We start from the raw sequence: 57671 nt of genomic DNA, 5'->3' as shown, positions 1-57671 counted from the left end.
CAATACGTAGCGAAAAAGGAAGAGAAGTAAGAAAAACTTTTGTGCCTAGAAATGATGATTATATCCTTGTTGCTGCCGATTACTCCCAGATAGAATTGCGACTTATGGCACACCTCTCACAAGATGAAGGGATGTTATCGGCTTTTCAAAATGGAGAAGATATTCATACTGCAACAGCCGCTAAAGTGTATCAAATCGATTTGGAGGAGGTCAGCCGAGAGCAGCGTTCGCACGCTAAAATGGTCAACTTTGGAATCATTTATGGAATATCAGCCTTTGGATTATCTCAACGCTTAGGCATCAAACGGGGCGAGGCAAAGGATATCATTGACAATTACTTTGCTCAATACCCCAAGGTAAAGGAATATATGGATATGAGTATTGAAAAAGCTAGAGAAAACGGCTATGTCGAAACTATTTTAGGACGTAAAAGAAAACTTAATGATATTAACTCTAGAAATGCTGTAGTAAGAGGCTATGCTGAACGAAATGCCATTAATGCACCTATACAGGGCTCTGCGGCGGATATCATTAAACTGGCTATGATAGGTGTTAGTAATATGCTGAAAGAAGGTAATTACAAATCCAAAATGCTATTACAAGTTCATGATGAACTGGTATTTGATATTCATAAGACAGAACTTGAGTCCTTAAATGTTCTTATTAAAGAGAAAATGGAGTACGCACTAGCAATTAGTGTTCCATTAGATGTAGAAATAGGAATGGGAGAAAATTGGCTAGAAGCTCATTAAGATTTCTTGTTTTTATATATCGAGTAGAGTACAAGTAAGGCAGCTACACCGATAAAACTGCTTTGACCCATAGAGCCAATAGCTTTTGCAATATTACCCACAACGTTCCACCCAAATAGTGGCTCGCCTACAATAAGTTGAACTGTAATCCCGAGGCATAGTATAACTACAGCAAAAGATGTAAGCTCAGACGCTAACGATTGTATTTTTTCTAGTAAATCTTTCATATTTACGAATTTTGATTGAAGATAATATTAAATTTAAAAAAAGCCCGCCATTAGACGAGCTTTTTTTAACTATCTAAGTTGAATTATTTCTTAATTAAAGAGAATAATATCAAAATTGCTAAAAATCCAGCAAATCCTGAACCAGCTAAAGAGCCAAGTACATTTGTTACATTCTCAATAACAGTAACACCAAACATTGCTCCTGAACCGAATAGAATTTCAACAGCAACGCCTAACCCTAAAAGGGTTAAAACTAAAGCTGTTAAACCTGTAAAAAAATCACCGAAGTATTTAAATACTTTATCCATTGTTAAATATTAAATTGGTTAATAATTGAAACAAACATATGGGGTTGGTCTTCAACTTTCAAATTTTTTCTGCAATTCAAAAGCAAAGGGTGTAATGGTGAAAAAAACACGCTTTTTTTAAGGTATTTTACTCACAAACAACTGATTTTCAAATATTTGAATGTTTGTTGTTATAATTTAATGAAAGGGTGTTGTTTTCGTTATCAACATAGACTTGTTTATTATAAATGCGTATTACAATCATCTGATTAACAAGTATTTACGCCCTGAAACAGGGGCATATCACGAAAAATAAGGATAAAATGAAAGTTTATAGGTCTCTTACCGAATACAGCACTTCCTTAAATTTTGTGCTATTGTTTAAAAAATCGACGTATTTCTGGGCAACTTCTAGAGGAGAACTTAGTTCACCATCGTTTTTATAGTCTATAAATCGATTAAGTTCAGGGAAATGCTTTTCGTCAGCGTCTCTAATCTCATCTTGCATAGGCGTATCGACAATTCCTGGAGCAATAGAATAGAATTTAACATTAGGCGATTCTAAATCTGCGGTCTGGGATAGCATATCTAAAGCAGACTTTGAAGAGCAATAGGTGCTCCATGAATGAATCGGGTGTTTGCCAGCTCCAGAACTGATATTTAAAACAATACATTTTGATTTTGAATCTGAAAATGACGTAATGAATTGTTTACATAAGATTGTTGGGGCAACGATATTTAGGAAGTAGTTATCTTTTATCTCATCTTCGCTATGCTCGTGCAAGGGTTTTATAGGCCCTATTGAGCCAGCATTATTAATTAAGATGATTTTTTCGGCATTAAAGGTTGGTTTCTTAAAAATTGTTTCGAACCAATTTGTCGATAAGTCTATAAAATGATGTTTATATCTATCGTGCTGAATCGTCCTTGAACGGGCAATGCCAATAACCATATTATTACTGTCTTCTAAAAGTAGTTCTGCTATAGCTTCTCCTATTCCGCTGCTTGCTCCTGTAATATAGTATACGTTCATTATAGTGTATTCAATGCGTTATCTAAATCTGTTATCAAGTCGTCAATATCTTCGACTCCTACACTTAATCGAATAAGTGAATCTACAACCCCTGTCTTTTCTCGTTCTTCTTTAGGGATTGCAGCATGAGTCATGCTTGCTGGGTGTCCACATAAGGACTCTACACCTCCAAGCGATTCTGCTAATGTAAAATAATGCGTAGAAGAAACTACTTTAAAAGCATCTTCTATTCTGTTAGCAACTAATGAGAAAGAAAGCATTCCTCCAAAATCTTTCATCTGACGTTTGGCAACATCATGATTGGGATGACTTTCAAAACCTGGCCAATACACATTGTCTACTTTGGGGTGTGATTGTAAAAACTCGGCAATGGCTTTACCATTTTCACAGTGGCGTTGAATTCTAAGATGAAGGGTTTTAATGCCTCTAAGAACTAGGAATGAGTCCATAGGGCCAGGTACAGCACCACAACTGTTTTGTAAAAAATATAACTTCTCAGCAAGCGCATCATCATTCAGCATTAAAGCTCCCATGACTACATCAGAGTGTCCACCTAAATATTTGGTAACGGAATGCATAACAATATCTGCCCCTAAGTCGATAGGATTTTGCAAATAAGGTGAAGCAAAAGTATTATCAACACCCAAAATTAGATTGTGTTTTTTAGCCACTTTAGCTACCGCCTCAATATCAATGATATTTAACATAGGATTGGTAGGTGTTTCTACCCAAATGAGTTTGGTATTCTCATTTATATGATCGGCAATTCTATCAGCATTTTTCATGCCAATAAAATGAAATTTAATTCCGTAATTTTCAAATACTTTTGTGAAAATACGATAAGTTCCTCCATATAAATCGTTGGTAGAAACAACTTCATCGCCAGGGCTCAACAGCTTAATAACGGCATCAATAGCTGCCAAACCACTACTAAAACACAAGCCATATTTGGCATTTTCTAGGGCGGCTAAATTAGATTCCAAAGCAGCACGAGTAGGGTTCGCTGTTCTTGAATATTCAAACCCTTTATGATCTCCAGGACTTAGCTGAACGTAAGTTGAGGTTTGATATATTGGAGTCATTATGGCTCCTGTACTTTGGTCAGGCTCTAAGCCAGCATGTATAACTTTGGTGTTAAATTTCATTCTAAGGTGGGATTAAACGTAAGAAACAAAATTAATCTTTTGAATTGAAATTATACAAAAAAGCAAGGGGCAAAATTATATCTACACCCTTGCTTCAAAGTCACAATACCTAAAATTACTTTAAACTTACATTCTTTTTTATTGAGTAAGTCCCATTACTTGACCGTGATTTTCTAATATATACACTGCCCTTGGGTAGCTTTGATAATTCATTGATATTTATTTTTTTACCTTCAAGATTGTAATAGATAATCTCGTGTTTCGACTCTAGAGGAAAATCTAAAGTATTTATTCCTGTTTCTTGTTTGTTATTTACATTAAAGTAAAGAAATGGTGTTTCTCCATTAGGGAAAAAGGCAAACTCCTCTAAACTAATAATTATGTTATTGTTTAAGTCCTTTAAAACAGGGGCGTAATCCTGTTGATTTGAGAACTGTATTTCATAACAAATCCCATTGTCCAACTCCAACTCATATGTTCCATAATTTTCTTGATAAGAAAACAAACCCTCTCCAGTGTATGTACATATTGAAAATGAGGGTGCTCCAATAGCATCTGAGGGAGTAACCATACTTAGTAGAAGTTCAGAAGTTGTTGCCGTTGGAGTCTGTTCTAAATCATATGGAACAATAAAGGTTTGTGTATTATTTCCTGAGTAAGAGTCGCCAGGGTATTGCAGCACAAATCGTAAACTGTCGCCTGCTTCTACTAGTATCTCATCTAGATAAGCAAAATCTACTATTGTTATATCATTATCACTATATGGATTAATGTTCTGAGTTTCCACAAACTGCCCGTTTTTATAAATATCAATGTCATAATTTTGAGTAATCATTGTATCTGTAGTATTAAAAGCTGTTGAGAGAGTTGAATAAAGTACAGGTTTTAACTTAACACTATCTCCTATCACACAAAATTGAGGTTGATATTTAAAGCCTCCCAATGAAACGTCGCTACTCATATCTGCTCCTGAACATTCAGAAATATGAGCTATAACTGAAGCGTAAGTTGCAAATTCGCCAAATCCAGCAAAATAATGATATGTTTTGTCTGGGCAAATCATGAAGTAAGCAGGTCCTAAATCAAATTCATAACCCGGAATATCTCCATCATAGTTTACTACTGGGAAATTTATTCCTTCTTGTTGAGTATATATCTCAACTATTGAATCCGTAACAAGAGGTCCGGGTTGAATTGGAAAATTTTCTAATATTTGTAATTCTTGTGGAGTATCTGCTATAGGTTTATTGTCAACAAAAAACATTCTAACTTTATTGTCACCATCAGGGCCATGAAGATTCCATACCGGATTCATAGCTCCAACAACTGATTCTGTTTGCCAACAAGCCGCTTCCTCTCCAATCATTAAAATAACGATGAAGCCTTGCTCACAAAGTGAATGGACGCTAGAAGTATTTCCATCTAAATCTGTTAATATAGCATCAGGGGCGTCAGCTTGACTCTGAAATTGAGCATAAGCACCTTTAAAGAACATTATTGTAAATAGGAGTACCAAAGATACCTTTAAATTTGGATTAATTTTTCTCATGATTATGTGATTTAGTTAATTATTTTAGAAATTTTCTCGGAAATAAATGTCCCATCAGTATAATAAATGACCCTCAAGTAAACACCTTGAGCTAGTAAGTCGTAGCTTTTAACATCTTGTAATCGACCCATTAAATCAAAATATTGGATATGTGATATTTCTGTATTAGTATTAAAATACTCATCAACAGCAGTTGCTGTGGAGTCTACATTGAAATAATAGAGCTTGGATTCAAAGTAAGCCCCACCTATCGGGCGATGAAATATAGTATCGTTATTATCGAATTGAATCAGAGAAGCATTACCTGCTTGAACACCGACTACAGACATGGCATAGCACTGACCATTATTGATAGTGATTAAAGTGTCATAGCCATTTTGGATGTTAATCTCTTGACTAGGACCATCCTCTCCTCCTACCTCTCCTTCAGCGTAAAGGTAAACAAACATGTAAGGGTTCTCAAGAACTAATCTAAATTGATTGCTTGATGCTGTTTTTGTCTCTTCTTGCTCTACCTTAAAAGAATAAGTGTTGTTCAGCATATAAGAATCTTCAGGATACAACAATTCGAACTTAACACTGTCATTAGCTTGCGCCTCTAAACTGGGTAAGAAAAAACTCCAATCAACACCTTGTCCTATGTTATCATCACCGTCCGCAGTATCAGAAAAGTCTACAAAATCACCCCAATCGTTAGGGTCTAAAGTATCCGTTCTCAAATAGGTATTATTGATATACGTTTTAACCAAAAAAGTATCATTTATGGAAAACTCTGATTGTGGCGGCGGGTTCGGTGACGGTGCAGTAGTATACTCAATCCCCCCATTATGATATACTCTTAGCCTTGGAATAAAACTAATTGGTCCGCTACTTTGACTACAATAAGAAAAAGGTTGTGCTAAACCAACCATCGCTACATCTTTATAATGTACATCTTGACCATTACAACTGTTATCAAGAATATGCTCAGCAATATATAATGATTGTGGATACGCAAAACCAATATCCACTCGGTAGGTAGTATCTTGACATACATATATATGCACGGGATATCCACCATCTAAAATTCCAGCATCAAAAAAGGCTTGATACTGACTTTCAACTGTATCTGTAAAATCAAGATTAGTAATAGAATATTCAACACCTAAACCCGTATAATAGCTTTCTACCTCATCATCAGTATAAAGTCCCCCTGTTTCAAAATAAAATATCCGTAGGGTATTGTCTCCGTCTGGACCATGTTCATCCCAAAGTTCAGGGCCAATATGTTGCGACCAATCAGAACAAGGACCACAGCCAATGAATCCAAAATCTAAAATTACACGATAGCCTTGGCCAAGCAAATTATAAAGGTTATGGGTTTGACCATCTACATCTGTAAAAGTAACATCAGTAATGGTATTGTAATTGTTTGGGGGTTGTGCCGATACACTAAAAGTAATTAGCACAGCTGTAAGCAAAATAATTTTTTTCATGACTTATAATTTTAAAAGGTTTCAACAAAGTTTTACTTTTTTTTGTTTTTCTCAAAACTGTCATACAAAATATCTTATACGTTCAAGAAAGTCTTTTAGTTTTGTATTTTTGACACATGAAAAAAGCATACCACCTCGCTAAATGCGGTACGTGTCAACGAATATTAGAAGATGTCCATTGGCAAGGAGAAAGCCAAAACATTAGAGAAGAAAAAATCACTGAACATCAAATTGATGAAATGGCAAATCTATCTGGCTCTTATGAATCTCTGTTCAGCAGACGGGCTATGAAGTACAAAAGCATGGGACTGAAAGAAAAATCCCTATCTGAAAACGATTACAAACGTCTAATTTTAGAAGAAGACACCTTTTTAAAACGTCCTGTTTTTATTATCAATAATTCTATTTTTATAGGCAACAGTAAGAAGACTATTGAAGCATTAAAAAAATGCCTTAATGAATAAAAATTTATTCGCTCACTTAGCCTTATTTGGCGCCAATCTTATTTACGGCATCAATTATACTGTTGCTAAAGATGTGATGCCAACTTATATAGAACCTCTCGGCTTCATTTTTATAAGGGTAAGTGGTGCTGTTGTGCTATTTTGGTTGTGTTACAAATTCTTTTTTTATGAAAAAGTCGCCAAGAAAGATATTCCACTTTTAGCCCTTTGTGCTCTCTTTGGTGTTGCAATCAATCAAATGTTATTTTTTGAAGGACTTAATTTGACTACCCCTATCAATGCCGCAGTAATAATGGTTGTCAACCCCATATTGGTGTTGGTTTTCGCAGGTTTTATGTCCACAGAAAGCCTTAGTAAACGCAAATGGCTAGGTATAGGAGTAGGAGCTATTGGAGCATTAACGCTTATTACCAACGGTGGTAATATTACCCTAAGTCAAGAGCATTTTTATGGTAATGCCCTAGTATTTATAAATGCTACCTCATATGCTATTTATCTTGTTTTGGTAAAGTCCTTGATGAAAAAATACAAGCCTATTACGGTTATTAGTTGGGTGTTTTTGTTTGGACTATTGTTTGTAAGCCCCTTTGGATGGTCAGAATTTCAGTCAATAGATTGGCAGAATATGCCAACAGTAATAATGTGGGAAGTGGGTTTTGTAGTGATTTGCACCACCTTTTTGGCTTACCTGTTCAATATTTATGGATTAAAGACTCTCAACCCCTCTACCGTAAGCACCTATATTTATTTTCAGCCTGTTTTAGCAAGTATTGTAGCCGTTATTGCTAGTAGCGATGAGCTCGATTTTGTTAAAATAGTATCGGCATTATTAATTTGTTTTGGAGTGTATTTAGTAAGTCATAAGCCAAAAGCTCTTCAAGAATAGCAATTTATTACCTTTGTCATCAAATAAGCAGAATATGATCCTATCTATGACAGGCTTTGGAAAAGCCGAAATCAATACGCTGAACAAAAAACTGACTATTGAAATTAAATCGCTCAATAGCAAACAAATCGATATGAGTGTGCGTATGCCTTCTTCTTACAGAGAAAAGGAATTGAGTATTCGTAAATCCGTAGGACAAGCACTAAATAGAGGTAAAATCGATGTTGCTCTTTTTGTTGAACAAACGCACTCTGAACTATCTGCCACTATCAATACTGAAGTCGTCAAAGCCTATTATTCTGACTTAAAAAGCATCGCCAATGAGCTTGACAACACCGACGACATTATGAGTAGTATAATGCGTTTACCAGATGTTCTAAAAAGTAAAAAAGAAGAAATAGACGACTTAGAATGGAAACAAATAGAGTCATTACTTGCACAAGCCATTGACGCTATCACAAACTACAGAGCCGACGAAGGACGCATTTTAGGTGAAGACTTTGAATTGCGTATTGAAAATATCCGATCATCTCTCAATCAAATAGAAGCCTACGAAAAAAGTAGAATAGAAAAAATAAAAGGGAATATTCGTGAAAAGATAGACGAGCTAAAAATATCTGTTGATGAAAATAGATTTGAGCAAGAGCTCATCTATTATATCGAAAAACTAGATATAACTGAAGAAATTACGCGTTTAAATCTTCACCTCAATTACTTCATAGAGGTAATGCAAAGTACGAGTTCACAAGGTAAAAAACTTGGATTTATTTGTCAGGAAATTGGCAGAGAAATTAATACCATTGGTTCAAAGTCAAACGACGCAACTATGCAACAAGAAGTTGTTAAAATGAAAGACGAATTAGAAAAGATTAAAGAACAAATTCTCAATGTCTTATAAAAAAGCTGTCATCTTTTCAGCACCTTCTGGTGCAGGTAAAACCACTATTGTCAAGCATCTACTTGAACAAATGCCTGAGCTTTCTTTTTCCATTTCTGCTTGTAGTAGATCTCCAAGAGAAAATGAAAAGGATGGTAGAGACTACTACTTTTTATCTGTAGAAGAATTTAAAAACCGTATAAATCAGAATCTCTTTTTAGAGTGGGAGGAAGTCTATTCCAATATGTTTTATGGCACTCTAATAGAAGAAGTTGAACGGCTTTGGGCAGAAGGAAAAGTTATCATCTTTGATGTTGATGTAAAAGGAGCTATCGCTTTAAAAAATCATTTCAAAGAAAATGGATTAGCGATTTTTGTTGCCCCTCCATCTCTAGAAACCTTAGAGGAACGCTTAAGAAGTAGAGGGACTGAAAGTGATGAAAGCCTAAATAAAAGAGTGTCTAAAGCAGTCTCAGAAATGGAATATCAAAGCGAATTTGACATCACCGTTGTCAATGACTCATTAGAAGATTCCTGCCAAGAATCATTAAACCTTGTTAGAGAATTCATACAATGAAAGTAGGTTTATTTTTCGGCTCGTTTAACCCCATTCACATAGGGCATATGGCTATCGCACAATACATGCTAGAACATACTGCTCTTGAAAAAATATGGTTTGTAGTGTCGCCACAAAATCCATTTAAGACGAAAGAAAGCTTACTTGACCAACAACACCGACTGACTATTGTCCGTATTGCTGTTGAAGACGATCCCAAAATGCAGGCTTCCAACATTGAGTTTAACTTGCCTATTCCATCTTACACCGTTGACACCCTCACCTATTTAAGAGAAGCACATGCTGATATCGACTTTGCACTAATTATGGGACAGGATAATCTTGTTCATTTTGACAAATGGAAAAACCATGAGTCCATTTTAGAGCACCACAATATTTACGTCTACCCAAGACCTTATTGTAAAGCGTGTGATATGGAAAAGCATGAGAAAGTACAATTGACCAAGGCTCCTCTAATGGATATCTCTGCTGAATTTATTAGAAAGAGTATTCGTGAGAAAAAAGAAATCAGTTACTTCTTACCCCAAAAGATAAATAAGTATATCGACGAAATGAATTTTTATAAATAATTGACTAGGCAACAACAAGCGTATTCATGATACTTTCAAAGATATAGCCTCCATCAGTATTGCTTAACTCCTTATCAGCAGCACGTTCTGGATGTGGCATCATCCCAAAGACATTACCAGCTGCATTGCTCACTCCAGCAATATTTTCTACTGCACCATTAGGATTACTTTCAGGCGTAATATTGCCTTCTTCATCGCAATATCTAAATAAGACCTGACCATTATCATTTAGTTGTTTTAAAGTTCCCTCATCTGCAAAATAACGCCCTTCACCATGAGCAATAGGCACACAAAGTACTTTGTCCTCTACACTTGTAGTTAGACACGTATTCTTATTTTGTGTGGACAGATACACATTTTTGCAAATGAATTTATGGCTGTTGTTGTGCAGTAAAGCACCAGGCAATAGCCCCGATTCACATAAAATTTGAAAGCCATTACATACACCCATAACATAGCCACCATTATTGGCAAACTCTATTATTTTCTCCATAATAGGCGAGAAACGAGCAATAGCTCCCGAGCGTAAATAATCTCCATAAGAAAAACCGCCTGGTAAGACGATAAAATCACAATTTTGTAGGTCAGTGTCTTTGTGCCAAAGGCTTACCACTTTCTGTCCATAAAGGGTTTCTAGAACATAAATCATGTCTTTATCACAATTAGACCCTGGGAAAACAACTACACCAAATTTCATCTTACTAATAGTTTAAAATTAGACTTCAAATGTAAACATTTAAGTGCTAAAATAATGGCTCTAAATGTAAATATATAGTTGATAATATCAACACTATGAACGATCCTTCATACCACCACTTTTTATGCAAAAACATAAAATAATTGGCAATCAATACAGACATGGGCAAGCCAAATAATAAAAGATGATTCCAATCAAAAGCACTAAAAAATAAGCTTATAAATACACAAACACTATAAGCAAAGAATAAGTAAAAGGCTTTTCGAGAACGTAAATTTTTCATTGCCAACCAGTCCACCATTTCTTTAAAAGATAATAGAAATATTATGCCTAAAACACTGCTCCAAATGACCAAGCCAACACTCCACTCAAATAGAGGTAATGCAAATGAAAAAGCATTAAAAAAATACTGACTTAAAAGGCTAAGCTCATCAAAATAATAGCCATAGGTAAATGCAAATAAAAAAGGCGTTAGAAGTCCCAAAAGTGGAATTAGAAAATACCGCCAATTTATAGTCGAATAAATAAAAACCGCAACTAATATTAGTAAAAAGAACAATATTGAAAGGGGGTAAATGATAGTGGATAAGCCAATCAGAAAGCCACTGTCAAACAAGCTTGCATAAGGTTTGCTTTTCTGGTAAATAGACATGAGTTTATTTAAGACAAACAACATTATAAAATAACTCACCCATATTGCTGAAATATCAAACACTGAGCTCATTAACACAAGAATAAATGCCGGTAAAATGGTTATGTTTTTGAATACTCCTCTGTCGGTCAAAAGATTGTTCCAGCCCATAGCAATAAGCAATCCTATTACAAAAACAAGGGTGTAGCTAAGCCAAGTGTTTGTATTAAAAAATAATGCGACTGAAGAGAAGATAGGATGATTGGATTCCAATTGTAAAGAAGGGGAGGCTATAAAATCCAATATGAACAAACACAACGATAGTACGAAGAACGAAATAAATGCCGATGGTTTATTTGTTTTCAGTGTTTTTACTAGCATTTTTAAATGATTGTTCTAATTTTGCAGAAATTATATTTTATCAACTATGTGGTCAACTTTTTGGAACAGTATCGGCGATTTATTTTCAAGCATCTGGACAATCATGCCAACTCTTGGAAATGTACCTAATGTATTAGCAATTATTGTCATTTCTGTATTGTTTATTTACTGGACTGGCAAATTGGTAGCCTTCAAAAGAAACGGAGAAGCTTAAACCTTTTCCTCTTTTAGATCAAAGCCAATATCCCTTCGGAAATATTTGCCGTCAAAGTGTATCTTTTTGGCGTTATCAAATGATTTTTCTAAAGCCTCTTCCATCGTTCTTCCAAAGGATGTTAGTGCCATCACGCGACCGCCATTTGTCAATACTTTTTGATTATCCTCTTTAGTTCCAGCATGAAAAACTAGACTGTTTTCTACCTCATCCAATCCAACTATTTCTTTACCTTTTTCATAGCTTTCTGGATAACCGCCGGAAACTAACATTACCGTTGTTGCTACATCCTCATCCACATAAAAATCTTGCTCACCAAATGTACCATTGGCAATACCTCTAAACAGATTCAGTAAATCCGATTTTATTCTAGGGATAACGACTTCCGTTTCAGGATCTCCCATACGCACATTATACTCTATAACGAAAGGCTCTCCGCCTACATTCATTAGCCCAATAAACACAAAGCCTTTATAGTCAATGTTTTCTTCTTGCAATCCAAAAATGGTTGGCTTAATTATGGTATTTTCTACTTTTTCCATGAAAATACTATCGGCAAATGGTACAGGTGAAATGGCTCCCATTCCACCAGTGTTTAACCCTTTATCCCCTTCTCCAATACGCTTATAATCTTTGGCAGATGGCAAAACTTTATAATTTTTCCCGTCCGTAAGTACGAATACTGACAATTCAATACCGTCCAAAAATTCTTCAATAACTACTTTGGAACTGGCTTTGCCAAATTTTGCTTCGGTAAGCATGGCCTTAAGTTCAGTTTTGGCAATCTCTAAATCGTCAAGAATTAACACTCCTTTTCCTGCTGCCAAACCGTCTGCTTTTAGAACATAGGGCGGCTTGAGTGTTTCTAGAAAATCACATCCTTCCTTAAGCGTTTCAGACGTGTAGCTGCCATAAGCCGCAGTAGGAATATTATGACGCATCATAAACCGCTTGGAGTAATCTTTACTGCCTTCCAATTTTGCCCCTTCTTTGGATGGTCCAATAAGGCAAATATCGTTCAATGCACTATCGTTTTGGAAGAAGTCGTAAATGCCATTTACTAAAGGGTCTTCAGGACCAACTACGACCATATCAATATCGTTTTCTAAGACAAATGTTTTGATAGTAAGAAAATCATTGACACTTATGTTTACATTTTGTCCGACCGAATTGGTGCCTGCATTTCCTGGTGCTATGAAGAGCTTTTCACACAAACTACTCTGTGAAATTTTCCAACTTAGGGCATGTTCTCGACCGCCTGAACCTAATACTAATACATTCATTCTATAGGGGTATATTTCCGTGTTTCTTCTTAGGTAACACATCGACCTTGTTTTCTAACATTTTAAAGGCCTTTATTAATTTTTCTCTAGATGATGATGGTTCTATGACCTCATCAACATATCCTCTTGCCGCAGCATTGTAAGGGTGAGCAAACAAGTCTGCATATTCGGCTTCTTTTTCTTTCCATTTAGCGCCCGAATCCTTTGCTTCTTTAATTTCTTTTCGAAAGATAATTTCGGCAGCTCCCTTTGCTCCCATGACGGCTATTTCGGCTGTAGGCCATGCGTAATTGAGATCTGCTCCAATGTGTTTAGAATTCATTACATCATAAGCGCCGCCATATGCTTTGCGTGTAATAATGGTTACGCGTGGAACAGTAGCTTCACTAAAGGCATACAATAGCTTAGCTCCGTTGTTAATAATGCCATTCCATTCTTGGTCAGTGCCTGGCAAAAAGCCTGGCACATCTTCTAGCACCAAAAGGGGAATATTAAAGCTATCGCAAAAACGCACAAAGCGTGCGGCTTTGTTTGAAGCATGGTTATCCAAAACACCGGCTAAAAAAGCAGGTTGATTTGCTACTATACCTATAGAACGACCGGCCAAACGGGCAAAACCACAGACTATGTTTTCGGCATATTCTTTGTGAACTTCATGAAAAGAATCTCTATCAATAATACCGTTTATTACATCGTGAATATCGTAGGGCTGATTTGCATTATCTGGAATAATACTGTTCAATTCCATACGGCTTTCGTCTCCCATCTGATAGTCTAAAATAGGGGCTTCCTCTTCACAGTTTTGTGGCATATAGCTGACCAAACGTTTGAGGTTATTAATAAGCTCAATTTCATTGGGATAGGTAAAATGGGCCACTCCTGATTTAGAGGCATGTGTAGACGCTCCTCCTAACTCTTCGGCAGTTACCTCTTCGTGGGTAACGGTTTTTACTACGTTCGGACCTGTTACGAACATGTATGAAGTGTTTTCTACCATCATAATGAAATCCGTCAAGGCTGGCGAATATACCGCTCCTCCAGCACATGGACCCATAATGGCAGATAGCTGTGGCACTACACCACTTGCTCGAGTATTTCTGTAAAATATATCGGCATAACCTCCTAAAGAAACAACGCCTTCTTGAATACGCGCTCCACCACTGTCGTTTAGACCAATTATAGGAGCGCCATTTTTCATGGCCATATCCATTATTTTACAAATCTTCTCGGCATGGGCTTCTGCCAAAGAGCCACCCATTACGGTAAAATCTTGGGCATACACATATACCAATCGCCCATCAATGGTGCCATAACCAGTTACGACTCCATCGCCTAAAAACTTTTGCTTATCGAGTCCGAAATTGGTTGAACGGTGCGTTACTAACATCCCTAATTCTTCGAAAGAACCCTCATCTATCAAAAAGTGGATACGCTCTCTGGCTGTTAGCTTGCCTTTATCGTGTTGGGCATCTATGCGCTTTTGTCCGCCGCCAACAAGGGCCTCGGCCTTTTTATCTTTTAATATTTTGAGTTTGTCTTTCATTAGTCGTCAAGTTGAGCCATTAATTCTTCTCCCATCTCCATATTATGAAAGACATTTTGCACATCTTCATCTTCTTCGAGTTTGTCGATAAGTTTGAGTACTAATTTAGCATCTTCTAACTCTAAGGCTTTGGTGTTGTTTGGAAAGCGTTGTAATTCTGAGCTTTCAAGTTCTATGTTCAAGCTCTCTAATTGCTTTTGCATATTGCTAAAGTCGGTGAAGTCTGTGGTTACGGTAAGGGTTCCTTCGTCGTTTTCTAGTTCTTCGAGTCCAGCATCTATTAGCTCCATTTCTAGCTCTTCTAAATCCATTTCAACTTGTGATTGAGAAAAGGTGAATACGGCCTTGCGGTCAAAGATAAATTCCAAAGATCCATTAGTGCCTAAGTTGCCTTCACATTTGTTGAAATAGGAACGCACATTGGCAACCGTTCTGTTGTTGTTGTCGGTGGTGCATTCTACAAAAACAGCAATACCATGTGGCGCATAGCCTTCCAAACTCATCTCTACATAATTGGCAGAGTCTGAACCTGAGGCTTTTTTAATGGCTCGTTCAACATTTTCTTTGGGCATGTTCGCCGACTTGGCATTTTGGATAATTGCTCTTAGTCGTGAATTCGTCTCAGGGTTAGGGCCACCCTCTTTAACAGCCATGGAGATGTCTTTACCGATTCGTGTAAAGGTCTTTGCCATGGCAGACCAACGTTTCATTTTTCGGGCTTTTCTAAATTCGAATGCTCTTCCCATAATTCTTGGATAATTTTAAGCAATATATAAATTAGTCGTCTAATTTTAAAACGGCCATAAAAGCAGATTGCGGCACTTCGACGCTTCCAATCTGTCTCATTTTTTTCTTTCCTTTTTTCTGTTTTTCGAGTAGCTTTCTTTTTCTGGTAATATCCCCTCCATAGCAACGGGCAGTAACGTCTTTTCGTACAGCTTTTACTGTTTCTCTAGAAATAATTTTTGAACCAATGGCTGACTGTATAGCAATATCAAACTGCTGACGTGGTATCAACTCTCTAAGTTTAAGGCAAATCTTTTTACCTAATGTGTAAGCGTTATCACGATGAATAAGTGCAGAGAGAGCGTCCACTTGGTCGCCATTCAATAGTATGTCCAGCTTGGCTAAGTTGGAACGTCTGTACTCTAGCGGGAAATAATCAAATGAGGCATATCCTCTTGAAATACTTTTTAGTTTGTCGTAAAAATCAAAGACAATTTCACCCAATGGCATTTCGAAAGACAACTCTACTCTGTCGGTGGTCAAATACACTTGATTGGTGAGTATCCCTCGTTTTTCGATACACAAAGACATTACCGCCCCTACGTAGTCTGATTTGGTTATGATTTGTGCTTTGATAAACGGCTCTTCTACATAATCCATGGAAGAAGGATCTGGCAAATCTGAAGGGTTATGAATAGACATCTTTTCTCCGGCTGTAGTGTAAGCAAAATAGGATACGTTAGGCACGGTAGTAATTACCGTCATATCAAATTCCCTTTCCAAACGTTCTTGGATAATTTCCATGTGCAACATTCCAAGGAATCCGCAACGGAAACCAAAGCCCAATGCTGCCGAAGATTCAGGCTCAAAAGTCAGGGATGCATCGTTAAGCTGAAGCTTTTCCATAGAGCTACGTAGCTCTTCATAGTCCTCTGTGTCTACAGGGTAAATTCCAGCAAAGACCATGGGTTTTACATCTTCAAATCCTTGCACAGCATCTTGTGAAGGGTTTTTCTTAAGAGTAATAGTATCCCCGACCTTAACTTCTCGAGCATCTTTAATTCCAGAGATAAGATAACCCACCTCGCCTGCCGATAAGGCTTTCATGGGTTTTTGTTTGAGTCTCAACGCCCCTATTTCATCAGCAAAATAGCTTTTGCCTGTTGCCATAAACTGCACTTCATCGCCTTTGTTAATCGTTCCGTTTATAATTTTGAAATAGGCTTCAATTCCTCTAAATGAATTGTATACCGAATCAAATATCATGGCTTGAAGGGGTGCATTTACATCACCTTTAGGGGCTGGTACACGCTCAACAATAGCGTGTAAAATATCGTCAATACCTAAGCCTGTTTTGGCTGAGGCAGGAATAATCTCTTCATCTTTACATCCGATAAGGTCTATAATTTGGTCTTTTACCACTTCTGGATCTGCTGAAGGCAAATCTATTTTATTGAGGACAGGTATAATTTCTAAATCGTTTTCCAGTGCCAAATACAAATTAGAAATGGTTTGGGCTTGAATGCCTTGTGCCGCATCTACGATAAGTAAAGCGCCTTCACAAGCTGCTATGGATCGTGACACCTCATACGAAAAATCGACATGTCCAGGGGTGTCAATAAGATTTAAGATATAGTCTGTGCCATTTAAAGAGTATTCCATTTGTATAGCATGACTCTTGATGGTAATTCCTCGTTCACGCTCCAAATCCATATCGTCAAGCAATTGGTTCTGCGCTTCCCTCTCAGTTACTGCTCCAGTAAACTCCAATAGCCTATCCGCCAACGTACTTTTTCCGTGGTCGATATGAGCAATGATACAGAAATTTCGAATGTGTTTCATAGTAGGCGAAATTACGTATTTTAATGTTTTTTTGAGCTCCTTTTGTTGTAAAAAATAAGGGTCAGATTCTTCACTGCTTCGTGGGCTTGATCTCTCCGAACGGTCATACTGAGCATAGCCAAAGTAAGTGAGGAGACTTTATTGCATCATGGTATTAGACTCTTCACTAACTTCAGAGTGGACTAGTGGACTACAAGCTAAGGGCGGCTGGTCTCTCCGAACGGTCTTACTGAGCATAGCCAAAGTAAGTGAGGAGACTTTATTGCATCATGGTATTAGACTCTTCACTAACTTCAGAGTGGACTAGTGGACTACAAGACTGAGAATGGATCAAACTAAATTCAAAAAAAATGACACAATTAAAACGTAAAGTAAAGCAAAGCAAAAAACACTTATATTTGTAGTCCTTAAAATGTCTAAACATGAAAAGATTTACTCTATTACTGTTTTTCCTATTTTCTGTTAATTACTTGTATTCCCAGCGCTACATCGACATGATGTACGATACTACTGCTAATTTTTACGATATACAAAAAGCGTTTAATGATTATTGGGAAACGCGAAATCCGAATGTAAAAGGAAAAGGCTATAAGCAATTCAAACGGTGGGAAAGCTTTTGGCAAAGCCGCATACACCCCGATGGAGAAATACCTAGAGATGCCTTATATCAGGGCTATTTGGAAAGTTTGCTTTCAACTAGATCATCCAATGCTCCAATAGCGCCGCCAAGTGCCGCCGCTAGCAGTGCTGCCATGGCTAGTGGACCATGGCCGTAGGCCCTAATTTTGTGCCTATTACTCCTTGGGGAGGAATTAGAGGTTTAGGAAGAGTCAACTGCGTTACCTTTCACCCATCCAATGCTAACACTATGTTTTTGGGCACACCGGCAGGAGGGATTTGGAAAACTACCGATGGCGGTCAAAACTGGACAAGCAATACTGATTTTATGCCACGCTTGGGTGTTTCGGACATTGCCATTCACCCCACTAATCACAACACCATGTTTTGGGCAACGGGCGATGCCGATGGCTTTGACACCTTTGCCAACGGTATTTTCCGTTCGACTGATGGCGGTAGCACATGGACTCAAACTGCCTTTCCTACCAATGTACAAACTATTGCACGTTTACTTATTCAGCCCAATAATGCCAACAATATGATAGCCGCTACGAGCAGTGGTATTTACCGTTCTACTAATGGGGGCACGTCCTGGACACTAACGCAAACGGGGAATTTCAGCAGTATGGAGTTTAAACCCAATAGCTACAATACCATTTACGCTGTAACACGAAACAACGGACAGTTTTGGCGTTCTACCAATAATGGAGTAAGTTGGTCACAAATTACTTCTGGCATACCCTCTTCTGGTACTCGCCGAGGAAAAATCGCCGTTAGTCCTCATAATGCTAATTATGTCTATGTTATCTTCTGCGACCAAACAGGCTCGTTTTATGGGCTTTACCGTTCCACTAATTCTGGCGTTAGTTTTAGCCAACGCGAACGCTGTGTAACGCCCTCTACTGCCACCCCAAACTTATTGGGGTGGAATGCCAATGGTACTGACTATGGCGGACAGGGTTGGTACGATTTAAGTTTGGCCGTTAGCCGAACCAATGCCAATGATGTATGGGTAGGGGGTGTGAATATTTGGCAATCCACCGATGGTGGAGCCTCTTGGACCAATCGTTCTTTGTGGTCTGCTTCGGGTCAAACTAATTATGTACACGCCGACATTCATGAATTGGAATTTAGTCACCACAATAATACCTTATTTGTTTGTTCCGATGGTGGCTTTGGTAAACGAAGCGGCAGTACGTGGGAAGATTTGTCTGAAGATTTAGAAATCACTCAATTTTACAGCGTAGGTATTGCCGAAAGCATTCAAGATAATATTATTGGAGGGGCTCAAGACAATGGCACACTTCATCACAGAAATGATTACACTAGTGCCGATAATTGGACCGCAAAATTAGGTGGCGATGGTATGCAGTGTATCATTGACCCTACCAATTCCAACATTATGTATGGTGCATCTCAAAATGGAAGCATTTCACGTTCACAAAATGGAGGAACTAGTTGGACTGACATTTCACCTGATAATGGCGGCGCTTGGGAAACGCCTTATGAAATTTCACCTTCACTTTCCAATCCACAACGTATGGTAGCGGGTTATGACCAATTATATTTATCAACTAATGGGGGAACATCTTGGACAGCACTAGGCAGTACAAGTGGCTTACTTAATGGTAGTAATGCCCAAGAAATTGAATTGACCAACAATAACAATATTTTCTATTTTTCATTTAACGATAAACTGTTTCGAACAACTAATGGCGGTTCCGCTTGGACAGATATTTCAAGTGGCTTAGCTACCCAAGCTACCATAACGGACATTCACTCCTCACCGAATAATGCCAACCATATTTGGGTCACTTTTGGAGGCACATGGAACCCCAGTAACAAAGTGTATCATTCTACCGATGGAGGTAATAACTGGACAAATATTACATACAATCTGCCCAATGTCAGCGTTAATTGCGTGACGGTTGATGTGGACAATAACCGCACATTTGTGGGTACTGACTTAGGGGTTTACCGTAGAAATGGAATTGCTACGTCTTGGACCAACTATAATTTAAATTCCTTGCCCAATGTAATCGTTAAAGATTTAGAAATTAACGACACCAACCATTTCCTATATGCCGGCACCTTTGGCAGAGGGGTTTGGAAAATATCCATTGCAGAAAACATCGCCCCAACTGCTGAGTTTTCGGCTAACCCTACAGAAATTTGTGCCAATCAAAGCATACAGTTTACCGATGAATCGGTGGGTGGACCTACCTCTTGGAGTTGGAATTTTGGAGATGGTACTACTAATTCTACTTTACAAAATCCTACACACACATACACGAGCTCTGGCACCTATACTGTCATACTAATCGTTACAAATAGTTCTGATAGTCATGCCAGAATCAGAACAAATTATATTACTGTTCACCCTGCCTCAAGCACCCAAACCTTAAATGTAACTGCTTGTGAAGAATACGTATATACTGGTGGTGCTACTCCTGTGACATATACAGCCTCTGGCACTTATACCATTGTAAGTAATGGGGGTTGTTTAACCACTACTTTAAACTTGACCATTGAAGACCCTCCACAACCCACCTACACTTCAATAAGTGCCTGTGGCTCCTATACTTGGTCTGAAAATGGGCAAACCTACACTAGCTCGGGCTTTTACGAATACGTTGAACCGCCAACAACAACTGGAGGATGTAGTTCAGGACACACACTAAACTTGAATATTATTCCACATATCACCGAAAATGTTACTGCCTGTGATTCTTATACGGTAGGTGGAGTAAACCGCATTTCTAGTGGCACCTATTACGAAACATCAACAAACCCCACTTGTACGACTAAAACCGTAAACCTTACCATTAACCAAACTCCCGCCACCATAGTGCAAAATATCACACAATGCGATAGCTATACTTGGCCTGTTAACGGAGAGACTTATACTCAAAGTGGTACGTACCACTATACCGAAGTTGGGGGGGCAAGTAATGGTTGTGACCAAAAATACACTCTAAATTTAACCATCAATTCTGCATTTGATATTAATAATTTAGTTCCTATATCAGCTTGCGATTCCTATACTTGGCCCATTAATGGAGAAACTTACACCCAAAGTGGGGTTTATTCTACTGTACTTACTGATGCCAATGGTTGTGAATATACCGAAACACTAAACCTTTCAATCTATCACAACTCTTCTCAAGAACACTCCGTAGTTGAATGTTTTGAATACACTTGGCCCATTAATGGGCAGAGTTATACTAATTCTGGAACATATACCGCTACAGTTACCGCTTTAGGCGGTTGTGTTGTAACGCATACACTGCACCTAACTTTGAATAATGCAAATACTCAAACCTTTACTGAAACTGCTACAGGCTCATTCACTTGGTTAGGCGATACCTACTATTGTTCTGGAACTTATACTAACACTATTAATGGTCCGAATGGATGTACAATTACAGCTATTTTAAATCTTACTATTAATAACCCTCTTTATGATGTTGAAACTGTAACGGAATGCGATAGTTACTATTGGAATTTTAACCAAACTAATTACACTAGCTCTGGTTATTATTTACACCCATTCAATATCAGCGGATGTAACACCAATAAAGCACTTGACTTGACTATTAATAACAGTACGTCTTCTTTAACCAATGTTAATGCTGGTGATTCCTATACCTGGAATGGAGAAACCTACTACTGTTCAGGGACCTATTCCAAAACTTTCACTAATTCTACAGGTTGTGACAGTATCGCCACTCTCAATCTAAACTTAAATAATGGCTGGTAATATGAAAAAGACGCTAATACTACTTATGATTGGAATTTTTGGGCAAAGCTACGCCCAAGTAAACACCAGTCTGTTGCAACTCAAGAACACCAATGGCTCCCAAATGAATGGAGTGGCTAATCCGCTAGACGGCTCTGTGCTTTTTGGCACTGCAGACTCCTCTCTATTCCAAAGAGACAGTGATGAATGGATTCAGCTTAGACAAAAACTTAGGGTCTGTAATGATCAACTTAGTATTTTAAATGGTAACTCCGTCTCTTTGACAAATTTTCTGCCAATCAGAACTGGAGAAACAATGTCATGGGATGGTGATAAATGGAAAAGCGATTCTTTATTGTCAATACTTGATCGCTATGGCGAACACACAAATTATGTGCATAACGGAGGAGTATTAACCCATTCCTTCATAAATAATGCATTAGATATAATAATTGATGACGATATCGGATATATAACATCTTATAGTGGAGGACTAGAAATTTTTGATGCTAGTGACTTAAATAATTTAAGTCACATCTCTGGAATACAAGGAGTGTCTTCGCCGCAATCTGCTACTTTTTTTGGTGCAAACGAAATAGAAAAAGTTAATGACGATTATCTATTAGTTAACGTGCATAGTTACCTTCATGTTATAGATATCTCCGACATATCTAACCCAAGTATTGTACACACTGTAAATTTAGGAAATGCAGTAGGCTTTGGTAATATGTCATACCATAATGGTTTTGTATATTTACATTATGGAATCACTGGACTCAATGGTAGAATAAAAACTTACACCTTAGATTTAAGCGGTCCGTCACTAACATTAGTTAACGACATTCCAGCGCCTAATGTCTACTATACTTTTACATCATACCCTCCATCTACTGGAGAGATGCTAGTACATGGTGAGTATCTAGTTACATTTAGGGAGAACTCTGATGTTCAAGATGACCATCTGGCATTTTACGACATAAGCAATCCTAGTGCTCCTTCATTTATTGGGACTCATTCAATGTCAGGGATAAAATCTATTACTGCTCATAATAATCATCTATTTATTTCTTATCTAAAGAATAATGTTGAAGACTATTTAGGGGGCATAAAAACGATAAGACTATCAGACTTAAGTGTTGTTAGCGATATCTCTCCCAATAACACTTCTGCTTCTGTTTTTTACGATAATGCCTCTACAAGCCTTAGGGTTTTTGAGAATAGACTATTCGTCTATTCAGCTTTGGGGTCTGGCACATATTTTCCATTATTACGATGTTTCGACATCACTGACCCTGCAAACCCTACAATTATATTTGAACAAGTTTTTCAATCAACTGCAATGACTAGTGCTCGAAAATATATACTTACACCAACTCATTTAGTATTGCTTAGCTCATCAAATGTTAAAACCTATGAAAAGGTAAATCGAGAGCATGGAATTTGTATTAACACAAAAAATATTTTAAATAGTTTAGATGTCAACGGTAATACCAGTAAACAAGGCGGTGGCAATTGGTTGGGTTATTCGGATAAACGCCTTAAAAAGAACATTAAGCCCTATACCAAAGGCTTAGATGTTATTCGCAACATAAATCCCTATCAGTTCAATTACCGTTCCAACTCAAGCTACAGCGATACGACAAGCACCTTTACAGGAGTTCTGGCACAAGAAATGCAATACATACTGCCCGAAAGTGTGCAAACCGTAAAAAATGGCAAAGGAGAGCTCAAGAATACCTTGCAATTTGATTCTTCTTCTATCTTGTATAACCTCATTAATGCCCTTCAAGAAATAAAAAAGGAGCAAGACCTCATAGAACATAAAATTAACACCCAATAAAACCATGAAAAATAAGCTTAAAATATACTGCCTAACGGCTTTACTAAGTGTGACAAGCCTAATGGGATATGCCCAAGCCCCCAATTCCAGTAGTTTGGTACGCCTACATAATGTAACCACCAGTCAAATGAATGGTATAAGTAACCCTTTAACAGGCACTTTGGTCTATAACACTACCCAAAATTCGGTCTACCAACGTAGCTCAAACGCTTGGGTAAAGCTTCGCCAAACCCTTTCCATAAACGGCGACCAACTAAGCATTAGCGATGGGAATACCGTAAGTATTCCAACCCTAAATATTGCCGATGGTACTCAGGCCACCAATAGCCTATATTGCAATGGTTCGGCTTGGGTAGAAAACAATATTTTAAGCATTCACTTACCCGGTGTTTCCTCTTATTCGGGTAGTAGTGGTCGAGTGGGTATCAATACCCAAACCCCTGACCAAACCCTTACCGTAAATGGAAACGCCTCCAAAATAGGTGGTGGCTCCTGGCTCACCTTCTCCGACCGTAGAGTAAAAAAGAATATTGTTAGCTACCACAAAGGCATCGAAGAAGTCATGCAAATAAAACCGGTCCGTTTTCAGTACAACAGTCTATCTGGCTATGAAGATACCACCAGTCAATTTGTAGGAGTTATTGCCCAAGAAATAGAACGGTTGTTGCCCAATACTGTAAGTCAATTTGACGATAGCCAAGGAGCTAGTGGCTTGTCAGACAAACGCACTTTCGATTCCTCAGAAATTATCTGGCTACTAGTCAATGCCGTTAAAGATTTGGACAAGAAAAACAAAGAGTTACTGCGTAAATTAGAGGAGAAAAACTAAGCCAAAAAAATATGCTTTCATTACTAAAAAGGGGGCCGTATTTATAACAAAATACTTCCTTACCTTTGATGAATGAAACGGATTATAACTTCACTGTTACTATTGTTTAGCTTTAATCTGGCGTATGGCCAAAATGCTAAGCTAAATACCCAAATAGAAATCGGTGGATTAAGAGGTATACAACTTAGTAAGACCTTTCCCATTCTGAAGTCTGGTGCTTTGGCAGAAATTAGTGTCACAAAATCCTTTGGAGACTATGTGCAAATTGGTGTAGGGACAGCTTATCTGCAATTAGAAAGTGAAGAGTTCATCCCTCTTTTTGTGCAGTGTAGAGCCCACAAAAAAAGCCAAAGTAATAGCCCCTATTTTACGACATCTATTGGCTATACCAAAGCTAGAAATTCAGACTTTGAAAACTCTGTATACAACAATTACGTTGGAAAAATATATTTCTCGCCAGGCATAGGCTACTACTACCAAATTAATGATAAATGGGGGCTTACTGCCGGACTAAGCTACATTATGCAAAAAGTGGATTTAGAACACCTCAATACAGACGGGCAAATCTACCATACCGAATCCCTAACGCTCGACCTCATTTCATTCAAAGTGGGCATAAGCCTTCACTAATGTTTCGTTGCCTTGCCATATTACTTTTTGTTGGTTTAAGTAGTCCACTGAAAAGCCAAATTGTACTGAACGAAATCGTATCTAAAAATGAAAGCGGTTTGTTCAACGACTTTCAAAGATATTCGGATTGGATAGAGCTCTATAATACAACTGAGGACAGTGTATTATTGAATACTTATTATTTGACTGATGACCCTACTAATACTTACAAATGGCAACTTCCAAAGCGTTATCTAAACGGACAATCGCATATAGTCATTTATGCTAGCGAAGAAGACGGCGATTTGCACTGCAATTTCAAAATTAGTAGCCAAGGGGAAGCCCTTTATCTCAGCCATATTAAGAGTGGAGTGGTAGACTCTTTCCCTGCTGTTCCTCTTCTTGACGACCAAGCCTTTGGCAGATTTCCCGACGGTCAAGCACAAATGGGAATATTAAATATGCCAAGCCCCAATGCAGCAAACGATACAATAGCACGAGGTTTTAGCCTGTTGTACTTTTCACACCACAATGCCTTTCAAAAAAACCCCTTTGAATTAGAAATTCTGGCTTCCAACCCTCAAGCCACTATTCACTTTACAATCACTGGCGAAACTCCTACGGCAAATTCTCCTCAATACCTCAAGCCTTTGCCGCTAAGGCAATTAGACACTAAACCCAATAGTATTTCAGAAATTCCAACTGCCGAGAATTGGTATCCGCCAAAAGAGAATATCTACAAAGGACATACCATTAGAGTAGCTGCTTTTTTAGAGGGAATACAAATCAGTAAAGTTTATACCAAAACCTATTTTGTGGATGAAAATATATCCGATAGGTATAGCTTCCCAATAGTGTCATTAGTTAGTCCAAATGCTAATTTGTTTGAAAATGAGCACGGCATTTATGTGAAAGGACAAAACACCAACTACTCACAAAGAGGAAGGGAATGGGAACGCCCCGTTCATTTCGAATATTTTGACCGTAACGGTAATTTGCAAATTCAACAAGAGCTCGGTTTACGTACCTACGGAAATAAAGGGCGAACATTGGCACAAAAATCTCTATTGCTATACGCTCGCAATAGCTACGGAAAAAAACGACTGAAACATGCCTTCTTTGAGGATAAAAATAAGGACTCTTTCAAAAGAATTATACTGCGGTCAGCCAGTTCTAACGACTGGAAAAACACCTTATTCAAAAACGAATTGGCTCAAAAAATTGTTGCAGAATTAAATTTAGAACATCCTGCATCACAAGAAGTAATTGTCTTTGTAAACGGTTCTTATTGGGGCATTCATCACCTCAACGAGCGTATGGACGAATACTTTATTGAGGATTATATGGGTGTTGAACAAATAGATTTACTCTCTGCCGATGCCAATATCGAAGAAGGTAGTAATGCCGATTTTTTAAGCCTAAAAAATTATCTACAAACAAATGACTTAAGTCAAGAGGTGCATTACACACAGGTGAGTAATTGGATAGATATTGATAACCTCATTGACTACTATTGCACCCAATTGTTTTTGGCAAATACGGATTGGCCGCACAACAACATCAAGTTCTGGAAAGCCCAAAAAGACGGGAAATGGCGGTGGTTATTTTTTGACTGTGACGAATGTATGAGTTATGAGAATTATGAACTTTTAGGCGATTTTATGTCCGCTCAAGGCGTTCGTCAGGATTTTCCAGAATGGTCGACCGAATTAATGCATCACCTTTTCAAAAATGAGCACTTCAAGCAAGGCTTTCGCTCCCGTTTTAATGAGCTGCTAGAATCTACATTCAGTACTCAAAACCTAATGAATCACATCAATGAAACAAAGGCTGTGTATGCTCCAGAAGTGAATGAACATTGCATGAGGTGGTCAACACCTAATGATATAAACGATTGGCAAGAAGCCGTGAAGGGTTTGTATTCTTTTGCTGCCATTCGCCCTACAGTAATGAAGGAGCAACTCAATGACTATTTTGGGGTACCTTTTAGCCTTTACCCTAATCCTACCAATGGTTTACTGAAGATTGACTTGGCTGTACAAGACAATCATTTTGAAGGTCTTTCCATAAAAAACAGCTTGGGTAAAGAGGTCATGAGATTTAGCCAAAAATGGAGCAATCCAATTAATCTACATCACTTAAAACCAGGAGTTTACTTAGTTGGAATTCAACTAGAAGGACACCATTACACTCAGCGTTTACTTGTCTTTTAAGTACTTCCTGTCCACATAAAAAGTGCCGAAAGGAACAATAGACGCTAAAAAAACTATGGCCGTTTGTCCCCATTTCCATTGGTAACTATCTTTCAAATAAAAGGCTAATGCTAAATAAAGCATGAATAAAATACCGTGAGGCATACCTAATATTTTGACTAGAAAATCATCGCCGCCACCATATTTCAAAGGCACAGCAATAAAAAGCAATAGTATGTAGGATAGCCCTTCTAATAGGGTAATTAGACGAAAGAATTTTTTCATGAATTCATTTTTGTTATGTACTTCCCGATGATATCAAACTCTAAGTTGACCGTAGTGCCTACTTCAAAATCACTGAAATTAGTATGCTCAAAAGTATAGGGTATTATAGCTACAGAGAAGGTTGTTTTCTGTGAATTGACAACGGTCAGGCTTACGCCATTAACACATATTGACCCCTTTTCAACCGTAATGTTTGCAGAAGGCTCATACTCAAAAGTAAAGGTGTGCCATCCGTTTTCTATGCCTATATCAATACATTTTGCCGTTTGGTCAACATGCCCCTGAACGATATGGCCGTCCAGCCTATCGCCCAACTTCATACACCGTTCAATGTTTACTTTATGTCCTACCTCTAATAGCCCCAAATTGGTTTTATCAAGCGTTTCTTTAATGGCAGTTACCGTATACACATCCCCCTCAATATTTACAACCGTTAGACAAATGCCATTATGTGCAACGCTTTGGTCTATCTTTAGTTCAGAGGTAATGGGTGTTCGCATAGATATATGAAGGTTGTCTAGCTCTTTTTCCAGAGCAACCACTTCACCCAAATGTTCTATAATTCCTGTAAACATTATTAGTAATTAATAAGTTGTTCTTCAATTCCCTCAGGGATTTCCCTAAAGGTATAATCTTGTCGTCTTAGTTGTGGCTCAAAACCTGCCTGACGAATAGAGTCTTGTATGCTTTTGTAGGTAAAACGGTGTGGAGCTCCCGCTGCCGACACTACATTTTCTTCAATCATAATAGAGCCAAAATCGTTGGCGCCGCCTTCCAAACACAGTTGAGCGGTTTCTTTTCCGACCGTTAACCAAGAGGCTTGTATGTTTTTAATGTTCGGCAACATAATTCGACTAATTGCAATCATACGCAAATATTCGTCGCCAGATACATTATTTTGTATGCCTCGAATGCGCTTTAGCAAAGTGCCATCGTCCATAAAAGGCCATGGGATGAATGCCAAAAAGCCATTGGCATCTTTGGGTTTTTCAGCTTGCACCTCACGAAGCCATACCAAATGCTCGAAACGTTCTTCTAAGGTTTCTATATGACCAAACATCATGGTAGCCGAAGTAGTAATATCCAATTTATGGCAAGCACGCATAACGTCTAACCATTCTTGACCCGTACATTTACCTCGAGAGATTAAACGCCTTACCCTATCGTTTAGGATTTCTGCACCAGCACCTGGCAAACTATCCATGCCTGCCTCTTTGAGCGCCGCCAAAACTTCCAAATGGGACTTCCCTTCAAGTTTGCAAATATGTGCGACTTCTGGTGGCCCAAGAGCATGCAGCCTAATCTCAGGGTATAATTCTTTTAACTCCTTGAACAAATTAGTGTAAAAATCCAGTCCTAACTCAGGATGATGCCCGCCTTGAAGTAGTAATTGGTCGCCACCATAACGAATAGTTTCTTCAATCTTTGGTTTATACTGCTCAATCGTTGTTACGTACACTTCATCGTGCCCTGGAGGACGGAAAAAATTACAAAACTTACAATTGGCAATACAAGCGTTAGTGGTATTGACGTTTCTGTCAATCTGCCACGTGACTAAACCATCGGGTTTTTGAATTTTACGCAATTCATTAGCTACCCACATCAATTCTGCTGTTGGCACATTCTCAAATAGAAACTGCCCTTCCTCTGCTGTTAAAAATTCAAAGGCTAAAGCCCGTTTTAATAATTGGTCTGAATTCATCTAAATTGTCTAATTTTGAGGGTACAAAAATACGACAATAAATTATGGACTTACTCATCTCTTTAGCAAAACATATTCCAGAGAAGCAATCGCTAATACTTTTATGCCAATCCATGGACGATTTATCGTCTTTTTCACTCTCTGAAGAGGAAAGAAAATACATCCAAAATAGCTTTGACAAAGACATGAAAAGCGTATCGGTTAACCGCTACAATCGGTTTGTATTTGTTCAAAAAACAGATGAAAAATTAGAAGGCAATCGACTAGCAGCCAAAAGTCTACATTCTAGCATTTGCCAAGAAAAAATAGAGCATATTACCGTAGTGGACTTGAGCAATCAGCCAAAAGTCACTTGGGCGTTTGCCGAAGGTTTAGCCTTGAGTAATTATCAATTTCTAAAGTATTTCTCCGATAAAAAAGAAAACAGTTTAAAGGAAATTAGCCTACATTCAGCAAATGGCGAGGAAGAAATCAGTCAGCTTAAAGCTGTAATTAAAGGAACCTATGTCGCTAAGGACTTAGTTAATGAACCTTTCTCATACCTTACCGCTATGCAATATAGTCAAGACATTGAGAAATTGGGTGAAGAAGCTGGCTTTAAGGTTGAAGTCCTTCACAAGAAAAAAATTGAAGCGCTAAAAATGGGCGGTCTTTTAGCTGTAAACAAAGGAAGTATTGACCCCCCAACCTTTAGCATCATGGAGTGGAAACCCAAAACCTACTCTAACAGTAAGCCAATTGTATTAGTTGGAAAAGGTATTGTTTACGATACTGGTGGTTTGTCCTTAAAACCAACAGCCAACTCTATGGACATGATGAAGTGCGATATGGGTGGTTCTGCTGCAGTGGTAGGAACTATGTATGCCATTGCCCAAGCTAAATTGAACGTACATGTCATTGGTCTTGTTCCAGCAACCGATAACCGACCGTCTGGCAATGCTTATGCTCCAGGAGACGTCATCACTATGCATGACGGCACCACTGTAGAGGTGTTAAATACCGATGCAGAAGGGCGATTAATCCTTGCCGACGCATTGAGTTTTGCTAAAAACTATAAACCAGAATTGGTGATAGACCTTGCTACCCTCACGGGGGCAGCAGCAAGAGCAATTGGGAAAAGAGGAATAGTGGCTATGGGTAATGATGAAAGCACTATGCAAAAGCTTAAAGAAAGTGGCAAAAACGTTCACGAGAGAATTGCTGAAATGCCTTTTTGGGACGACTATAAAGAAGATTTAAAATCGCCCATTGCCGATCTAAAAAATTTGGGTGGTGCTGAAGCAGGTGCCATTACAGCCGGTAAGTTTTTGGAACATTTCACTGACTATCCGTATACCCACTTAGACATTGCCGGACCAGCATTTTTATTGGCCCCTTACACCTATCACGATAAAGGAGGAACAGGTGTTGGCGTACGCTTACTATTTGATTTTTTAAAAACAAAAGCTGAATGAGTAGCAAACTAAAATTAGGCATTTCCATTGGCGATATTAATGGCATTGGAACGGAAGTCATTCTCAAAACGTTTAGAGATAAACGTATGCTAGACTTTTGCACGCCAATTATTTTTGGCGACTTTAATTTGCTAAATCAAGTAAAAAAATCATTGCATTTTGACGATTTATCTTTGAATAAAATCCAATCCATCGACTTGGCGAAAGCCAAGAAAATTAATGTCTTGAATTGTTGGAAAGAAGAGGTAAAACTTACGCTAGGACAAAACAATGCTGATGGTGGTAAATACGCCTTAAAATCTTTACAATCTGCTAATATTGCTTTAAAAAACGGTCAAATAGATGCTCTTGTAACTGCACCCATCAATAAAGACAACATACAGTCGGATGAGTTTAAATTCCCAGGGCATACTGAGTTTTTAGAAAAAGAACATGAAGGCAAATCTCTCATGCTGATGCTCTCAGACAGTCTTAGAATTGGAGTGGTAACTGGTCATATTCCATTAGAAAAGGTGTCCAAACACATTAGTACAAAAGCCATACTAGACAAACTCAATACCCTAAATCAAAGTCTAAAACAAGATTTTGGCATCCGAAAACCTAAAATTGCAATCTTAGGACTAAACCCACATGCTGGAGACAATGGCATAATAGGTGATGAAGAAAAAAAGACCATTATTCCGGCGATTAAAAAAGCAGAAGAGCAGAATATTTTGGTCTTTGGTCCATACCCTGCCGATGGTTTTTTTGGCTCTAACAAACGCCAAGCCTTTGATGGTGTTCTTGCCATGTATCACGATCAAGGCCTAGTGCCTTTCAAAACATTATCCTTCGGAAATGGTGTTAATTTTACAGCAGGATTGAATATTGTTCGCACCTCTCCAGACCATGGTACTGCATTCGATATAGCAGGCAAAAATCAAGCTCAAGAATCCTCCTTTCGACAAGCCGTTTATACCGCTTGTGATATCTCCAAAAAACGTAAGGAATGGCAAGCGCTTAATAGCAATCCGCTAAAAATAAGCCCCAAAAAAGAACGCTCTAGAAGTAAGGTTGAGTAAACAAACGCTTTTTTTAAGCTCATTTCATGAAATATTATTACATTTGCAGGCTACTTTGAAAAAATTGAATTCATGGTAAAAGAAAAAGATTTTGATATTCCTTTTTCGGGTCTAAAATTAGGGACGCACCAATTTGATTTTGACATCGTAGACTCGTTCTTTGAATTGTTCGAAAATTCTGAATTAAAAAAGGCCGCTTTAAAAGTAGCTATTACTCTAAATAAAAAGGCAACATTGCTTGATTTAGACTTTAACATTATTGGTAATGTTGAACTCCCTTGCGACACCTGTGCCGACCATTACCTTCAGGAGCTAAACGAACAGTTTAATCTTATTGTAAAATTTTCTGACTTAGTGGAAAGCACTGAAAGTGACGAAATCATAATTCTATCTACCAGAGAGCATACCCTATCGCTTGCTCAAAGTATTTACGAATTCATTCATTTATCGCTCCCCTCAAAACGGTCACATGCCGATGAAAAGGACTGTAACCAAGAGATGTTAGAAAACATAAGGCAATTTGAAATTAAAGAACAAACAGAAAAAGAAGAGATTGAAATTGACCCCCGTTGGGCAAGTTTAAAGAATATAAAACACAAATAAATTGATTTAGATTATGGCACATCCTAAACGTAAAATTTCTAAAACTAGAAGAGACAAAAGAAGAACTCACGACAAAGCAACCGCACACAACGTTAGTAAATGTCCTAACTGTGGTGCACCAGTTTTACACCACAGAGTATGTGGTGAATGTGGTTTTTACAGAGGTAAAGAAGCGGTTTCACAAGAAGTTGCTGCCTAGTAAAACTTGTCGTTTAGTTTAATTTTTAATTTGTAGATTTAGGACTCTTTATAACTCTTAAATCTACTTTTGTTTTTAATGGATAGAGTTCGAATTGGAATAGATATTATGGGTGGGGATTATGCCCCAGGAGCTACTATTGACGGCAGTGTTCTAGCTCTCCCAAACTTAGCCGATAACGTAGACTTAGTTCTAATCGGTGACGAAACTCTCATTAAAAGCGAATTACAAAAACACAACCTACAAGAAGATTCCTTCGAAATTGTTCATGCCCCTGATAATATCGAAATGGGCGAACACCCTACCAAAGCTTTAGTCAAAAAGCCTAATTCAAGTATCGCTGTTGGATTTCACCTTCTCAAAAAAGGAAAAATCGACGGTTTTGCCAGTGCAGGAAATACCGGTGCAATGTTCGTCGGTGGCTATATGTCTGTTAAGCCTATCCCAGGAATTTTAAGACCTTGTATCTCTTCCGTATTGCCCAAATTAGACGGTGGAGTAAATGTAATTTTAGATGTCGGTGCCAATGCCGACTGCAAAGCTGATGTACTGTATCAGTTTGGAATATTAGGTTCCCTATTTGCAGAGCACGTATGCGGTGTTTCTGCTCCTAGAGTAGGCCTATTAAATATTGGCGAAGAAGAAACAAAAGGCAATATGCTAACTATTGCCGCTCATGAACTTATGAGCGACTCAAGAGATTTCAACTTCTGTGGAAACATAGAAAGTAGACATCTTTTTGATGATAAATGCGATGTCATTGTTTGCGACGGTTTTTCAGGGAACGTTATACTGAAGCAAGCGGAATCCATCTACAACCTAATTGAAAAACGAAATATTAAAGACGACTATTTCAATCGATTTAATTATGAAAATTACGGTGGGACACCCATACTAGGATTAAACAAAACCGTTGTTATTGGTCACGGAATATCTAACAAAATCGCCATTAAGAATATGATCGTTTTGACTGCTGATGTTGTTGAAGCTGATTTAACCACAAAAATTTTAAATAACTTCAATAATGACTAAACTCAGAGCTGCTATAACTGGCGTTCACGGATATGTCCCTGAATATGTTTTAACAAACAAGGAGTTGGAAGGGATGGTAGACACCAATGACGAATGGATAACCACTAGAACGGGTATCAAAGAAAGACGAATATTAAAAGGCGAAGGCTTAGGTTCTTCAGACTTAGGGGCTGCTGCTGTAGAAGGCTTGCTAGAGAAAAAAGGCATTAGTGCTGAAGAGATAGATTGCATCATCTGTGCAACAGCTACTCCAGATATGATTTTTCCTGCAACAGCATGTATTATCGCAGACAAAATTGGAGCAAAGAATGCCTTTGCATACGATTTAATGGCAGCCTGCTCAGGCTTCCTATTTTCTGTAGCTACAGCATCGAAATACATAGAAACTGGGAGCTATAAAAAGATAGTTGTTGTGGGTGCTGATAAAATGTCATCGATAGTCGATTATACAGACCGACAAACCTGTATTATTTTTGGTGATGGTGCGGGTGCTGTTCTCCTCGAAGCCGATGAAAGCGGTTTAGGAGTACAAGACTCTATCATGAAAAGTAATGGTGAAGGACGTCATTATCTAAAGATGACTGGCGGCGGATCAGTCCGTCCAGCATCAGAAGAAACTATTAAAAATAAAGAGCACTTCATACACCAAGAAGGTCAAACCGTATTCAAGTTTGCTGTAAAAGGTATGGCGGATGTTTCTGCAGAAATTATGGAACGTAACAACTTAGATGGTGACGATATCGCCTGGTTAGTTCCTCACCAAGCCAATAAACGAATCATTGACGCTACTGCCAACAGAATGGGTGTAGGTAAAGACAAAGTTATGCTGAACATTCAGCGTTACGGAAATACCACTAACGCTACTATTCCATTGTGTTTGTGGGAATGGGAAAGTCAATTAAATAAAGGAGACAATCTCATCCTTGCGGCCTTTGGTGGCGGCTTTACTTGGGGCTCTATTTATTTAAAATGGGCATACGATAGTAAATAAATTATATATTTGAAATATTAAAATCGCCTTATGGACATTAAAGAAATTCAAGAACTAATAAAGTTTGTTGCTAAATCTGGAGCAACTGAGGTAAATCTAGAAATTGATAACGTAAAAATTTCTATCAAATCCCCTGCTAAGAAAGGGACTGTGCCTGAAACAACCATTATTCAGCAAATGCCTGTAGCTCAAGGTGCTCCGGCAATAATGCCTGTAGCAGCTGCACCAGCTCCGGCTCCAGCAGCAGAAGCTCCAGCAGCTGACAAAAGTAGCAAGGAAGACAAATACATTACCGTAAAGTCACCAATGATTGGTACATTTTACAGAAAGCCTTCGCCAGATAAAGAAACCTTTGTTAACATCGGTGATACTATCAAGCCTGGCGATATCCTTTGCGTGGTAGAGGCCATGAAGCTATTCAACGAAATAGAATCTGAAGTTAGCGGTAAAATTGTAAAGGTATTAGTAGACGATTCTACACCAGTAGAATACGACCAGCCTTTATTTTTAGTTGACCCTTCTTAAAATACATTCATGTTTAAAAAGATATTAATAGCTAATAGAGGTGAAATTGCTCTAAGAGTAATTCGCACATGCAAGGAGATGGGCATAAAAACGGTAGCCGTATATTCTACTGCCGATGCTGAAAGTCTACACGTTAGGTTTGCCGACGAAGCGGTATGCGTAGGCCCAGGACCATCAAGCGAATCTTACCTAAATATCCCAAACATTATTGCCGCAGCAGAAATTACCAATGCCGATGCTATTCATCCAGGCTATGGTTTCCTTTCTGAAAACGCTAAATTTTCAAAAATTTGCGGAGAAAATGGCATCAAATTTATCGGTGCTTCACCAGAAATGATTGAAGGCATGGGCGACAAAGCAGCTGCCAAAGAGACCATGAAAAAAGCAGGCGTACCTACCATTCCTGGTTCGGATGGTCTGATTGACGACTTTGCACACTGCAAGAAACTCGCCAAAGAAATTGGTTACCCAGTAATGCTAAAAGCTACTGCCGGTGGTGGTGGTAGAGGAATGCGACTCGTATGGAAAGCCAGTGAATTAGAAAATGCTTGGGACTCTGCCAGACAAGAGTCTGCTGCTGCCTTTGGCAACAATGGTATGTATATGGAGAAATTCATTGAAGACCCTCGCCATATAGAAATACAAATTATTGGAGATAATACAGGCAAAGCGTGTCACCTTTCTGAAAGGGATTGCTCTATTCAGCGAAGACACCAAAAATTAGTAGAAGAAACGCCTTCGCCTTTTATGACGGATGAGCTAAGAGAAGCTATGGGTAAAGCGGCTGTACAAGCTGCTGAATCGGTAAAGTATGAAGGTGCTGGAACGGTAGAATTTCTAGTTGATAAGCACCGTAACTTCTACTTTATGGAAATGAATACCCGTATTCAGGTAGAACATCCTATTACGGAAGAAGTAGTGGATTACGACCTTATCTGCGAGCAAATAAAAGTAGCCGCAGGCGTAAAGATTTCTGGTAAAAACTACTACCCTCAACTGCATGCTATTGAGTGCCGTATTAATGCTGAAGACCCATATAACGATTTTAGGCCAAGCCCAGGATTAATAACTAATTTTCACGCACCAGGTGGACATGGCATTCGTATTGATACTCATGTATATGCCAACTACATTATACCTCCTAATTACGACTCTATGATTGCTAAACTCATTACAGTCGCTCAAACTAGAGAAGAAGCCATTGCAAAGATGAGGAGAGCTCTGGAAGAATTCGTGATTGAAGGCGTAAAAACAACTATACCATTTCATTTACAATTGATGAAAAACGAAGATTTCATAAACGGTAACTATACCACCAAATTTATGGAGTCCTTTAAGTTGAAATAAGAAAGTTTTGGATGAAAACTAAAAAAAAGAGCTCTTGAGGCTCTTTTTTTATGCTGTGGTGGCTACTTTTTTAACCCCTACCATCTGATGAATGCTTTCGATGATGGCTTGTTTATCGTACTCGCATTCACGCCATAATTCTGGCTGAGTACCATGCTCAACGTATTTGTCAGGAATACCTAAACGCTTAACTTGTGCTTTGTAGTTGTGGTCTGCCATAAATTCAATGATTGCACTACCGAAACCGCCTTGTATGCAGCCGTCTTCTACCGTAATAACTTTATCGTGCTTCTTAAAGACTTCGTGTAGTAAGGCTTCGTCCAAAGGCTTCACAAATCGCATATCGTAATGGGCTATAGAATACGTGTCTAAATCTGAAATGGCTTCTTGAGCAAAATTCCCCACATGACCAATTGTCACTAGAGCAATTTCATTACCATCAGAAACTTTTCTTCCTTTTCCTACTGGTATTTCTTCAAAAGGTGTTTGCCATTCGACCATAACACCTTTTCCTCTTGGGTAACGGATTGAAAATGGTCCTTTGTTAGGCAATTGTGCTGTGTACATCAGGTTGCGCAACTCTTGCTCATTCATAGGTGCAGAAACAATCATATTAGGAATGCATCTGAAATATGCCATATCGTAAACACCGTGGTGAGTCGGGCCATCAGCACCTACTAAACCACCCCTGTCGAGACAAAATACTACATTCAAATTTTGAATGGCAACATCGTGTACTACTTGATCGTATGCACGTTGCATGAAGGAGGAATATATATTACAAAATGGTACCATTCCTTGTGTGGCTAAACCCGCCGAAAAGGTTACGGCGTGTTGCTCTGCAATACCCACATCAAAGGCCCTGTCTGGCATCTCATTCATCATCATACCTAAGGAACAACCTGTAGGCATGGCTGGGGTAATCCCCATAATTTTATCGTTTTCTTTAGCCAACTCAATAATAGTCTTTCCAAATACATCTTGGTATTTTGGTGGTTGAGGGCTATTAGAGGAAGATTTAATAATTTCCCCCGTATTTTTATCAAATAATCCTGGTGCGTGCCACTTGGTAGGGCTTCCCATTTCTGCTGGCTCATAGCCTTTCCCTTTTTTAGTAATGCAATGCAATATCTTTGGTCCAGGAATATTTTTTAAATCGTTTAATATTTTGGTCAAATGCACTACATCGTGTCCATCTACAGGTCCGAAATATCTAAAGTTTAAAGACTCAAAATAGTTGCTTTGCTTCAATAGTGCAGACTTTAAAGCGTTTTCCAACTTTGCCGCAATGGCTTGTGCATTTGGTCCAAACTTACTGACTTTTCCCAATAAATGCCATACGTCATCTTTTACCTTATTGTAAGTATGAGAAGTAGCAATGTCCGTTAGATATTCTTTTAAAGCTCCAACATTAGGGTCAATGGACATACAGTTGTCGTTGAGGATTACCAAAAGATTGGATTTTTCTATACCGGCATGGTTAAGCCCTTCAAAGGCTAAGCCTGCGGTCATTGAACCATCACCAATAACGGCAATGTGCTGTTTGTCACTTTCGTTTTTATAGTTCGAGGCTACTGCCATTCCTAGAGCACCAGAAATAGAAGTAGATGAGTGACCTACACCGAAAGTATCGTATTCACTTTCCGTTCGCTTGGGAAAGCCACTAATTCCTTTGTAAATTCTATTGGTGTGAAAACGGTCTTTTCTACCAGTTAGGATTTTATGTCCGTATGCTTGGTGGCCTACATCCCACACTAATTGGTCATAAGGCGTATTGAAAACATAATGCAATGCAACTGTAAGCTCTACTACACCTAAGCTAGCTCCAAAATGCCCTCCTTTAGTGGACACTACATCAACAATAAATTGCCTTAAGTCATCACATACTTGAGGCAAATCGCTGCTTTTAAGATTTTTTAAATCTTCAGGAAATTGGATGTTATCTAATGAACTCAAACTGGAATACTTTTCAGGTACAAATATAAGAAAATTAACATCTGTAAAGACAAACTCACTTAACTAGCTCCTTAATTTAGATATAATCTTAGTCTTTAATTTGTCGGTTAAGAGATACATTACTGGCACAATTACTAAGGTAAGGAATGTGGCAAAGGTAAGTCCAAAAATAACCGTCCACGCCATTGGTCCCCAGAAAATAGCGTTGTCCCCTCCAAAGAAAATCTGTGGATTGAACTCCGTTAGCAAGGTGCTGAAATTAATATTCATACCTGTAGCTAATGGTAGTAGTCCCAATACCGTTGTAATGGCTGTAAGAAGTACAGGTCTTAGCCTTTTTTGCCCAGCTTCACGAATACTATCTATGGAGTTTTGGTAATCTAATTCTTCTGAACCGTCTAAGCCAAGTTCTTCTTTCTTTCTTGATTTAATGAGGTCAATGTAGTCGATTAAAACAATGGCATTATTAACTACAATTCCAGCCAATGAAACTATCCCAATTCCCGTCATAATAATAACGAAGTCCATATTGAAAATAGCCAGTCCCAAGAATACACCGATGGTACTAAACAGTACCGTCATAATAATAATTACTGGCTTGAATACGGAGTTAAATTGAGATACTAATATCAGCGTGATAAGAGCCACAGCAATTAATAATGCTTTAGACAAGAAGTCTTGCGTTTGAGCTTGTTCTTGCTGTTTTCCTGTAAATTGTAAATCGCAATTTTCTGGCAAAGGATAGTCAGCTAATAGCTTTTTCAATTGCTCATTTATGGCGTTTTCGTTGTAACCTTCTATTACGTTTGAATAAAGGGTTACCTGTCTTTTCATGTCTTTTCTGTTGACCGAACCAAAGGTGTTATTGTAGGTATAAGTTGCCACCGAAGAGATAGGAATTTGCATAACTCTACCACTAGACTGGCTTCTAAAGGTAATGCTCTGATTCATCAATGATGACACGTTATAACGGTACTTATCTGCTAATTTTAAGGTGATTGGGTATTCGTCTTCTCCATCCTTAAATTTAGAAACTTCTTTTCCAAACAATGCTGTACGAATAGTAGATCCTACTTGAGAAGTAGACACGCCTAATCGTCGCGCCATGTCTCTGTCTATCTGCACAAGCATCTCTGCCTTACTTAATTCTAAATCGACTTTTAGTCCTTCTATTCCAGGGATTTTCTCTTTCTCAATTTTTTGCTGAATGTCTTCGGCCAAAAAGAGTAAGTCTTCGAAATTCTCACCCGTAATTTCCAAATTAATTGGTCGTCCCATTGGTGGTCCGTCTCTATTTTTATCGACAGAAATTTCTACTCCAGGTAATTCTTTCATCGAAGCAGATAATTCTTTCATAACATCCCCAGTAGCGATGCCATCTCTGTATTTGAACTCTACAAAATTAATGGTTATACGTGCTTTGTGAGGGGTATTTCCTGAACCTCCACCCATTTCGTTAGGGTCAGATGTTCCTGCGCCAACATTAGTCAATACGGAAGAAACTATATGCTCGTACGGGCTTAGAATCTCAATAATGTCTTGTTCAACCACACGAGCTATGGAGTCTGTAGCTGTAACGTCCGTTGCTTCTGGCATTTCCAAAAATACATTGATGTACTTTGGCTCATTAACGGGAAAAAACTCCACGTTGGGTTTCATAAATGCAAAGAACATAATGGAGAAAATTAATAGCCCAAAGGTTCCTGCTAAGAGTTTTAATGGACGTCTTCCCTCTAATGCCCAGTTTAATGTTCTAGAGTATCTTTCTTCCAAACGGGCAAGTAATGTGTCTTGGAACCAATATGACCAAGGTGTTAGGTATATGCTGTTCAATAAGTTCAACAAGCCATAAATTAACGCTAGTGAGCCCAACATACGGAATCCTAATAGGTAGAAGATTATAGAAATTACCGCAGCATAAATAGTGGTCTTTTTTAGCTTTGGTTTATTCACTTCTTTTCTGCTGTCCTTTTGCATAAATCGAGATGCAAAAACAGGGTTTATGACTAAGGCTACAAATAGTGAGGAGCCCAATACAATAATTAATGTCATTGGAATATAGCCCATGAACTCTCCCATGAGGTCGTCCCAGAATAAGAGTGGGAAAAAGGCGGCTAATGTCGTTAGGGTTGAAGAGATGATAGGAATGGCTATTTCGCCTACTCCTTGTTTTGCTGCTTCGAACTTACTCAAGCCTTCTTTCTTATAAATACGGTCAATATTTTCAATCACTACAATAGCGTTGTCTACTAACATTCCCAATGCTAAAATGAGGGCAAAAAGCACTACCATATTCATTGTGGTACCCATACCGCCAAAGACTACAAAACTGATAAACATCGACAACGGAATAGCCATTCCAACGAATAAAGCGTTTCGTAAACCAAGAAAGAACAAGAGAACAAGCACCACCAAAATTACTCCAAAAATGATACTGTTCTCCAAGTTACTTAATTGATCTCTAGTTTGTTCGGACTGATCGTTTGTAATGGATATGGTTAAGTTCTGAGGCAGTAGATTAGTCGATTTTGCCGTGGCTAAAAGCGACATTATTTTACTGGTTGCCTCCAAAAGGTTTTCGCCGCTTTTCTTCACAACATTTAATGATACTACTGGTTGTGCGTCTAACCGTGCAAAGCTTTCTCTTTCTTCATAGCCATCTGTAACTGTTGCGATGTCTTTGAGGTAAACTATATTTCCCTTTTCATGCTTTACAATAATGTTGCCAATTTCTTCAGCTGACGTAAACTCAGCCGATGTTCTGACCATTCTTCTAGTATTGCCAATAAGCACATTTCCTCCTGCAATAGAAGTATTTTCATAGGCAATTGCACTTTCTATATCTCCAAAACTTACTTGGCTACTCTCCATGAGATATAAGTCAGCCTCTATACGAATTTCCTTATCTAATAGTCCTGTGATTTCAACTTTAGATATTTCGGTAAAAGACTCTATCTCATCCTGGAGATACTCGGCATGAATTTTTAATTCATCCAAACTAAAGTCTCCCGAAAGGTTAATGTTCAAAATGGGGAATTCTGAGAAATCGATATCCATAACCATAGGGTCCATATCCAAATCTCTTGGCAGATCACTCTTTGCTTTATCTACAGCGTCCTTAACATCTTGTAGAGCTACTTTAAGCTCAATATCTGTGTTAAACTCTACAATTACTGAGGAGTTATCCTGAATGGAAGAGGAAGTAAGTTTTTTCAAGCCTTTTACAGATTTAATTTCTTTCTCTAAAGGTCTTGTAATCAGGTTTTCTATATCTGCAGGTGAGTTTCCAGGATATACCGTTTGCACCATTATTGTTGGCATAACAATATCTGGATACAAGGATTTGGGCATGGATTTATACGAAAAGATACCAAAGAGTGTCAATAAAGCCGTTAGAATGAAAACGGTTGTTTTATTCTTCAGTGATAAATTCGTGATTTTGAAACTTCGATTACTCATTTATCTAGTTTTTTATTTCAATAATACTTCCGTTTGATACTTCATCAAAGCCAACTGTAATGACTTTTTGACCAAATTCTAATCCAGCAGTCACATGTGTTTCAGCTGCTTGTGATAAGCCTACTTCAATATACTTTTTGGCTGCTTTATTGCCTTCGGCTACAAAGACAAATGAGCCTCGCATATCTTTCTTTATAGCAGAGGATGGCAATACAATGGTATTGTCAGCACTGAAATCTTTAATCTTTAAGGAGGCTACTGCATTTGGCTTAATGTTGCCAGATGTATTTCTAAGGTTTATTTTTAGCTTGAAGGTTCTGTTTTCTGGATTTATAACTTGCCCTACAAAACTTACTGGTGCTTCCATGTCAATGCCCAAAGAGTTGAAGGAAATTTTAACTATATCGCCTTTCTTTAAAACAGATGAATAACGCTCAGCTACATCAACTTCTATTTGTAATCTATTGGAATTCACTACCCTAAATGCCGGTCTTCCTGGCGAAGTAAATTCTCCTTCATTTATAACGATTTCGTCAAGCCTACCACTAATTGGTGCAACTATTTCGTATTTGTCCAACTGTGCTTCTGAGGCAGCTAGCTTCTTACTCAAAGAAAGGTATTGGTTTTTAGCTTGTAAAAATTGAATTTCAGAGCCAATGCCTTGCTTCCAAAGGTTGTCTTGTCTTTCAAAAGTCGTCTTGGCTAATTCAACAGACTGCCTTAAGTCTTCAACTTGATTCATCATTACTGTAGCGTCTAACTGTATTATGGCTTGGTCTTTAGACACCCAACTTCCTTCTTCTACTAATCTGCGAACTACAGTAGCCCCAACTTCAGAGCTTACGACAACGTTTGCTCTTGAGCTTACCGTTCCTGGCTGATTGATGTAGTGTGCAAATGAACGAGAAGTAATCTCTTCTACATTTACAGCTATACCGTCTTTAACTATAGTATCGGCTAATGCGATCTCTTTTTCTAGAGTAAGTATTTGTGTTTTTATCTCCCCTAATTGTTCCTTTAAGGTTTTTAAAGAGGCTTTCTTTTGGTCAAGTTCACTGACCTTTTCTCCACAGCCAACAAAGGCAATGAGGGATGCTAGTATTAAAATGTGTGTTGTTTTCATTAGTTTCCTACTGATCGGTTATAATTAGTTTTTGCTATTAGTAAATTGTAAATCGCTTGTGCATTGTTTGCTTGGGCTTGACTGTAGTCTGCACCTGCTTGTGATAATTCTGAACTACTTACCAAACCTTCCTTGTATTTAAGTAATGTTTTGTGGTAAATCTTCTTGCTAAGCCCTAAATTGTTAGCGGTTTGCTCTTGCGAATTAAAAGCTGTTATGTAATTAGATAAAGCCATCTCGTAAGCCAATTGCAATGACTCTGAAGTTTGCGATTGATTGTTTCTAGCTTTTTCGTAATTAATTTGAGCCTGTTGAATTCTTGACACCCTTGCAAGTCCATCAAACAACGTCATGTTTGCTTTTATGCCAATGACGTTCGACGGGTACCATTTACCTTCGTCAAAAAAGTCAAACTCATTTCTGTATGCGTTTTTGCTGTAAGATGCAAAAGCGGTAATTGATGGCAAAAGCTGAGACTGAAAGCGTCTTAAATCAAGTTTCATCAACTGTGTTTGAGTTTGTGCTAATTGGTATTCTTTTCTGTTTTCAATCGAAGGTTCTTTCAATTGAATAATCTGATTGTCAGACAATAAATTAGTTAGACTGTCGGTTAAAATAATTTCCTCATCGAGTGGCAACCCTAAAATTAATTTTAGGTATAAATATGCCACATCAGTCATGCGATCCATATTTTCCGATTGGATTTTCATATTTGATAAGGTAAGTGTCATCCTATCAACGTCAAGGTCTTCCACCAATCCTAATTCATACATAGTGCTTACCTCATCTAAAATATCTTGATGAATATCTGCTATCAGTTTTAGAAAGGCTTTGCGTTCTTCGGCTACTAAAACATTATAATATGCTGCTGCAATGCTATCTAGAATTTGTTGTTCGGTAAGCTCCAAGGATTGAATAGATAAATTCTTATAGATGGATGAGGCCTTAAGCCCTACAATATAAGAGCCGTCAAACACAAGCTGTGAAGCTGAAAGTGTTGAGGTAGAGTTGAACTCTGTTCCAAATTGCAGTTCAGTAAAATCATCGGCTGATGCTGTTGGCACAAACATATTAGCAGGAACAACAGTCGTAGGTATTTCCAAAAACTGCTGCATATTGACCTCCCCATTAATTTTTGGCAGACCAATTGCGACTGTTTCCATGACTTTTTTCTTTGCTAACTTCACGTCTAATCGAGCGTTTTTCACCTCGGTGTTATTTGTCAAACCTATCTGCTGAGCATCTTCAACTGAAAGTCTTTGCTGAGCATTGGCATTAAATGCAACTATAAATGCAATTATTAATAGCTTATAATTCATTGATTTTCTTTTCTAGATATTTGATTCCTTTTGAGGTCGCTATTCCCCTAATGTGATATATTCTGTTTTCTTTTAATAACTTTTTGAAGTTGTAAACGGTAAGCGGAAAAATTTGGTCATTGACTAAGGTGTCTGTTCTACTAATAACAAACTTGGTAATAATGTCCACGTCCAATTCAGACCTATACAATTCTTGTTGAATGCCCTTGATAAGGTTGTTTTTCATAATATTAAACAATACCTTTTCTTTTAACTCCTCGAGCAAACTCCAGGTATTAGGATAATACCTTTTGAGCTCTCCTAATAAATAAGGATTGGTTTTTTTCATCATTAAAGAAACGCTTTCATCAATTGCAAAAAGCTCATCAATAGCATTTTGAGGTTGTGAGAAAGAGTTACTTATCATTTCTTCAAACATCTCATTGTGCCTCTTAAAACAATGGTGCACCAAATCTTGTTTGTTGTCGAAGTGGATATATAGTGTCTTTTTGGAAATAACTAGCTTTGAGGCCACTTCGTCCATATTAACTTGCTTCACTCCTTTTTTTAGAAAAAGAATAAGCGATTGGTGTATTATATTTTCCTTAACGTCCATTTTCGGGGTGCAAATATACATATAAATAAACTTTGGAAACATTTTTAATAGCTTTTTGTTTCCAAAGTTTTAATTGTTAGACTAAAATGCCCAAAAGTTTTAAGATTTAATATCTTTGTTCTAAGAATATACACGATGAAACATACCAAAGTAAAGACGTTATTGAAAGGTGAAAGCCTAAAGGAAACCGTTTGTGTAAAAGGTTGGGTAAGAACTAAGCGAGGAAGTAAAAATGTCTCTTTTATTGCTATTAATGATGGTTCTACAATAAACAATATCCAAGCTGTTGCCGAAAGTGATTCTTTTGAGGAAGACTTAATCAAACAAATCACAACAGGTGCTTGTGTGCGTATCGTAGGTACATTGGTCGAATCGCAAGGAAGCGGTCAAAAGGTCGAAATTACAGCTCAAGAGATTGAGGTGCTTGGCGAAGCAGATGCCGATGTATATCCGCTTCAACCCAAAAAGCACAGTCTGGAATTTCTGAGAGAAAAAGCTCACTTACGTTTCCGAACGAATACCTTTAGTGCAGTTTTCAGAGTAAGACACGCTTTATCTTTTGCTATTCATAAATTCTTCAATGATAAGGGCTTTGTTAACCTTCATACACCCATTATTACAGGTGCTGATGCCGAGGGTGCTGGCGAAATGTTTCAAGTTAGTAATTTAGACTGGAACAATCTACCAAAAGATGAGGATGGTAATGTGGATGAAACTCAAGACTTCTTTGGTAAGAAAACAAACTTAACCGTTTCTGGACAGTTAGAAGCTGAATTAGGAGCATTGGCATTGGGTCAGGTCTATACTTTTGGCCCAACGTTTAGAGCTGAAAACTCTAATACTTCTAGACACTTATCAGAATTTTGGATGATAGAGCCTGAAGTGGCTTTCAATGACCTAAACGATAATATGGATTTGGCTGAAGATTTTCTAAAATATTGCATCAAATACGTTTTGGAACACTGTAAAGATGATATTACGTTCCTTGACAAGCGCTTAACTGATGATGAGAAAAACCTTCCTAAAGAGCAAAAATCAGAAATGAGCCTTATTGAACGCCTCAACTTTGTGGCAGAAAATGAGTTTGAAAGACTGACCTATACTGAGGCTATTAACATCCTTAGAAATTCTAAGCCAAACCAAAAGAAGAAATTTCAATACCTCATCGAAGGCTTTGGTGCTGACCTTCAGTCAGAACATGAACGCTATTTGGTAGAAAAGAAATTTAAAAAACCAGTGATTCTTACTGACTATCCAAAAAACATTAAAGCCTTTTACATGCGCATGAATGAAGATGGTGAAACCGTTCGTGCTATGGATATTCTTTTCCCCGGTATAGGTGAAATTGTTGGCGGCTCACAAAGGGAAGAGCGTATGGACATTCTTAAAAGTAGAATGGAAGAAATGGATGTTGACCAAGAAGAATTGTGGTGGTATCTTGAAACACGACAGTTTGGAACATGCCCACATAGTGGTTTTGGATTAGGCTTCGAAAGACTAATAATGTTTGTAACTGGAATGAAAAATGTTAGAGATGTTATTCCTTTCCCACGATACCCTCAAAATGCGGAATTTTAATTAATGCAAAAACAAAGACTAAAACAGGAAATAGGACTCAAACTTAGCCCTCAACAAATACAGTTTCTTGGTTTGTTGCAAATTCCTTTAATGTCTTTGGAAAAACGTATTGAAGAGGAGCTGGAAAGCAATCCTGCTTTAGAAGAAGAAACAGAATCCGATAAAGCTTCTGAAAGCAGCGAACAAAGTTGGGAGAAAAGCAGTTCTAGAAATTCTAATAAAGAGGAAACACCTAGAGAGTTTACTCATCAAAGAGAATTAAGTCTTCAAGAGTTTTTACTAGAGCAACTTCCTATGCTTAACCTCAATGATTTAGAATATTCTATCTCTGAATTTATCGTGGGGTGTTTGGATGACAATGGATTTTTAAGCCGCTCTCTTTTGTCGATTACTGATGATTTGCTGTTCAAGATGAATTTGGAAATCAGCGAGTATGATCTTATTCCTATTTTAAAAAGCATACAAAGCTTAGAGCCTATTGGCGTAGGCGCTAGAGATTTGCAAGAGTGTTTACTCATTCAGTTAGAAAACAAAGAGCCTAGTTCGTCAATTACTGATGCTATTCTACTTCTTTCTAAACACTACTCTGCTTTTAGCAATAAAAATTACGAAAAGTTAATGCGTGAGTTGAATCTAAGCGAAGACGAACTAAAGGCGGCTTATAAAGAAATTGAAACGCTTAACCCAAAGCCTGGCGCAAGCTTTTCGAATCAAGAAGAAGGAAATAATTACATCACTCCAGATTTTAGCTTAGAAGTTCAAAACGATGAATTAAAGGTAGTGCTCAACAACAGTAAAGTGAAGCAGCTTAAGAGTAGTGAGTACTACAAAAACATGCTGAAAAATCTTGAAGACACTAAAGGCGATAAAGAGGCTATTTCTTTTTTGAAAGATAAAATAGAAGGGGCAAACTGGTTTGCTAATGCTCTCATTCAACGCGAGCAGACTCTACTAAATACTATGAATTGCATCGTTAAGCTGCAAATGGATTATTTCAAATCTGGTGATGAGCGTACACTCAAGCCCATGAAATTAATGGACATTGCAGAGCAAATTAATCTAGATATTTCGACCATTTCAAGAGTAACAAATAGTAAATACATTGAAACCCCCTACGGCACTTTTTTACTGAAAGATTTTTTTTCTGATGCTTACAGCAAAGAAGACGGTACCACTATATCAAATAAGGTGGTGAAGAGTCATCTGAAAGAAATCGTTGATAATGAAGATAAAAAGAAGCCTTTTTCTGATGAGGAACTTTCAGAAAGACTTGGTGAAAAAGGCTATCATATTGCTAGAAGAACAGTCGCTAAATATCGAGAACAACTCGATTTTCCAGTTGCAAGACTTAGACGAACGCTATGATGAAATTCGCCCAGTTTATTTCCGTTATGGCACATCCATTATTTATGCCTTCTTATGCTTTTAGTTTATTAATGTACACTAATCCTTACGTCAATATGATGATAAGCGATTCTACTAAGAATGTGGTTATAATCATTCTCTCACTATTCACTATTGTACTTCCGATTGTTACCGCTATCCTACTCAAGCAATTGAGGGTAATTGATAGTATTTATATGAAGTCAAGTGAGGAACGTAAGTGGCCATTTGTTTTTACACTTGTTTGGTATTATTTGGCTTTCCAACTGCTTGCTAAACTGTACATCCCTCAGAGTTTTTTATTGTTAATGCTGGGTGCTATTATTGCAATTGGTCTGTCGTTAATCATTACTTTGAGGTGGAAAGTAAGTATTCATATGCTTGGTTTTGGCGGCCTTATAGGTGCAATAATTGGCATCTCTCAACGCTTTCAGTTTGACCATTCTAATTTGATAATGGTGCTTGTTATTTTTGCCGGTCTAATTGGCTATGCACGTCTTAAAACACACTCACATAATTACCGGCAAGTATATGTTGGTTTTTTACTAGGCGTATTTGTCGAATGGGTTAGTGTGCTTTACCTATAGTAAAACTTTCTTAGATTTGTAGTAACTCTTAAAACTATAAATCATGAAAAAATTATTACTCGGGCTTGGCCTATCTCTTTTATCATTTTCCATTATTGCTCAAACTGAAATATGTACGGACACTTCTAATCTTTATGTTTTTCAACACAATAATAAAAATTATGCCATTGTAAAAGATACAAAAAGTTGGACTGATGCCATAGCTTGTGCATACCAACTCGGAGGCATATTAGCAATAATTGACAACCAAGAAGAACAAGATGCCATTTGGGCTGAAATACCAAATGCAAACATTACCAACTCAAATACATCTGCCCCAGATGGTGGGCAAGCATCTTACCTTTGGATAGGCGGTAGCGATATGGGTGAAGAAGGAAAATGGGAGTGGATAGGTGAAAATGGTGACGCCACTCAGTTTTGGCAAGGGACTAACTCTGGAAGTGCAGTAGGTGGTTTATACAATAATTGGGGCAGTAGTTCCTTTGCAGGAGAACCAGATAATTACTTAGGTAATCAAAACGCATTGGGATTTGCATTAACAGACTGGCCATATGGAAGTGCTGGACAATGGAACGATTTAAATGTTGAAAATCTATTATACTTCATAATAGAGTCTGAAATTGATACGACTTCTGGAAACGGTGATGGTGACGGCGGTGATGGTGGTGGTACTGATTCTACTGTAGCTGTTACTGATTACAACATTCAATCCTCTTTGATTTACCCTAATCCCAGCTCATCTTACTTTAAAATCATGCGTGATGATATCAAAGAAATAACGATTATAAACGCTTTAGGGCAAGAGGTTTATCGAAAAATAAATCGTTCAAAAACAATAAACATAAGCCACCTTAGAGAGGGGATTTATTTTGTGAAGATGACCACTAATGAAAATCAGCTTCTGATTAATACATTGAAAGTCATTAAATAATTTAGAGCTTATGAAAAACTATTTGAAAGTATTACGAAAATATTCAGTATTTAAAGGACGAGCTAGTAGGAATGAATACTGGGAATTTGCTTTAATAAATATCATTATTATCTTTTTAATAGGAATATTAGAAGGTGCAATGGGAAGTGAAGACTCTTCAAGCCTACCAATTGGTGGTATTATATATTGGTTATATACCCTATTTGTATTTATTCCTTCTATTGCTGTAGGCGTAAGAAGATTACATGACACGAACAGAAGTGGGTGGATGTTGCTAATTCTATTAATTCCGATTATAGGGACTTTTTGGATTCTTGTGCTAACGTTGTTAAAAGGTAATGAAAGCGAAAATAAATATGGAGCCGTGCCTGAAAATTAACAAATAAAGGGCTGAGTTTACTCAGTCCTTTTCTTTTTCCTTGTAATCGTAATGATACTGTTGCTCTTCTTCAGCTTCTTCTAACAGTTCGTCAATTTCATATTGGTAAATCTGTTTTGGGGGTCCATTTTCTTTAAACCAATACGCTAATATTAGACCAGCAAAGCCACCTGACAAATGCCCTTCCCAAGAAATGTTATCTTGCATTGGAAAAATTCCCCAAATCATACCACCGTATAGGAAAACGACAAACATTGAAATAGCCATTAGTCGAGTATGCTTTCGTATGAATCCACTGAAAAATAAAAAAGATGCTAAAGCATAGACCAGTCCACTTGCGCCAATATGAAAACTTGGTCGACCAATAGCCCACAACCAAATGCCACTCATAAGCCAAGACCATAAAAACACTTCATTTGCAATACTTCTATAAAAAAAGGTTAAAGAAGAAATCAATACAAAAAGGGGGACTGCATTATTAGTCAAATGCTTCCAATCGCCGTGTATTAGGGGAGATAATAAAATACCTTTTAATCCTTCAAATGTTCTTGGCAATACACCGTACTTTACAAAACGTATGTTCCAATAAAATTCTAAATACTCTATTAAAGCTAGTAGAAGAATAAATAAAGACGGAAAAATAAAATGCTGAAGGTTGAGCTTTGCTTTCATCTTAAAAATCGTAATCGAATCCAACACCTAAGATATACAATTGTGGACTATTGCTGTTGAACTCTTGCTGAAGCCTGTAATATAAAGAGAGGTTTAGTGCCTTAGAAATGGGGTAAGACACCCCAAATGTATAGCGCCACTTATTGAGTGACTGATTAAGGTAGAAAATCTCAAAGGCAGTGTAAGGTTCAAGAGGTGTTTTGCGTACATTATATGTAGCTGACATTTTATCTCTTAGTGTCGAAACGTTCGATTGGAATTGATAACGTAATCGATTCTTAAATTCCCAACGCTTATGTTTTTTACGGAAGTTTAAATCTGTAAACAAACGGTGTTTAACCTCCGTTTGTATAGCAAAATCATTAATGTAACGGTAGCCAAAGGCAACTGACCAGGGTTTGTTGATTTTGTATCTTAAAGATATATTCGAAAAAAGAGCATCAGATAATGATGCATTTTCTCTAAGTCTATACCCTTGATCAAAGGATAATTTAACTGTTTTGTTTAATGAGTGTGAAACTTCAACCTTAGTCCATAATTGAAAATCTTGCTCTTGTGCTAACAAGAGAAAAGGAAAAAATAAAAGAAGTACAAAGCTACTTTTGTTCATCATCAAAAAAGAAGATTCTTAATTGAGCAGTATCTCTAAGAAAATCAATGCTCTTAACTTCTACTCGTGTAATATTCAAGCCCGTTCTTTGCTTCAAATCTTCAAATAACTCTTGTCGCTTTTCAGGTACAATTAGCTCTATTTTTTCAAAAGTTATATTCTTTCGAGATTCATGCTTGAGCAGCCAAATTTTTTCTAAACCATAGGTTAGGGCAATGAAAATAAGGTTGGTAAATACGACCTCCGCATGACTGATTTTTTTATTAACCAGAGCGTTCATCACAGAAATACCAATAATGACAAATAGATAGGTCATCTCCTTAATAGGAATAGGGTCTGTTCGGTATCTGATAATCCCAAAGATGGCAAATAGCCCAAGTGCAAAACCTAGTTCTAGCTTTACATTTTCTAGTAAAAAGCATAGAAAAAAGACGGTAACACTAATCAATAAATAGGTAAATAAGTAATCCTTATTTTTTGTTGCTGGGTAGTACAAATAGCGAACTATATATCCTACAATCAAAAAGTTAAAAACTGAACGAGCAAGTAGCTCAATAAAATCTTTTTGGTCAAAAAGGTCAGTTCCGAAAAGCTCAATATCTGAAATCAATAATAATAGACTATGCATCGTGTTGAAGTTTGTTAATTTTTATAAATTTTGGTTTAAAATTATTGTTTTTTAATAAAGGGTAAAGGCTTGCAGTAGCCATGCAATATTTGCTTATTCTAAAAGGCCTTACCATATTCTTTTTAATGATTCGCATGAAAACTGAAGCGTGATTAATCTTTTCTTGCTTTATCTCTGCAATTACCATATTCCCTAATTCAGATGTTTTGTTGTCGCCTTCAAAATTAATGTTTACATCAATTGTTACGCGTTCCTTCATCTTTTTGTTGACAAGCGTAATGCGATTAAATTTATTCCAGTGTTTTGGAACCAGTTCTTTCTCCTCTCCAATCACTGAAGTGATAAAGGCATTGGCATTCGTGTCAATTTCATTAGGGATTTTATCGACTTTTATTCGCTTTTTTATTGTTTTCCCCTTATTGGTTTTGTGCTTTATTTCTAAGAAACATAGACCCGAATCTATGTATTCTCTATACCGTACTTTGTTGCGGTTTGTTTTGCCATTGTGATGTTCAAAATAAAACTCAAAATCATCGGTATCGTAATACAAAGAACGGTAAGCACTCATTCGCTTGTTATTTATATCCAAAACGTAATAATGTTCTCTAATTTCGTTGAGTACTTTGCCTAACAATTCTAATTCAAAAACAAATTTGGTATCTGTTCTGTTCATTAACTGCACCGAATCCATTTGCTCCAAAGATATGGGCTCAAAAGAGTCTAATATGTTTTTAATTGACTGCAATATTATAGATGGATATATCTCCTAAATTATATACGGAATTGTTATCTGTAATTTCTATTTCAATAATATGTGGGAAGTCTCCATTGATACAATCAGGATGCCAAATAGTGGACGCCAATTCTTGAGCATAAGTTGGATTTGTTTGACTCAAGACCGCTAAACCGCTCGTATCTGCCTCACATTCAGAATATACAAATACGGTATACTTGCCTTTTCTTAAATTCTCAAAGCTGAAGCTGCCATCCCATGAGGTATTGTACGAATCGTCATAAAGATTATCCTCGTCACCATATACAATATAGACTTCTTCATCTGCTTTAGCATAGCTTGAGATTGTATCTACGCTTTGGTTGCCTCCTGGCACATCAAAATGCCTCAAATCGTATGTAATTATTTTTCCTGCTATGGAAGATGTCCCGCCTTCTCCTGCTTCTTTTTGACAGGAAAACAAGACACTAACTCCTGCTAGAATAAGTAGTATTTTTTTCATTTTATTGTACACTGATTTTACGGAATTCATCGTCTATTTTTAATATATAAACGCCTTTTTTCCAGTTACTAACATCTATATCAATACCATTTTTAATGTTTTGCTTTGTATACTGTTTTTTGCCTAATACATCATAAGCTTCAATTTGATTTGCAAAAGGAACGACAATATGCAGTAAATAATTAGATGGGTTTGGATAGACCAATATATTTGAATTGTGTGTATATTCGGAAATAGCTGTTCCTAATCCGTTATTGGCGTTGTGGGTATGGTCTTGAATAACGAAAGCGCCACTTCCGTTTGGCACTCTAGCATAGCCAAAATCTGAGGGTAACTCACCGTAGAACAAAGCGTCAATGATGAAATTATTTGATGTAGATAAAAACAACTCTTCCCCATCAGCAGACAGTCTGAAATTTGTGTGCAATCCGCTAGTCGCGTCAAGGTCATTATCTAGCCATACAATTAAGTATTCATTGGGAGCAATACTTACATCTGGAAATGTCCATTTATCCAATGTATTTTCGTTATCCGATAAATGATAGCCTAATAGGTTAATAGTAGAATTTCCCCTGTTATATAATTCTACCCAGTCGTCATACTCAGAAAGCCCTGACGAAATGTCCTCAACGGCGGAAGTGTTTGATGCCATAAATTCATTAATTACTAAATCCCCTACAACTGGCAGAAAATGAAATTCATGTTCAGCTCGTTCTGGTGAAAATATTCCAGCATCATTGTTTTCTGCATATATATAATATTGAACGTCAAGTGCATCAACATCTATTGAAACCCCATAGATTCCATCATTCGCTTGTCCATCGTTGTGATTGCCGTCATCAAACATTTCTAGCTTAGTAAAAACTTCATAGGGTCTAAATCTGTAACCAAAGATTACCGATTCAGCATTATCAACCTCAACACTAATATTTGCTTCAGAATAAATATTAACTAGGGTAGGTGTGGTGCTAATAGCATTAATTGTTGGAGGTGTAGCAGTAAACTCGGCCTGAGATTCTAAGTAATCAATACGGCTTTCCATTAAGGAACTTAGCCCAAATTTATTGCCACTCCCTGGTCCTCCTTCAATGGTGACATCGTCATTAAGATTAGCGATAAAGTCAGAATAGCTATAGATTGCATTTGGATCGGTTTGAACACTACTCTTGATTAAATTCTGCAATTCTAAACCTCTTTCAATATACCATCCATTAGCAAAGTTTTCATTGATAATGGTACGCATATGAGCAATATACATTCGTTTATAGGTAGGGTTAGAGAATATTAAATCTAACAATGGCCAGTCCTGGTCACCTTCTCTAAGTAAAGGGTTTAATTGTGTAAGGTCAATTGGCCCTCCCATTCCGGGACCTTCATTTACCATTGCAAAGCCCCCAAAAGATTCGTTTAAATCCCATACTACAGGATTCATTCGGTTATTATCGTCTTTAATAAGGTAATAGTTCTGACGAAAAGGACCTAAATAACTGTCCAAATTGACCAAAACATTGTTGAAAGCAGACATCCATATTGCACGATCAATGTCTAGAAATTGCTCAATGCTTTGTGGGTTATTATTTATAGCATTAGTCAAGTCAATAATGTCCTGCCAACTAAAGTCCGATTTTAACTCATAATAGTCGTAGTATGATGCAGAATCTGCACCTAAGTATTCTAGTGATGAGCCTCCGTTGAATGTGCTGACTGGATTACATTTAAAACGACTGTTGTCTTTATCAGCATATAAATATTTTCTTTGAAAATCTGAATTTACCGATTCTGAACTGCTATACAATCCATGGTAATTACCATTAATCGATACCCTTGCAAAATTAGACTGAGGGGCTTGCATATACTTTCGTGCCACTTCATAAGACAATACCTCTCTTAAAAAAGAAGGATCTTTATAACCGCTTGAAAGTTTAAGTGTACGGAAACCTTTGTAGTCCTGATTATCGTTGAACTCATCTAATGAAATGTTAAGAGGGTTTTTGTCATTAGTTTCAGAAAATGTGCTATTCCCTTTATACTTAACGGCAACACTATCTTTCATGGAGCCATTAATTACGACTGAATCTGCCATAAGGTAGGTTTCACTGTAGTAATTGTCAATCATCAGATCATTCCAGTCAGTAATAGGGAAATATATGTCAATAGTGGTAATATTATCCATCTGGTAAAGCTCTTGGCCAGATGAAATGGAAAAGGACAGCACTAAAAAAAAGAGAAGGGTTCGAATTAAATTCATTAGTTAAATTAAGGTTCTGGTTTTGTTCTAGCAAACTTAACCTTTTTTTAACAAATATTATTTAAAAGAGGACTTGCTTCTTACAGCTTTAAAGCAAAAATTAAAAGGTAATTGTAGATAATAGACTTTCCTTTTGGTTGAGTAATTGTTCAAGGGAGAAAAAGGTTTCGGTTCTGTTTATACCCTCTATTTTATGTATTTTACTGATAATTTGACGAGCATCATTAGAGTCAATAGCACGAATTTTACAGAACAAACTCGACTTTCCTGTTGTGAAATCCATGCCCGTAATGTTGTCAATCTTTAATAGCTCTTTTAAGGCCTGGTCGTATTTAGACGCTTTATCCAAATACACGCCCATATAGCAAGTGTAATTGAAGCCAAGCTTATCATAATCAATGGTAATAGTAAAGTTTTTAATAATGCCCAGCTTCTGCAAACGCTTAATTCTTACATGAATAGTGGTATTGGAAACTTTTAGAATATTAGATATTTCTGAAAATGAAATTTTTGAATTTAGAGACAATAATTTGAGTATTTCTAAATCTAATTTGTCTATTAAAGTTGACTTTGACATTGTAATCTGATTTTAAATTTAAATATAAATGCTATAAAAACACATCTAAAAAATGATTTTGACTTTTAATTGTTTGATTTAAATTTATTTTGACTTTTTTATTAATTTTATGGTTTATATTTAATGTTTATAGATGCAAATATATGTAAATTTGTGCAGTTAGTTAGTAAGTGTGATATGAAAAAAATAACAGTTCATCATTTAGATTCGGTTTCAGAATATTTTTTAGACTCTAAAAACCATATTACCGAAGTCAAATACTTGACCAATAACAGAAGAAAGGATTATACCTACGACCAAAACGATCCCGTTTATCATTCGTTGATTAATCTATTTCAGAATTATGATTTGACATATGAACCGACTAAAAAACCAAGAACGATTAATGAGTATCGTCAAAATAAAGACATCTGTTACTCATTAAACTAAAAATGGATGTTGAAAGATAATTATTGAAATCATGTTTTTTCATAATAGGCGTACATTTTTCATAATCCTTTCACTAGTTATGCTAGTGTTACTGTTTTTTTCAAATCATCAAACATCACCCATGCAGTCAGTCGACATTAATAGTGCCGACACTGCTTGGATGATTGTTGCCAGTGCCCTTGTTCTCCTTATGACGCCTGGCTTAGCCTTCTTCTACGGAGGAATGGTCAATAAAAAGAATGTTATTTCAACTATGCTGCAAAGCTTTATCGCTTTGGGTATTATTTCATTAATTTGGGTATTGTTTGGATTCTCTCTTGCATTTGGGGATTCTGTAAATGGATGGGGAATTATTGGAAATCCACTACAACACTTATGTCTTGATAATTTGGATTCTAAAAACAGCAATATTCCTTACTTATTATTTGCTTTATTTCAGTTAAAATTTGCCATAATAACACCTGCAATCATTACAGGTAGCTTTGCCGAGAGAATTCGGTTTAGAAGCTACTTATTATTCATGATATTGTTTTGCATCTTTATATACAGTCCAATTGCTCATACAACGTGGTCGCCAGAAGGTATTTTTGCCAATTTCGGTAATGTTATTGGCATTACAGGATTTGAAGGCTTACACGTTTTAGATTTTGCCGGCGGAACTGTTGTTCATATGTCTGCAGGTTTAGCAGCACTAGCTGGCGCTCTTTACCTAGGTAAAAGGAAAGAAGAAAACAGCGACCCAGCTAATATCCCTTTCATTATACTAGGAACAGGGCTATTATGGTTCGGATGGTTCGGATTTAATGCGGGTTCAGCACTTGCAGCAAATTACGATGCAGTAATAGCATTTGCCAACACAAATATCGCCTCAGCAAGCTCCATGATAACTTGGGTACTTTTCGATAGGTTTTTGAATAAAAAAATATCGGCTGTTGGAGCTTGCATAGGCGCTATTGTTGGTTTAGTTGCAATTACTCCTGCTGCAGGATTTGTTAGTATTCCTCATTCTATTTTAATTGGTTTTATCACTGCTTTAGTGTGCAACCTTGCTATGATTAAAATCAAAAAATCGAATAGAATTGATGACACTTTAGATGTATTCGCTAGTCATGGTATTGGCGGAATTTGCGGAATGATACTTACTGCAGTTTTCGCCAAAGATGTTGGTTTAGTATACGGAGAAGTAAACACTTTTATACTTCACCTAATAGCCTGCGTAATAGTGATTGTATTCGCCTTCTTTGGCTCGCTGCTTTTATATAAAATCGTTGACATTATTTTGCCAATGCGTGTTAGACAAGACCAAGAAGAAAGAGGCCTTGACCTTTCACAACATGGTGAGGAAATAGTATAATATTATTATTGTACGGTGATGAAATTGGCAAACATGCCCTCCTGTCTCGAGGGTGTAGATTTAACGGATAAACACTTTTGTGCTAACGTCTACTTATAGGTTCGAATCCTTTCCGTACAGCTTAAACAAAACCCTTCCGTTCTTTGAGTAGAAGGGTTTTTGTTTAACCCCATCAAGCTTCACAGACTGAATAAATCACAATTAATACGTTATATATAGATATAGTGATTAATTGCCATACCACTTACTCATAAAAAAAGCTCCGAGCAAATACTCGGAGCTTTTAAAAAGTCAAATCTAAATCTTATTGAAGCACTATTTTTTGATTGATACTTCCGTTTAGTGTAGTGATTTCTAAGAAGTACACGCCTTTTGGCATAGTATTCATATCTACCATTGTACGGTGTTGGCCTTCTAAGTCTAC

At 37.4% G+C, this 57671-nt stretch carries 57 protein-coding genes (1 of these 57 running past the window's edge); 29 read left to right on the top strand and 28 right to left on the bottom strand.

The window, feature by feature from the left end; genetic code table 11:
* A protein-coding gene (gene polA, locus ISP73_05860; protein ID MBL6658110.1) for a DNA polymerase I crosses the window boundary here: on the top strand, positions 1–752 show its end. The gene continues 2056 nt to the left of window position 1, outside the view; only the last 752 of its 2808 coding nucleotides appear in the window; its start codon lies beyond the left edge, outside the window; its stop codon occupies positions 750–752.
* Here the strand turns inward: polA and ISP73_05855 are convergent.
* The 6 genes from ISP73_05855 to ISP73_05830 all read right to left on the bottom strand — a co-directional run bounded on the left by ISP73_05855 (position 749) and on the right by ISP73_05830 (position 6468).
* Positions 749–979 (bottom strand): hypothetical protein, encoded by a 231-nt coding sequence (locus ISP73_05855; GenBank protein MBL6658109.1) that lies wholly within the window; start codon positions 977–979, stop codon positions 749–751. The two genes, polA and ISP73_05855, sit on opposite strands and share 4 nt — an antisense overlap.
* Positions 980–1062: 83 nt before the next feature.
* On the bottom strand, positions 1063–1287 hold the full coding sequence (locus tag ISP73_05850) for a hypothetical protein (protein MBL6658108.1): 225 nt from the start codon (positions 1285–1287) through the stop codon (positions 1063–1065).
* Between the two features lie 310 nt (positions 1288–1597).
* A complete protein-coding gene (locus ISP73_05845) occupies positions 1598–2299 on the bottom strand; it encodes an SDR family NAD(P)-dependent oxidoreductase (GenBank protein ID MBL6658107.1) in 702 nt (233 codons plus the stop codon).
* The gene (locus ISP73_05840) at positions 2299–3444 is read right to left on the bottom strand and encodes a cystathionine gamma-synthase (protein MBL6658106.1); all 1146 of its coding nucleotides are present in this window, start codon (positions 3442–3444) and stop codon (positions 2299–2301) included. The genes ISP73_05845 and ISP73_05840 overlap by 1 nt, the downstream gene beginning before the upstream one ends.
* 115 nt (positions 3445–3559) lie before the next feature.
* Complete coding sequence (locus ISP73_05835) at positions 3560–4993, bottom strand: hypothetical protein (GenBank protein ID MBL6658105.1); 1434 nt, start codon at positions 4991–4993, stop codon at positions 3560–3562.
* 11 nt (positions 4994–5004) lie between these two features.
* Complete coding sequence (locus ISP73_05830) at positions 5005–6468, bottom strand: hypothetical protein (GenBank protein ID MBL6658104.1); 1464 nt, start codon at positions 6466–6468, stop codon at positions 5005–5007.
* Positions 6469–6584: 116 nt separating this feature from the next.
* On the opposite strand from ISP73_05830, the gene ISP73_05825 reads away from it, so the two are divergent.
* The 5 genes from ISP73_05825 to ISP73_05805 are packed head-to-tail and all read left to right on the top strand — an operon-like array spanning position 6585 to position 9841.
* Positions 6585–6932: a hypothetical protein gene (locus ISP73_05825; protein MBL6658103.1), complete on the top strand. Its 348-nt coding sequence runs from the start codon at positions 6585–6587 to the stop codon at positions 6930–6932.
* Positions 6925–7818 (top strand): EamA family transporter, encoded by an 894-nt coding sequence (locus ISP73_05820; protein ID MBL6658102.1) that lies wholly within the window; start codon positions 6925–6927, stop codon positions 7816–7818. The genes ISP73_05825 and ISP73_05820 overlap by 8 nt, the downstream gene beginning before the upstream one ends.
* A 34-nt stretch (positions 7819–7852) precedes the next feature.
* Positions 7853–8716: a YicC family protein gene (locus ISP73_05815; protein ID MBL6658101.1), complete on the top strand. Its 864-nt coding sequence runs from the start codon at positions 7853–7855 to the stop codon at positions 8714–8716.
* Positions 8706–9272, top strand: a complete 567-nt coding sequence (gmk, locus tag ISP73_05810; GenBank protein ID MBL6658100.1) for a guanylate kinase — start codon at positions 8706–8708, stop codon at positions 9270–9272. Before ISP73_05815 ends, gmk begins: the two co-directional genes overlap by 11 nt.
* A complete protein-coding gene (locus tag ISP73_05805; protein MBL6658099.1) occupies positions 9269–9841 on the top strand; it encodes a nicotinate-nucleotide adenylyltransferase in 573 nt (190 codons plus the stop codon). The genes gmk and ISP73_05805 overlap by 4 nt, the downstream gene beginning before the upstream one ends.
* A 4-nt stretch (positions 9842–9845) precedes the next feature.
* Here the strand turns inward: ISP73_05805 and purQ are convergent, their stop codons facing one another.
* Positions 9846–10538 carry a phosphoribosylformylglycinamidine synthase I gene (gene purQ / locus ISP73_05800; GenBank protein MBL6658098.1) on the bottom strand — a complete coding sequence of 231 codons (693 nt, stop codon included), beginning with the start codon at positions 10536–10538 and terminating at the stop codon, positions 9846–9848.
* A 46-nt stretch (positions 10539–10584) separates the two neighbouring features.
* Positions 10585–11550 (bottom strand): hypothetical protein, encoded by a 966-nt coding sequence (locus ISP73_05795; GenBank protein ID MBL6658097.1) that lies wholly within the window; start codon positions 11548–11550, stop codon positions 10585–10587.
* Positions 11551–11596: 46 nt separating this feature from the next.
* Between ISP73_05795 and ISP73_05790 the strand changes: the two genes are divergently transcribed.
* Positions 11597–11764: a hypothetical protein gene (locus ISP73_05790; GenBank protein MBL6658096.1), complete on the top strand. Its 168-nt coding sequence runs from the start codon at positions 11597–11599 to the stop codon at positions 11762–11764.
* Here ISP73_05790 and purD read toward each other — a convergent pair.
* From purD to lepA, 4 genes are read right to left on the bottom strand one after another with little or no spacing between them, the layout of a single operon-like run.
* Positions 11761–13047 carry a phosphoribosylamine--glycine ligase gene (gene purD / locus ISP73_05785; GenBank protein ID MBL6658095.1) on the bottom strand — a complete coding sequence of 429 codons (1287 nt, stop codon included), beginning with the start codon at positions 13045–13047 and terminating at the stop codon, positions 11761–11763. The two genes, ISP73_05790 and purD, sit on opposite strands and share 4 nt — an antisense overlap.
* Before the next feature lies 1 nt (position 13048).
* Entirely contained in the window at positions 13049–14590 is a 1542-nt protein-coding gene (locus ISP73_05780; protein ID MBL6658094.1) for an acyl-CoA carboxylase subunit beta, read from the bottom strand.
* Positions 14590–15336, bottom strand: a complete 747-nt coding sequence (locus ISP73_05775) for a YebC/PmpR family DNA-binding transcriptional regulator (protein MBL6658093.1) — start codon at positions 15334–15336, stop codon at positions 14590–14592. Before ISP73_05775 ends, ISP73_05780 begins: the two co-directional genes overlap by 1 nt.
* 31 nt (positions 15337–15367) lie before the next feature.
* On the bottom strand, positions 15368–17158 hold the full coding sequence (lepA, locus tag ISP73_05770; GenBank protein ID MBL6658092.1) for an elongation factor 4: 1791 nt from the start codon (positions 17156–17158) through the stop codon (positions 15368–15370).
* Between the two features lie 148 nt (positions 17159–17306).
* Here lepA and ISP73_05765 point away from each other — a divergent pair, with 148 nt between their 5' ends.
* From ISP73_05765 to ISP73_05735, 7 genes are all read left to right on the top strand, one after another.
* Positions 17307–17465, top strand: a complete 159-nt coding sequence (locus ISP73_05765; protein MBL6658091.1) for a hypothetical protein — start codon at positions 17307–17309, stop codon at positions 17463–17465.
* A gap of 115 nt (positions 17466–17580) precedes the next feature.
* Positions 17581–17934, top strand: coding sequence for a hypothetical protein (locus ISP73_05760; protein MBL6658090.1), 354 nt, complete (start codon positions 17581–17583; stop codon positions 17932–17934).
* Between the two features lie 1646 nt (positions 17935–19580).
* The gene (locus ISP73_05755) at positions 19581–21536 is read left to right on the top strand and encodes a PKD domain-containing protein (protein MBL6658089.1); all 1956 of its coding nucleotides are present in this window, start codon (positions 19581–19583) and stop codon (positions 21534–21536) included.
* Between the two features lies 1 nt (position 21537).
* Positions 21538–23355, top strand: a complete 1818-nt coding sequence (locus ISP73_05750; GenBank protein ID MBL6658088.1) for a tail fiber domain-containing protein — start codon at positions 21538–21540, stop codon at positions 23353–23355.
* Positions 23356–23359: 4 nt separating this feature from the next.
* The gene (locus tag ISP73_05745) at positions 23360–24184 is read left to right on the top strand and encodes a tail fiber domain-containing protein (protein MBL6658087.1); all 825 of its coding nucleotides are present in this window, start codon (positions 23360–23362) and stop codon (positions 24182–24184) included.
* A 72-nt stretch (positions 24185–24256) separates the two neighbouring features.
* Positions 24257–24814 (top strand): hypothetical protein, encoded by a 558-nt coding sequence (locus tag ISP73_05740; protein MBL6658086.1) that lies wholly within the window; start codon positions 24257–24259, stop codon positions 24812–24814.
* Positions 24814–27006 carry a CotH kinase family protein gene (locus tag ISP73_05735; protein MBL6658085.1) on the top strand — a complete coding sequence of 731 codons (2193 nt, stop codon included), beginning with the start codon at positions 24814–24816 and terminating at the stop codon, positions 27004–27006. Before ISP73_05740 ends, ISP73_05735 begins: the two co-directional genes overlap by 1 nt.
* Here the strand turns inward: ISP73_05735 and ISP73_05730 are convergent.
* The 3 genes from ISP73_05730 to ISP73_05720 are packed head-to-tail and all read right to left on the bottom strand — an operon-like array spanning position 26992 to position 28972.
* Positions 26992–27270 carry a DUF3817 domain-containing protein gene (locus ISP73_05730; protein ID MBL6658084.1) on the bottom strand — a complete coding sequence of 93 codons (279 nt, stop codon included), beginning with the start codon at positions 27268–27270 and terminating at the stop codon, positions 26992–26994. The genes ISP73_05735 and ISP73_05730 overlap by 15 nt on opposite strands.
* A complete protein-coding gene (locus ISP73_05725) occupies positions 27267–27845 on the bottom strand; it encodes a riboflavin synthase (GenBank protein ID MBL6658083.1) in 579 nt (192 codons plus the stop codon). Before ISP73_05725 ends, ISP73_05730 begins: the two co-directional genes overlap by 4 nt.
* A gap of 2 nt (positions 27846–27847) precedes the next feature.
* Positions 27848–28972, bottom strand: a complete 1125-nt coding sequence (locus ISP73_05720) for a CofH family radical SAM protein (GenBank protein MBL6658082.1) — start codon at positions 28970–28972, stop codon at positions 27848–27850.
* Positions 28973–29016: 44 nt separating this feature from the next.
* Between ISP73_05720 and ISP73_05715 the strand changes: the two genes are divergently transcribed.
* The 8 genes from ISP73_05715 (at position 29017) to accC (ending at position 36184) form a co-directional block, all read left to right on the top strand.
* Complete coding sequence (locus tag ISP73_05715) at positions 29017–30426, top strand: leucyl aminopeptidase (GenBank protein MBL6658081.1); 1410 nt, start codon at positions 29017–29019, stop codon at positions 30424–30426.
* On the top strand, positions 30423–31487 hold the full coding sequence (gene pdxA, locus ISP73_05710) for a 4-hydroxythreonine-4-phosphate dehydrogenase PdxA (GenBank protein MBL6658080.1): 1065 nt from the start codon (positions 30423–30425) through the stop codon (positions 31485–31487). The genes ISP73_05715 and pdxA overlap by 4 nt, the downstream gene beginning before the upstream one ends.
* A gap of 72 nt (positions 31488–31559) precedes the next feature.
* Positions 31560–32090: a DUF177 domain-containing protein gene (locus ISP73_05705; protein ID MBL6658079.1), complete on the top strand. Its 531-nt coding sequence runs from the start codon at positions 31560–31562 to the stop codon at positions 32088–32090.
* Between the two features lie 13 nt (positions 32091–32103).
* Positions 32104–32289, top strand: a complete 186-nt coding sequence (gene rpmF / locus ISP73_05700) for a 50S ribosomal protein L32 (GenBank protein ID MBL6658078.1) — start codon at positions 32104–32106, stop codon at positions 32287–32289.
* A 78-nt stretch (positions 32290–32367) separates the two neighbouring features.
* The gene (plsX, locus tag ISP73_05695; protein MBL6658077.1) at positions 32368–33321 is read left to right on the top strand and encodes a phosphate acyltransferase PlsX; all 954 of its coding nucleotides are present in this window, start codon (positions 32368–32370) and stop codon (positions 33319–33321) included.
* Positions 33314–34312 (top strand): ketoacyl-ACP synthase III, encoded by a 999-nt coding sequence (locus ISP73_05690; GenBank protein MBL6658076.1) that lies wholly within the window; start codon positions 33314–33316, stop codon positions 34310–34312. Before plsX ends, ISP73_05690 begins: the two co-directional genes overlap by 8 nt.
* Before the next feature lie 30 nt (positions 34313–34342).
* Complete coding sequence (accB, locus tag ISP73_05685) at positions 34343–34837, top strand: acetyl-CoA carboxylase biotin carboxyl carrier protein (protein MBL6658075.1); 495 nt, start codon at positions 34343–34345, stop codon at positions 34835–34837.
* A 9-nt stretch (positions 34838–34846) separates the two neighbouring features.
* Positions 34847–36184, top strand: coding sequence for an acetyl-CoA carboxylase biotin carboxylase subunit (gene accC, locus ISP73_05680; GenBank protein ID MBL6658074.1), 1338 nt, complete (start codon positions 34847–34849; stop codon positions 36182–36184).
* A gap of 48 nt (positions 36185–36232) precedes the next feature.
* On the opposite strand, the gene ISP73_05675 is transcribed toward accC, so the two are convergent.
* From ISP73_05675 to ISP73_05655, 5 genes are all read right to left on the bottom strand, one after another.
* Entirely contained in the window at positions 36233–38140 is a 1908-nt protein-coding gene (locus ISP73_05675; protein MBL6658073.1) for a 1-deoxy-D-xylulose-5-phosphate synthase, read from the bottom strand.
* Between the two features lie 63 nt (positions 38141–38203).
* On the bottom strand, positions 38204–41599 hold the full coding sequence (locus ISP73_05670; protein ID MBL6658072.1) for an efflux RND transporter permease subunit: 3396 nt from the start codon (positions 41597–41599) through the stop codon (positions 38204–38206).
* Positions 41600–41603: 4 nt separating this feature from the next.
* Positions 41604–42722 carry an efflux RND transporter periplasmic adaptor subunit gene (locus tag ISP73_05665; GenBank protein ID MBL6658071.1) on the bottom strand — a complete coding sequence of 373 codons (1119 nt, stop codon included), beginning with the start codon at positions 42720–42722 and terminating at the stop codon, positions 41604–41606.
* The gene (locus ISP73_05660; GenBank protein ID MBL6658070.1) at positions 42722–44041 is read right to left on the bottom strand and encodes a TolC family protein; all 1320 of its coding nucleotides are present in this window, start codon (positions 44039–44041) and stop codon (positions 42722–42724) included. Before ISP73_05660 ends, ISP73_05665 begins: the two co-directional genes overlap by 1 nt.
* On the bottom strand, positions 44031–44636 hold the full coding sequence (locus tag ISP73_05655) for a TetR/AcrR family transcriptional regulator (GenBank protein ID MBL6658069.1): 606 nt from the start codon (positions 44634–44636) through the stop codon (positions 44031–44033). The genes ISP73_05660 and ISP73_05655 overlap by 11 nt, the downstream gene beginning before the upstream one ends.
* 135 nt (positions 44637–44771) lie before the next feature.
* Here ISP73_05655 and asnS point away from each other — a divergent pair, with 135 nt between their 5' ends.
* The 5 genes from asnS to ISP73_05630 are packed head-to-tail and all read left to right on the top strand — an operon-like array spanning position 44772 to position 49494.
* A complete protein-coding gene (gene asnS, locus ISP73_05650; GenBank protein ID MBL6658068.1) occupies positions 44772–46214 on the top strand; it encodes an asparagine--tRNA ligase in 1443 nt (480 codons plus the stop codon).
* Between the two features lie 3 nt (positions 46215–46217).
* Positions 46218–47579: an RNA polymerase factor sigma-54 gene (gene rpoN / locus ISP73_05645; protein MBL6658067.1), complete on the top strand. Its 1362-nt coding sequence runs from the start codon at positions 46218–46220 to the stop codon at positions 47577–47579.
* Complete coding sequence (locus ISP73_05640) at positions 47576–48184, top strand: hypothetical protein (GenBank protein MBL6658066.1); 609 nt, start codon at positions 47576–47578, stop codon at positions 48182–48184. Before rpoN ends, ISP73_05640 begins: the two co-directional genes overlap by 4 nt.
* Before the next feature lie 43 nt (positions 48185–48227).
* The gene (locus tag ISP73_05635; protein ID MBL6658065.1) at positions 48228–49115 is read left to right on the top strand and encodes a T9SS type A sorting domain-containing protein; all 888 of its coding nucleotides are present in this window, start codon (positions 48228–48230) and stop codon (positions 49113–49115) included.
* Between the two features lie 10 nt (positions 49116–49125).
* Positions 49126–49494 carry a DUF805 domain-containing protein gene (locus tag ISP73_05630; GenBank protein ID MBL6658064.1) on the top strand — a complete coding sequence of 123 codons (369 nt, stop codon included), beginning with the start codon at positions 49126–49128 and terminating at the stop codon, positions 49492–49494.
* Positions 49495–49515: 21 nt separating this feature from the next.
* Here the strand turns inward: ISP73_05630 and ISP73_05625 are convergent, their stop codons facing one another.
* The 7 genes from ISP73_05625 to ISP73_05595 form a co-directional block, all read right to left on the bottom strand.
* Positions 49516–50166, bottom strand: a complete 651-nt coding sequence (locus ISP73_05625) for a rhomboid family intramembrane serine protease (protein MBL6658063.1) — start codon at positions 50164–50166, stop codon at positions 49516–49518.
* 1 nt (position 50167) lies between these two features.
* Positions 50168–50779, bottom strand: a complete 612-nt coding sequence (locus tag ISP73_05620; protein MBL6658062.1) for a DUF2490 domain-containing protein — start codon at positions 50777–50779, stop codon at positions 50168–50170.
* The gene (locus ISP73_05615; GenBank protein MBL6658061.1) at positions 50763–51404 is read right to left on the bottom strand and encodes a DUF4956 domain-containing protein; all 642 of its coding nucleotides are present in this window, start codon (positions 51402–51404) and stop codon (positions 50763–50765) included. Before ISP73_05615 ends, ISP73_05620 begins: the two co-directional genes overlap by 17 nt.
* Entirely contained in the window at positions 51397–52149 is a 753-nt protein-coding gene (locus tag ISP73_05610) for a polyphosphate polymerase domain-containing protein (GenBank protein ID MBL6658060.1), read from the bottom strand. The genes ISP73_05615 and ISP73_05610 overlap by 8 nt, the downstream gene beginning before the upstream one ends.
* Entirely contained in the window at positions 52136–52639 is a 504-nt protein-coding gene (locus ISP73_05605; protein MBL6658059.1) for a hypothetical protein, read from the bottom strand. The genes ISP73_05610 and ISP73_05605 overlap by 14 nt, the downstream gene beginning before the upstream one ends.
* 1 nt (position 52640) lies before the next feature.
* The gene (locus tag ISP73_05600) at positions 52641–54887 is read right to left on the bottom strand and encodes a CotH kinase family protein (GenBank protein ID MBL6658058.1); all 2247 of its coding nucleotides are present in this window, start codon (positions 54885–54887) and stop codon (positions 52641–52643) included.
* Positions 54888–54987: 100 nt separating this feature from the next.
* Positions 54988–55464 carry an Lrp/AsnC family transcriptional regulator gene (locus tag ISP73_05595; GenBank protein MBL6658057.1) on the bottom strand — a complete coding sequence of 159 codons (477 nt, stop codon included), beginning with the start codon at positions 55462–55464 and terminating at the stop codon, positions 54988–54990.
* Positions 55465–55641: 177 nt separating this feature from the next.
* Here ISP73_05595 and ISP73_05590 point away from each other — a divergent pair, with 177 nt between their 5' ends.
* Together ISP73_05590 and ISP73_05585 are read left to right on the top strand one after the other, a co-directional pair.
* A complete protein-coding gene (locus ISP73_05590; GenBank protein MBL6658056.1) occupies positions 55642–55893 on the top strand; it encodes a hypothetical protein in 252 nt (83 codons plus the stop codon).
* Between the two features lie 31 nt (positions 55894–55924).
* Complete coding sequence (locus ISP73_05585) at positions 55925–57247, top strand: ammonium transporter (protein MBL6658055.1); 1323 nt, start codon at positions 55925–55927, stop codon at positions 57245–57247.
* 304 nt (positions 57248–57551) lie between these two features.
* Here ISP73_05585 and ISP73_05580 read toward each other — a convergent pair.
* Positions 57552–57671, bottom strand: a 120-nt coding sequence (locus ISP73_05580) for a T9SS type A sorting domain-containing protein (GenBank protein ID MBL6658054.1), incomplete at its 5' end; no start/stop codon positions are given.

The sequence above is a fragment of the Flavobacteriales bacterium genome (assembly GCA_016779935.1).
In the GTDB taxonomy this organism is placed as follows: Bacteria; Bacteroidota; Bacteroidia; order Flavobacteriales; family UBA7312.
This window is presented reverse-complemented; position numbering and strand designations above follow the sequence as displayed.

Excerpts from the sequence above, each read along its gene's own strand:
- ISP73_05590 (MBL6658056.1), top strand. The coding sequence starts at position 55,642 with ATGAAAAAAATAACAGTTCATCATTTAGATTCGGTTTCAGAATATTTT.
- accC (MBL6658074.1), top strand. The coding sequence starts at position 34,847 with ATGTTTAAAAAGATATTAATAGCTAATAGAGGTGAAATTGCTCTAAGA.
- ISP73_05635 (MBL6658065.1), top strand. The coding sequence starts at position 48,228 with ATGAAAAAATTATTACTCGGGCTTGGCCTATCTCTTTTATCATTTTCC.
- ISP73_05815 (MBL6658101.1), top strand. The coding sequence starts at position 7,853 with ATGATCCTATCTATGACAGGCTTTGGAAAAGCCGAAATCAATACGCTG.
- ISP73_05690 (MBL6658076.1), top strand. The coding sequence starts at position 33,314 with ATGACTAAACTCAGAGCTGCTATAACTGGCGTTCACGGATATGTCCCT.
- ISP73_05620 (MBL6658062.1), bottom strand. The coding sequence starts at position 50,779 with ATGATGAACAAAAGTAGCTTTGTACTTCTTTTATTTTTTCCTTTTCTC.
- ISP73_05655 (MBL6658069.1), bottom strand. The coding sequence starts at position 44,636 with ATGGACGTTAAGGAAAATATAATACACCAATCGCTTATTCTTTTTCTA.
- ISP73_05735 (MBL6658085.1), top strand. The coding sequence starts at position 24,814 with ATGTTTCGTTGCCTTGCCATATTACTTTTTGTTGGTTTAAGTAGTCCA.
- ISP73_05775 (MBL6658093.1), bottom strand. The coding sequence starts at position 15,336 with ATGGGAAGAGCATTCGAATTTAGAAAAGCCCGAAAAATGAAACGTTGG.
- ISP73_05790 (MBL6658096.1), top strand. The coding sequence starts at position 11,597 with ATGTGGTCAACTTTTTGGAACAGTATCGGCGATTTATTTTCAAGCATC.
- rpmF (MBL6658078.1), top strand. The coding sequence starts at position 32,104 with ATGGCACATCCTAAACGTAAAATTTCTAAAACTAGAAGAGACAAAAGA.
- ISP73_05730 (MBL6658084.1), bottom strand. The coding sequence starts at position 27,270 with ATGAAAAAATTCTTTCGTCTAATTACCCTATTAGAAGGGCTATCCTAC.
- ISP73_05840 (MBL6658106.1), bottom strand. The coding sequence starts at position 3,444 with ATGAAATTTAACACCAAAGTTATACATGCTGGCTTAGAGCCTGACCAA.
- ISP73_05780 (MBL6658094.1), bottom strand. The coding sequence starts at position 14,590 with ATGAAAGACAAACTCAAAATATTAAAAGATAAAAAGGCCGAGGCCCTT.
- ISP73_05825 (MBL6658103.1), top strand. The coding sequence starts at position 6,585 with ATGAAAAAAGCATACCACCTCGCTAAATGCGGTACGTGTCAACGAATA.
- ISP73_05595 (MBL6658057.1), bottom strand. The coding sequence starts at position 55,464 with ATGTCAAAGTCAACTTTAATAGACAAATTAGATTTAGAAATACTCAAA.
- ISP73_05720 (MBL6658082.1), bottom strand. The coding sequence starts at position 28,972 with ATGAATTCAGACCAATTATTAAAACGGGCTTTAGCCTTTGAATTTTTA.
- ISP73_05665 (MBL6658071.1), bottom strand. The coding sequence starts at position 42,722 with ATGAAAACAACACACATTTTAATACTAGCATCCCTCATTGCCTTTGTT.
- ISP73_05670 (MBL6658072.1), bottom strand. The coding sequence starts at position 41,599 with ATGAGTAATCGAAGTTTCAAAATCACGAATTTATCACTGAAGAATAAA.
- gmk (MBL6658100.1), top strand. The coding sequence starts at position 8,706 with ATGTCTTATAAAAAAGCTGTCATCTTTTCAGCACCTTCTGGTGCAGGT.
- ISP73_05740 (MBL6658086.1), top strand. The coding sequence starts at position 24,257 with ATGAAACGGATTATAACTTCACTGTTACTATTGTTTAGCTTTAATCTG.
- rpoN (MBL6658067.1), top strand. The coding sequence starts at position 46,218 with ATGCAAAAACAAAGACTAAAACAGGAAATAGGACTCAAACTTAGCCCT.
- accB (MBL6658075.1), top strand. The coding sequence starts at position 34,343 with ATGGACATTAAAGAAATTCAAGAACTAATAAAGTTTGTTGCTAAATCT.
- pdxA (MBL6658080.1), top strand. The coding sequence starts at position 30,423 with ATGAGTAGCAAACTAAAATTAGGCATTTCCATTGGCGATATTAATGGC.
- ISP73_05855 (MBL6658109.1), bottom strand. The coding sequence starts at position 979 with ATGAAAGATTTACTAGAAAAAATACAATCGTTAGCGTCTGAGCTTACA.
- lepA (MBL6658092.1), bottom strand. The coding sequence starts at position 17,158 with ATGAAACACATTCGAAATTTCTGTATCATTGCTCATATCGACCACGGA.
- ISP73_05630 (MBL6658064.1), top strand. The coding sequence starts at position 49,126 with ATGAAAAACTATTTGAAAGTATTACGAAAATATTCAGTATTTAAAGGA.
- plsX (MBL6658077.1), top strand. The coding sequence starts at position 32,368 with ATGGATAGAGTTCGAATTGGAATAGATATTATGGGTGGGGATTATGCC.
- ISP73_05615 (MBL6658061.1), bottom strand. The coding sequence starts at position 51,404 with ATGCATAGTCTATTATTATTGATTTCAGATATTGAGCTTTTCGGAACT.
- ISP73_05660 (MBL6658070.1), bottom strand. The coding sequence starts at position 44,041 with ATGAATTATAAGCTATTAATAATTGCATTTATAGTTGCATTTAATGCC.
- asnS (MBL6658068.1), top strand. The coding sequence starts at position 44,772 with ATGAAACATACCAAAGTAAAGACGTTATTGAAAGGTGAAAGCCTAAAG.
- purD (MBL6658095.1), bottom strand. The coding sequence starts at position 13,047 with ATGAATGTATTAGTATTAGGTTCAGGCGGTCGAGAACATGCCCTAAGT.
- ISP73_05830 (MBL6658104.1), bottom strand. The coding sequence starts at position 6,468 with ATGAAAAAAATTATTTTGCTTACAGCTGTGCTAATTACTTTTAGTGTA.
- ISP73_05640 (MBL6658066.1), top strand. The coding sequence starts at position 47,576 with ATGATGAAATTCGCCCAGTTTATTTCCGTTATGGCACATCCATTATTT.
- ISP73_05760 (MBL6658090.1), top strand. The coding sequence starts at position 17,581 with ATGAAAAGATTTACTCTATTACTGTTTTTCCTATTTTCTGTTAATTAC.
- ISP73_05605 (MBL6658059.1), bottom strand. The coding sequence starts at position 52,639 with ATGAAAAAAATACTACTTATTCTAGCAGGAGTTAGTGTCTTGTTTTCC.
- ISP73_05600 (MBL6658058.1), bottom strand. The coding sequence starts at position 54,887 with ATGAATTTAATTCGAACCCTTCTCTTTTTTTTAGTGCTGTCCTTTTCC.
- ISP73_05715 (MBL6658081.1), top strand. The coding sequence starts at position 29,017 with ATGGACTTACTCATCTCTTTAGCAAAACATATTCCAGAGAAGCAATCG.
- purQ (MBL6658098.1), bottom strand. The coding sequence starts at position 10,538 with ATGAAATTTGGTGTAGTTGTTTTCCCAGGGTCTAATTGTGATAAAGAC.
- ISP73_05745 (MBL6658087.1), top strand. The coding sequence starts at position 23,360 with ATGAAAAATAAGCTTAAAATATACTGCCTAACGGCTTTACTAAGTGTG.
- ISP73_05850 (MBL6658108.1), bottom strand. The coding sequence starts at position 1,287 with ATGGATAAAGTATTTAAATACTTCGGTGATTTTTTTACAGGTTTAACA.
- ISP73_05820 (MBL6658102.1), top strand. The coding sequence starts at position 6,925 with ATGAATAAAAATTTATTCGCTCACTTAGCCTTATTTGGCGCCAATCTT.
- ISP73_05725 (MBL6658083.1), bottom strand. The coding sequence starts at position 27,845 with ATGTTTACAGGAATTATAGAACATTTGGGTGAAGTGGTTGCTCTGGAA.
- ISP73_05805 (MBL6658099.1), top strand. The coding sequence starts at position 9,269 with ATGAAAGTAGGTTTATTTTTCGGCTCGTTTAACCCCATTCACATAGGG.
- ISP73_05585 (MBL6658055.1), top strand. The coding sequence starts at position 55,925 with ATGTTTTTTCATAATAGGCGTACATTTTTCATAATCCTTTCACTAGTT.
- ISP73_05765 (MBL6658091.1), top strand. The coding sequence starts at position 17,307 with ATGGTATTAGACTCTTCACTAACTTCAGAGTGGACTAGTGGACTACAA.
- ISP73_05845 (MBL6658107.1), bottom strand. The coding sequence starts at position 2,299 with ATGAACGTATACTATATTACAGGAGCAAGCAGCGGAATAGGAGAAGCT.
- ISP73_05835 (MBL6658105.1), bottom strand. The coding sequence starts at position 4,993 with ATGAGAAAAATTAATCCAAATTTAAAGGTATCTTTGGTACTCCTATTT.
- ISP73_05795 (MBL6658097.1), bottom strand. The coding sequence starts at position 11,550 with ATGCTAGTAAAAACACTGAAAACAAATAAACCATCGGCATTTATTTCG.
- ISP73_05750 (MBL6658088.1), top strand. The coding sequence starts at position 21,538 with ATGAAAAAGACGCTAATACTACTTATGATTGGAATTTTTGGGCAAAGC.
- ISP73_05705 (MBL6658079.1), top strand. The coding sequence starts at position 31,560 with ATGGTAAAAGAAAAAGATTTTGATATTCCTTTTTCGGGTCTAAAATTA.
- ISP73_05625 (MBL6658063.1), bottom strand. The coding sequence starts at position 50,166 with ATGAAAGCAAAGCTCAACCTTCAGCATTTTATTTTTCCGTCTTTATTT.